The sequence below is a fragment of the Paenibacillus albicereus genome, assembly GCF_012676905.1.
Classification (GTDB): domain Bacteria; phylum Bacillota; class Bacilli; order Paenibacillales; family Paenibacillaceae; genus Paenibacillus_O; species Paenibacillus_O albicereus.
Map to the genome: position 1 here is coordinate 2530083 of NZ_CP051428.1, position 57671 is coordinate 2587753.

Genomic DNA, 57671 nt, shown 5'->3' on the forward strand with positions numbered 1-57671 from the left:
GGCTTACGTGCACACGAGCCGCGTCGTCCGGCCGAAGACCGAGCTGCTGCTGCCGGTCGTCTCGATCGCGGGCGAGGAGGGAGCGACAGCCGCGATCAACGGCTCGATCCGTTCCGCGGCGCGGATGCTGATGGAGGAGCAGGGCTCGCTGGACGATCCCCGCTCCGAAATGCTCGGCTACTACGAGCTCAAGAACAACCAGAAGGGAGTGCTCAGCCTTTCCCTGTTCAATTACGCCTACACCGGCGGCGCTCACGGATTGACGCTGCAGCGGTCGCTCACCTTCATGGGCAAGGACGGCAAGCCGATTCCGCTCGCCGCCTTGTTCAAGCCCGGCTCCGATTACCGCAAGCGGCTGTCGGAGCTCGTCGCTCGCCAGATCAAGCAGCGCGACATCCAGACGCTGCAGCCGTTCGAGGGCATCCGCCCCGACCAGGATTATTACATCGCGGACCGCGCGCTCATCATCTGGTTCAGCGTGTATGAGATTACCCCGTACGTTTTCGGCTTTCCTTATTTTCCGATATCCGTCTTCGATCTGTCCGACCTGATCCGGGAGGAAGGGCCGCTCGGCGTGATGGACGTCAACGATTAAGAGGGCGAAGAGGGGGATCAGGACATGTGGATCGGGTTCGGCTTGTACGGGGCGGCGGCGCTGGCGTGGCTGGCCGTATTCGCGGCGGCGGAGCGGCGGCGTCAGCGCAGCGGGTATCAGTCGCTGACGCGCTATGCGGCATACATCCAGTTCATGCAGGACAAGAGAGAGTTGAACCGGCACGGATACGCGCAGCAGCTCAAAAGGGCTTTCGGACCGTTCACGGCCTTCGCCTTGCCGTTCAACGCGATGGCGCTGCTCGGCGGCGGAGCCTTGTTCCTGCATGTTGCCGGACCGGAATCGGCTGGCGGGCTCATCCTGTGGGCGTGGCCGCTGCTCGGGCTGGCGGCGTTGGCCGTCCATGCCGTATCGGCGGAGCTGCTGTCCGCCGTGCCGACAGCCAAGGGAGCGTCCCATGCGGCCGAGTGGCTGTCGGGGAAAGCAGCCGGCCGGGTGAGCGGCTTGCTGCGGCTCGGCGGCCAGTGGGCGCTGGCGGCATGGATGAGCCTGGAGGCTGCCCGCTGGATAGGCCAGTCCTGGCAAGGCTGGCTCGGCGGCTCCGCTGCCGTGGTTACGGCCGTCATGCTCGCAGTTTCGTTCGCGCTGCAAGGGCTCATCTGCCTGGCGGGCAACGGCTGGTACGGCTTTCTGCAGCGGGCGATCGCCGGCATCCAGATCGGCTGCTGCCTCCTGCTGCTCGTTCTGCTGGCGGGCGCGCTGTGGCCGAGCTACTGGCTGCCGTCGATCGTGCCGCCGCTGGAGGCAGGAGCCGGCACGGCTTCGCTGCGAGCCGACTGGGCGCTTGGAGCGCTGCTGCTTTGGAGGCTCTTCCTGTCCGGGGGAGCGGCGGAGGCTGCGGCGGAAGAGACCGTCGAGCCGCGGATGCGTCTGCCATGGGGGCAGTTCCAGTCGGCGGCCTATGTATATACGGGCGGCTACGTGCTGCTGGCTCTGGCCGCCATGTACGCTGCGGCGCGTCCGCTCGCCGGGACGGCTGGCGCTTGGCTCCACCCGGTCAACTCGGCCATCGCAAGCTCTCCGGGATCGGTGCTGGCGCTGGATGCGCTGATCGCGATCAGCCTGTTCGGCGGCTCGCTTTCCCTGCTGTTCGCTTCGACGAGGCTCGCGGGCGCTCTCGCTCGCGACAGCATGCGCCCCGCGCTGCGGCGACTTTCGGCGGTAGCCGTCAAGCGCCGCACATTCGACGGAGCAGCCGTGCTGGCCGTCCTGACGACAGCTGCGCTAGCGGCAGGGGCGGCGCTGGTTCCAGCGGCCGGCGGACCGCATGGGGCGAGCTTGCTCGCGCTCGGCGTGATGCTGCAGCATGGAGCGCTGCTCCTGCCGCTCGCCGGCCTGCTGCGCTTGCGCCGGGGCCAGGAGACGCCACAGCTGGTCCCGCTCTGGTCTCCCGGGCCCGCGCGCGCCGCACTGCGCTGGACTGCGGCGGCGGTGCTGGCCGCCATCGCGGCGGCGGCGGCGTTCTTCCAGCCCGCTGCGCTGGCCGCCGCGCTGCTTTGGCTGGCCGCCGCGCTGCTTGCCGCAAGGCCGCGCGCGGCCGCCGCAGGAGCGGCCGAACGCCGCAGCATGCCGAGCCGCCAGGACCTGCTGCAGCTGGAGCGCTCCCATCCTCAATAGCGCGGGAAATGAAGCCTCATGAGCGGCTATTTCCCGGGGAAGCGCAGAATGCAACACGAACAAAAAGGTTTCGACACGTTATGACGCAGCGGCGGCTGATCGTGTCGAGCGGATGCCGTTCGGATTGGCGACGCGAGCGGCGGGGGAGGCGGGTTGCCGGATGGCGCCCGCTTCTTTTATAATGGGCCGGAAAGAGGAAAGGAAGGCGGAAGCAGGTGGAGCAAACGGATCGCAAGGTCGTATCGGTCAATGTCGGTCTTCCGGCGGCTGTGCAGCACGGCAGCCAGACCGTCATGACCGGGATATTCAAATCTCCGTGCGAAGGAGCGGTGCGGCTCGGCAGGACGGGGCCGCAGGGGGATGGACAAGCCGACTTGAAGCATCATGGCGGCCCGGACAAAGCGGTCTGCGTCTATTCGCAGGAGCATTATCCGCAGTGGGAGCAGCAGCTGGGACGACAGCTCGGCTGGGGAGCCTTCGGCGAAAACTTGACGCTGAGCGGGATGGACGAGGCGTCGGTCGTCATCGGCGATCGCTACCGCTGCGGGGAGGCGCTCCTGGAGGTGAGCCAGCCGAGGCAGCCATGCTTCAAGCTCGGCTTGAGGCATGCCGAGCCGAAGATGACGCTCTGGGTCCAGGAAAGCGGCCGGACCGGCTTTTATTTGCGCGTCGTTGAGGAAGGGGAGGCGGCAGCCGGCATGGCGCTGGAGCTCGTCCATCGGCCGGAGCACGGCATGACCGTCGCGGAGGCCAATCGCATCTATTACACGGCCAAGAAGGATGCCCGGGCGATCCGGTCGCTGCTGGCTGTGCCGGAGCTGGCGGACAGCTGGAGGAACGCGCTGGCCGCGCGCCTTGAGGCGCTTTCCTGACTTCGGCTTGCGCGGTCCGATTTCAGGGCGGCGCTTGGGCCGCATTTTAATTTGTAAGGTGAATTATGTAAACCTCTAACCGCCTTAAATAAATTCCGGCCGAAACGTAAAATAGACCGGCCGCGCAAGCGGACCGGTCGCGAGCAAAGGCCGATCACGCTCGTCCGAGCAGATGATCGGCGATCTTGACGCCGTGGAAGCGTCCCGTCTCGATGAAAATCTCGTTCGCTTCATGCCGCGAAGCGACGACGCCGGCCAAATAAAGGCCAGGTACGTTGGATTCCATCGTGTCGGAATGAAAGGACGGGTAGCCCTCCGGCTCGATCGTCACGCCCATCGAGCGCAGGAAGTCGCGATCCGGATGGAATCCGGTGAGCGCCAGCACGAAGTCGTTCGGCAGCTCGCTCGTCTCGCCGCTCTCGCTCCGGACCACGACGCTCGCGGCGCGGATTTCCGTCACGCGCGAGTGGAACAGCATGCGGATGCGCTCCTTGCGGACGAGGCTGTCGAATCCAGGCAGCACCCAAGGCTTGATGGACGGAGAATAGTCCGGCTTGCGGTAGACGACCGTCACCTTCGCGCCGGCCCGCTCAAGTTCCAGCGCGGCGTCGATGGCCGAGTTGCTGCCCCCGATGATCGCGACGTCCATGCCGGTATAGGGATGCGCTTCGCGGAAGAAGTGGCTGACCTTGGGCAAGTCCTCTCCCGGGATGCCGATCCGGTTCGGATGGTCGAAGTAGCCGGTCGCGACGACGACGGATCCGCATCGATACGCCCGCTCCTCTCCGTGCCTCGTCCGCGTGCTCAGCGTGAAGCCGTCCGGCTGCTTGACGACGGCCTCGACTTTCTCGTAGGCGCGGATGCGGACGCCGGCGCGCAGCGCGACGGTGCGGTAATAGTTCAACGCCTCGAGGCGCGTCGGCTTCTCGTGCGCGGTCGTGAACGGCACGCCGCCGATCTCCAGCACCTCCGGGGTACTGAAGAAGCTCATGTAGGTCGGATACCGGGAAATCGAGTGGACGAGGTTCTCCTTCTCGATGATGAGGGCGTCGACGCCGCGGGCGCGCAGCTCGATCGCTGCGGCCAGCCCGCATGGACCGGCGCCGATGATGATGACTTGTTCCTGCTGCAACGTCGTGTTCAACCTCCGTTCGGACGCCTTCGAGGCGCCTGCTGTACTAGCTATTGTACCTTCGCCTGATTTTGGTGGCAACCGCCGGCCGGCTCTATGGCGAAGGGAGGATTTCATGTATAATGGAATTCACTAACACGGAATGTGGCTGATAGAGGGGGATCTGGAATGCAGCGGAGATTTGTGATTGAAGCGGTCATGGTGGCGACTTATGGACAGCTGCTCGTTCCGAGCCTGCCGGTTGACTTCGTACTGCCTTACTCCACGGTTCTGGAGCTATATGAGATGAAGGACAGCCCGGAGCCTGTCATGGACGATCCGACCGAGGACGCTTTCGTGCGGGGCAAGATCGGCGAGCTGATCCAGTTTTTCGAGGATTCGCTCAACCGCAAGAAGATCGAGCGCGCCTTGACGGTGCCGTGGAGGGAGAGCTCTCCGCTCATCCTAAGCGACCGCATCCAGTTCACGGTGGTGAACGCAGTGGACAATGCGCATTACGGGGAATATTTCGATCCGGTGGAGACGGAGCTGCTGCTGACGGCGTCCAAGTTCGACATTCCGATCCTGTCGGACCAGTACGAGTTCCAGGATCGGCTGATCGAGGCGGAGGTGCCGGTGCAGGTATTCGATATCGAGGACTTCGACTACGCGGTCGAAGAAGGCGCGCAGCCGCAGCTGTGGGACCACTAGCTGCGGCTGCTTCGTTGACCTGATGGAGCGCGGGGAGGGTCAGCCTTCCCGGCTGCGCTCGCGGTCGATCGCCTCCTGCATCGTCTTGTCTGTCAGATGGGCGTAGATTTGGGTCGTGTCCGGAGAAGCGTGGCCGAGCTGCTCCTGCGTCTTGTACAGATCATTGCGCAGATAATAGTCCGTCGCGAACGAATGCCGCAGCTTGTGCACGGACAGATACGGCTTGCCAAAACGCTTGGCGTACTTGAGGACCATCTCCTGGATGGCCCTTTTTGTCATGCGCGAGCCTTCCGTCTTGCCGTTGGCGACGGCGAGGAACAGCGCCTTCTCCTTGCGGGGAGCGGCGTAGCGGCTGTCCCGCAGCTGCAGGTAGGCGTGCAGGTCCTCCACCGCCTGCTGGCGGTAATAGACCGGCGTCTTGAACGTATCGTCGTTGCTGCCTTTGCGGTACGCATAGACGAGCTTTTTTTTGAGATCGAGATCGTCCACGTTCAGGTTGACCACCTCGGAGACGCGCAGACCGGAATGCAGGATGAGGCTGACGATGCAGCAGTCGCGAGTCGAATTCTTCTCGAAGGCGTGCAGAGCCTGCTTGCTCAGCGAAGGGTCCCGGCCGTACTCGGTCTTGACGAAGCGGAGGAATTCGTCGAGCTCCTCTTCCTGAAGCAGCTTGCCCTCCAGCTTCGCTGCCGTATCCTTGGGCTTGTGCGTGCGCTTGATCGCGACCTTGGCCATCACGTTGCGCTTGAGCAGGGGATAGAAGTCCTCGTCCTCGGCGATCTGGCTCAAGTAATGGAACAGGGAGCGGAGGGAGCTCAGCTTGCGCGAGACGGTCGTGCGGCTGTTCGCCTGCAGCGGCTTGGACGCCAGGAACATGCGGTAGCCGTCGATGCTGTCCATATGCAGCTTTTCCAGCTCTTCGAGCTTCACGTCGGACAGGGCAGGGCCTTCCGCCAGCCCTTCCGCGATCAGCCAGCCGAGAAAAGCCTCGTAATCCCGCACGTATTCGAGCAGCGAGGAGGGGGAAAGGTCCGGCAGCTTGTAGTTGATGAACTTTTCGACATACCAGGGCATGGAGGGAACGCGCCGGTCCAGCTCCATGCGGTCTTTTACCTTCAAGATGTTCATGAGCGGTTCCTCCCGTCTTTTCCTCCGTATTGTAGCAACTGCCGATTCGTCCGGCAAGCTCGCGCATGCCCAGTTTATATTCTAAGGATAGTTATGTAAACCATTAAGCACATTAAAAAACCGCTCGGTAAAACCGGGCGGTTCCTACTTGTCAAGCGGAACGAAACGTCAACGTAAGGAGCAGCGTCTCGCTGCGGCTGAACAGTCGGACTGGCGGTCCCCAGCTGCCGAAGCCGGAGGAGACGAACACATGCGTCAGCGACTTGCGCATGTAGCCCCAATCGAGCTCGAACAGGCGGCGCGTGACGAGATGGTTGGGCGCGAACTGGCCGCGATGCGTATGGCCGCAGAGAAGCACGTCCGCGCCGGCCGCGGCCGCTTCGGCAAAGCCGTACGGCTGATGGTCCAGCAGCACGATCGGCGAAGCGGAATCGATGTCCCGCAGCAGCTCGGCCGTCGGCAGCCTGCCGGCGCCGGGAAGAGATTCCGCCGTGCGGTCCTTGCGGCCGGCGATGACGATGCCTCCGGCGTCGACCCATTCGTCCTGCAGCACGGGAATGCCCGCCTGCCTCATCGCCTCGATGTAAGCCGGAATGTCTCCTCCGTAGTATTCGTGGTTGCCCAGCACCGCGTAGGTGCCGAGCGGGGCCTTCAGCTGCGAGATGACTTCCGCCATGCGCAGATGGAGGAACGGCTTGACACTGTCGTCCAGCACGTCGCCCGGCAGCAGGATCAGATCGGGACGCAGCTCCTGGCTGATGCGGACGAGCTTTCTCAGATGGCGCTTGCCGACGATGTCGCCGAGATGGATGTCGGAGGCGACGAGCAGCGTCACGCTGTCTCGATCCGGCATGGACTTGTCGACCTGTACGCTGTGGCGCCTCACGACCGGGCTGAGCGCGTTGCGCGTGCCCCAGGCGAGCAGGACGAGCAGCAGGCCCAGCACGGTCCAGCCGGCCGCGCCGGCGTAGGCATCGAGCGAAACGCCGGCCGCGCGGGCCGCGAGCCAGCCGAGATCGGCGAGCGGCAGCAGGAGGATGAGGTATTCCAGCACGACGATCGAATAGGAAGCGGCGGCTTTGAACAAGCGAGCCGGCAGCGCTCCCCAGAAGCGGACGAGCGCCATGGCGAGGAAGTACGAGACGGACGCGAACACGACGGCCGTCCACATGCCGAGTCCCGGCGACAAGCTTTGGCTGGAGAGGAATAGCGAGAGATTCCACCCGATATAATAGATCAGGGCGGCGTACGTCACGAGGATGGATACGAGGGCAAGCCATCGGCGGCTCATGCGGGCATTCTCCTTTTTTTGCGATGCTACCGATAGCGTAACGGTTTTTGTAACTTTGTTGCAACTTATCGCGAGGCAAGCCCGTTTATACTAGTACCAACAGCTGATTCACCCCTTGCTGCCAAGGGTAATGAAGCTCAAGCTCTTGTCACAAGTCCTAGCTTTCCGAAAGGGAGACGAGCACATGAAAAAAGGTCTCATCAGCGTTCTTGCTACCGCTACGATTTTATTCTACTTCATCTCCACGGCCAATGCCGTCGGCGGAGACTATCAGCCGGTTCAAAAGACGGCCGACACCCAAACCGATTACATCGAATCCATCACGCATAAAGAAGGCAAATGGTACATAACGGTCGATCCGATCGAATGGTACGAAGGCAAGGCGGCCGACGAGCAGTTCCTGAAGCGCGAGGCGGACAGCGGCCTGGACGGCGCGCCGGACGGCTACTATATCGTCAATGACGATACGGCGACCCAGACGTTCGAGCTCTCTCCGGAAGCGGCCGTGCTCATGCAGCTGTACGATCGCACAGGAGATCCGGCCGAGCTGGAGACGCACTGGAACGAGTCGGTCGCTCTGGACGAATTCGCCAAGCTGTATGCCAAGAACGACGTGCTCGACCTTGCCGATTTCCCTTATCATCTGACCGTCAAGGACGGGGTCGTGACGAAGATCGTGCAGCAGTTCATTCCATGATGCGATAAGCGCAAAAAACCTTCGGCCTGAACGGGCCGAAGGTTTTTTGCGCGCTTATGATGCGGCGGCTCGTTCAGGCGCCGGACGATCGGATGTGCGGCGGGAAGGAACGAGCAGCAGCAGGCTGACGAGAGAAACGAAGATCGTCGCGCCCATATCCGACAGGATGGCGATCCAGAGCGTGAGCCATCCGGGTATCGTCAGCAGCAAGGCGAGAAGCTTGAGGCCGAGCGCGACGCTGAGATTGAAGCGGATGATCCGGTTCGTGCGCTTGGCGATACGGATCGCTTCGGGCAGCTTGCCCAGATGATCCTGCATCAGCACGACATCGGCGGTTTCGATCGCGCTGTCCGTGCCTTTGCCCATCGCGATGCCGAGATCGCAAGCCGCAAGCGCCGGCGCATCGTTGATGCCGTCGCCGACCATCGCGACTTTGCCTTCGGCTTTGAGGCGGCGGACGCGCTCGACCTTGTCGGCGGGCAGCAGGCCTGCTGCGGCTTCGTCGACGCCGGCGGCCGCGGCCATGCGCCGAGCGGCTGCTTCGTGATCCCCGGTCAGCATGACGGTGCGGGCGATGCCGACGCGGCGCAGCCCGCGTACGACGCCCGGCGTCTCCGGCCGCAGCTCGTCGGAGATGCCGAACAAGCCGAGCATCCGGCTCTCGTCCGCCAGCGCGACAAGCGTCAAGCCCTGCTCTCGATAGGAGCGGAGCGTCTCACCCGCTGCTTCATGCGGCAGGATGCCGAGCTCTTCCAGCGCGGCGGGGCTGCCGAGCGCGTACTTCACGCCGGCCAGCTCCGCGGCAAGCCCTTTGCCGGGCGAGGCCGTCGTCTCGGCAGGCTCGTATGCGATGCCGCGCCCCTCGATATAGGAGAGCACGGCCTTGGCCAGCGGATGAGCGGAGCCGCTCTCCATGGCGGCCGCCACGGGCAGGAAGCGGTCGTCCCAGCTCGCGGCCTCGGCGACATGAGGCTGCCCTTTCGTCAGCGTGCCGGTCTTGTCGAAGGCGATGATGCGGATCCGGCCGAGCTGCTCGAGATGGGCGCCGCCTTTGACCAGAATGCCTTCGCGCGCGAGGCGCGTGATGCCGGCGAGAATGGCGACGGGGGAGGACAGGATGAGCGCGCACGGGCAGCCGACGATAAGCACCGCGAGCCCTTCGTACAGCCAGTGCCGCCATTCCCCGCCGAACAGCAGCGGAGGGACGAGCATGACGAGCGCGGCGACGATCATGATGGCCGGCGTATAATAGCGGGAGAAGCGGTTGATGAACAGCTCGGTCGGCGTCTTGGACTCCTGCGCCTCCTGAACGAGCTGAAGGATCTTCGCCAAGGAGGACTCCGCGTACGATTTCTCGATCCGGATCGTAAGGCTCCCCTCTTGGTTCAGGCTGCCGCCGAACACCGGGTCGCCGGGCTTCTTGTCGACCGGGATCGGCTCGCCGGTGATGGCCGCCTCGTTGACGGAGCTGCTGCCCGAGACGATTTCGCCGTCCGATGGAATCTGCGAGCCTGCCGGTACGAGCACCGTCTGGCCCGCGGCCAGGCTCGCGACCGGAATGCGCCGAGTCTTGCCGTTCTCCAGCAGCAGCGCCTCCTTCGGCGCCGCCTCGAGCAGGCGGTCCATCGACTCGCGGGCGCGGTTCATGCCGAGCCCTTCGAGCAGCTCGTTGATCCCGAACAGGATCGCGACGAGCGCCGCTTCCTTCCACTCCTCGATGGCGACGGCCCCGATGAGCGCGACGGTCATGAGCGTGTCGATCGTGAAGCGGAGTCTCGCCAGATTGCGCAGCCCTTTCCAGAATGTCCGCCAGCCGCTGAGCGCGATCGCGCCGAGGTAGAGCGGGATGGACACGGCGTCCGGTATGCGGTCGCCGAGCAGGACTGCGGCCAGCAGCAGCGCGAGGCTGATGCCGAGCTGGATGTAAATGCCTCGTCCGGAGGCGTGGTCGTGATCGTGATCGTGCCCATGGGCATGGTCGTGATCGTGGTCATGCTCATGGCCATGTGCGTGGCCCTGGGCGGCTTTCGCTTCGGAAGCGGAGGCACGACGGGCATGCTGGGCATGAGCTTCGGCTTGGGCCTGGTCGGGAACGGATGCAGGGTCATGCCCATGGGAATGCTCCGCCGCGCAGCAGGCGGCGTGGCTTTCTGTCGGAGCGGCGGCAGCCGCGCGTTCCGCTGCGATCGCCGCGCCGTCGGTCTTCAATATTTTGCGTACCTTGTCCAGAGGCACGCGCTCGTCCAGGACGAGCCGCGCGGAAGAATAATGAAGCACGGCCGAATCGCCGTAGGGAAGCTTGCGGATCTGCCGCTCCATGTCTGCGGCGCAATTGCCGCAGCTGAGGCCTTTGAGTCGATATTCAAGCATGGGGCATCGTCCTTCCTCTTCTTACGCATGAATACTTGCTCATATAATATGATTGATTCCCGCGATGGTCAACCGATTCGGGCGATTGTCCCTAAAAAGTAATGATGTCCGTAAAACTTCCGTTTAATGCCGGCGATTGGTATAATGAAAGGCAAGGGAACGGATCGGAGGCTGAAGTGGATGAATACGAATGGGAGAAGCCCGAAGGCCGTTCAAGACGATACGGCTGACTGGCGCGAGGACGAGCCGGGCGAGCTGGAAGGCGAGCATGCGGCTCCCGAGCAGCCCCGCGATCTGAGCGCGGTCAAGGCGGCCATGCTCGACGACCGCTCCGCGCTGCAGCTGGCCGATTGGCTCAAGGCGCTCAGCGACCCGACGAGAGTCAAGCTCGTCGACGCGCTCATGCACAGCGAGCTTTGCGTGCACGATCTGACCGTGCTGCTGGGGATGAACCAATCTGCCGTCTCCCATCAGCTGCGCTATCTGCGCAACATGCGGATCGTCAAGCGCCGCAAGGAAGGCAAGACGGTGTACTATTCGCTTGACGACGATCACGTGGAGCAGGTGTTCCGTCAGACGCTCGAGCATGTCCGGCATTCCTAAGCGGAGGAATGCCGTTTTTACGGGCTCGGAAGTTGCGTGAAATACATATTTTACGCAACTTCGATTCTAAGAGACTTTTATCGCCTAGGTAAAGGAGTGGGGAAGGTTGTCCGTGACGGTGCATGAGCTGCAAGAGGCCTATGGCGAAGAGCTGGAGCTATTCCGCATCTGGATGAAGAATCAGGGCATGACGCTGTCGACGGAGAGGGCTTATCTCGCCGACGTCCGGCAATACCTCGCGACCCTATACCCCGGATCGCTGGAGCGGACCGGCAAGCTGGACATCATGCGCTATCTGTCGGCGAGCCGCGAGCGGGGAGCGGGAGACGAGGCGCGCAATCGCAAGCTGAGCTCGCTGCGGGCGTTCTACCGGGCGCTGAACGAGATGGACCGGCTGCACGCCAATCCGGCCGCGCTCACGCCCAAGTCGCGCCAGCAGAAGAACCGCATCCCGTCCTACCTGGACGAGGACCAGCTGCAGGAGCTGTTCGGCCATGTGGAGGGCAAGCACCGGGAGCGCAATCTGTCGATCCTGCTGCTCATGGCCTATGCGGGACTGCGGGTCGGGGAAATCCATCGGCTCAATGCGTTCGATCTGAAGCCGGACGGGACGTTGTCGGTGCTGGGCAAAGGCCGGAAATGGCGCTATCTGCCGCTCCCGGACGGGCTTGTCCGGCTGCTGCGGCGCATGGAGGACGACAGCCGCGTCCCGGCGCGGCCCAGCAAGGAGCAGCCGATGTTCGTCAGCCAGCTCGGACGGCGCTTGTCGGTCCGCATGATCCAGACGATCGCGGACCGCACGCTGCTCCGGCTGCAGGGCGAGCGTCCGGAGCTGGCGATGAAGAAGCTGTCCAGCCACAAGCTGCGCCACAGCTTCGCGACGATGCAGATCCGCAGCGGCACGGACATCCGTACGCTGCAGGAGCTGCTCGGCCATGCGAGCATCGAGACGACGCAGATCTACACGCATATCGACAACGCGCAGATGAAGACGGCGATGGAGCGCATGTCCGCCAAGCTGCCGGAGCTGCGGGAGAGCCGTCCTCGCTGAGCGGGCCGAGGCTTGCCGAATGACGGGGCCTGATAGCGAAAAACAGGAAATGCGTAATGGGCATGCCCGAGGGAGACTTCGGTTATAGCTGTTTCCGCTCTGTCGAGGAGGATGTTTTCGTGTTCAAATGAAGAGTGCGAAGAGACAGGAGTAGGAAAGGAGCTTCCGCATATGGCCGAATCGCCATTTAGGAAAGGAATCGAGCTCTGCCGTCGCTACCACCGCGACATCATCGAGCCGTTCATGGCAAGTCGATACCCGCACTTGGCCTACTCCTCGGCATTGCTCGGGCCGGGCAGCGAGGTGCTCGGCTATGACACCGAAATGTCGGCGGACCATGATTGGGGTCCGAGGGTCGGGCTATTCGTCAGCGAGTCGGACCGCGAGAGGATTCAGCCGCTAAGGCAAGCTCTGGACAGGCTCGCTCCGCAGACGTTTGAGGGCTATGCCGTCGAGGCTGGTAAGACCGTGGCGACGACGGTCACAGCCTTTTTGGACGACCTTCTTGCGGTTGACTCTGCTCGCTTGGATCCCCTGGACTGGCTGACGATCCCTTCGCAATCTCTTCTCGAGATCACGAAAGGCGCCGTCTATCGGGACGACAGCGGCCAGCTGGCCGCCATGCGCAGGCGATTCCGCTATTATCCGCATGATATCTGGCTGTATATGCTCGCTGCCGGCTGGCAGAGGATCGGCCAAGAGGAGCATCTGATGCTCCGCTCCGGCTATGCAGGCGACGAATTGGGATCGGCGGTCATCGCTTCTCGCCTCGTGAGGGACGTCATGAATCTCTGCTTCCTCATGGAGCGCGAATATGCGCCTTACCCGAAATGGTTCGGCACGGCGTTCGGCCGGCTGAAAAGCGCCGCCCCTTTGCTGCCGCTCCTCTGGAGCGCCCAGACCGCGACGGCCTGGAAAGAGCGCGAGCAGGCTTTCAACGACGCGTACCGCATCCTTTCCGGCATGCATAATCAGCTGGGGCTTACCGCGCCTGTTCCAGAAGCAGCCTCCGCCTTCTACGATCGCCCTTTCCGGGTGATGGACGGCAGTTCGGTGGCGAGCCTCCTGATCGAACGGATCGAGGATGCAGGCATCCAGGCGCTGGCGCGAACGCGCCTGATCGGCAGCATTGACCAGATCAGCGACAACACCGATTTCCGCATGATGGCGACGCGAACGCAGAAGGATGGCCGTAGGGACAGGAGCGGCCTGCAGCATCTGTACCGAGGCGAGTCCAGCTCCGAGGCGGATGAGGTGAATTGAAACAGACAGGTCCGGCTGAAGCCGGACCTGTCTGTCGTTGAAGCGCTTGTCAACCGAGCGATCCGCTCGGCAGCAGCTCGGAGATCGCCACCTTGCGGCCTTCGGCGGAGCTGCGGATCGCGCCGAACACCATCGCCATGCTGAGCAGGTTGTCGCGGCAGTCCGTTTCTGCGCGTCGGCCGGCATGCAGCGCGTCGAACATCTCGGCGATGCAGCGATGATGCCACGGCTCGCCTTCCGGTTCGGGAGATGTGTCGATGCGCTGCGAGCTGCGGATGAACGCCTCCTCCTGGCCGGCCGGATCGACGGCCTCGGCGTACGGCGCGCCTGCGCCGTCCCAGAGCGCCGTGCCGGACGAGCCGATGACGCGCCACTGAGCTTCCCAGGAAGTAGGGGCGCCTTCCGAGCACCAGGAGCCCCTATAGCTGAACACGCTGCCGTCCGACATCTCGAAGATGCACAGCGCCGAAGCGCTGCCCTTGTACCAAGAGCCGGGCGGGTTGAACTCCTGGCAATAGACGGAGACGGGATCGGCGCCGAGCAGCAGCCGCGCCTGGTCTAACGTATGGATGGCCATGTCGAGGATGAGCGGGCTGTCCATCAGATCGCGGAAGCCGCCGAAGTGGGCGCCGATGAAAAAGTCCGCTCCGGCAAAGCCTGGCGTGCCGATCGCGCCGCCGGCGATCAGCTCGCGGAAGGCGCGGATGCGCGGGTCGAAGCGGCGGTTCTGCATGACGGCATGCATCCGGCCCGTCTCGGAGGCGGCTCGGACGACGTCAAGGCACGCTTCCCAGCTTTCGGCCAGCGGCTTTTCGGAGAAGACGTCGCAGCCGAGGCGCATGGCCGTCTGGCTGATGACGTGATGGCTCGCGGGTATGGTGACGTCGAACACGAGATCGGCGCCGCTCTCCTTTATTGCCTGCTCCAAATCCGTATAGACGCCGCAGCGCAGGCCGTGCTTGTCTCTCATGCTCTCTGCCGCCTCGAGGCGGACGTCGACGAGACCGACGATGTCGGCGTCCGCGCGGGTCAAGGCATAGTCGACCCACGTATGGGCCATCCCTCCGCAGCCGGCGACGACGATCCGGCGGCGCGGGGAAGATGCGGTTCGGTTCATGGCATGCTCGCCTCCTCTGGCAGATCAGCAGCGTGGAATGCGGCAGCCGCCCGGAGCTCGCCTGCCTTGCTGATCCTGCCGATGTTGGTTTATGATGAATTCAATCAGGCTAAGTATAAGCGCTGTCAATCGAAGCGGCTCTAGCCGATCTTGGTCATTACCACTCTTATCTTGGCGGTGCATCGCATGAAGGATGGAATCCGGCTGCGGGAGCACAATCTGCTCGATCCGCTGTTTCCGGTCAAGGTCTACGTCAACCGCGCCGCAGATACGGCTCCGGGCCAGAACATCTTGTTCCTGCATTGGCACGAGCATTTCGAGCTGATCGTCATGCGGCGCGGCAAGGCGGTCTTCCGCTTGAACAGCGAGCCGTTCGAAGCGGAGCCGGGCACCGTGCTGCTCGTGCAGGCGGGCGACCTGCATGCGGGGTACAGCCGCTTCGGCGGAGCGACCGAATATGTGTCGATCGTGTTCAGCGGCTCGCTGCTGCGGAGCTGGAGCGCGGATCCCGGCTATGCGGAGCTGCTCCAGCCTTACCTGGACGGCCATGGGCGGCTGCATCCGCTCGGCGCCGGCGGAGAGTCGGAGCTCGCGGAGCGCGTCATCGCCGACATCTCCGCCGGGACGGCGGGAGGGCGGCTGCTGGCGCGGACCGGACTGATGCTGATGCTGGCGCGCGCGGCCGCCGCCCAGCCCGCTCCCGCGCCGGCGCGGCCGCAAGAAGCGCAGCTGCGGCAGGAGCGGTTCAAGCAGCTGCTCCGCCATGTGGAGGCAAGCTGCGCGGACAAGCATACGATCGATGACGCGGCGGCGCGCGTGCGGATGGACCCGTTCCATTTTTGCAAAGTGTTCAAGAAGCTGACGGGCAGCACGTACATCGACTACGTGAATCAGGTCCGCATGCAGGAGGCGATGCGGCTGCTGCGCCAGGAGGATTGCAGCGTCGCCGAGGCGGGCGAGCGGGTCGGCTGCGGCAACGCGAACTATTTCACCAAGCTGTTCAAGCGGTACAACGGCATGACGCCCTCGCAAGCGAAAAAGCTCGGCCCAGGCGGAGGGCAGCCGTAAGCGGGATCAAACGATGCAGGAGGGAAGCGGATATGGGAGCGGATTTCTCCACCAAGCATGACCAGCTGATCGCCTATATGGAGAAGCTGGAGGTCGGCGCGCGCGTATCGGTGCGGAAGATCGCCCAGGCGCTCGATGTCAGCGAAGGCACCGCCTATCGGGCGATCAAGGACGCCGAGGCGCGCGGCATCGTCAGCACGAAGCTGCGGACCGGCACGGTGCGCGTGGACAGCAGCAAGCGAGAGAAGATCGACCGGCTGACGTTCGGCGAGATCGTCGCGATCGTCGACGGCCAGGTGCTCGGCGGCGAGGCGGGGCTCGGCAAGCCGCTCAGCAAGTTCGTCATCGGCGCGATGCAGCTGGAGGCGATGATGGGCTATATCGAGCCGGACAACCTGCTGATCGTCGGCAACCGCGACAAAGCGCATCTAAGCGCCCTTTCGCTCGGTGCCGGAGTGCTCGTGACGGGCGGATTCGGCGCGACGCCCGAGGCCGTCGCGCTCGCCGACCGGCTGGAGCTGCCGATCCTGAGCAGCGCATACGATACGTTCACGGTCGCCGCGCTCATCAACCGGGCGATCTACGACCGCCTGATCAAGAAGCAGATCGTGCTCGTCTCGGACATCATGAACGCGGACGAGCCGGTCGCTTCGCTGCCCGAAGAGGCGACCGTGGCCGACGCGATGGCCGTCATCGAGCGGACGAACCACAACCGCTTCCCGGTCGTCGACCGCGAGCGGCGGCCGGTCGGCATGGTGACGACGAAGGATCTCATCGGCGCGGCTCCGGACGAGCCGATCGCCGAGCGGATGACGCCGCAGCCGAAGACATGCACGCCGCAAACGTCGGTCGCGACGGCCGGCCACCGCATGGTCGCCGAGTCGATCGAGCTCCTCCCGGTCGTCGATCCCGACGGCAGGCTGAGCGGCGTCATCAGCCGCAAGGACGTGCTGCAGGCGATGCAGCAGATCCAGCATCAGCCGCAGAACGGCGAGACGCTGGAGGATCAGATCCGCCGCCGCTTCGTTTCCGGACAGGATGAGGACGGACGCTTGTACTATGAAGGGCCGGCCGAGGCGCTGTTCAGCAGCCCGATGGGCCATCTGTCGGAAGGCGTGCTCGCCGGACTCGTCCATCATGCCGCGGCGCGGGCGCTGCGGGACCATAGGCGCGGCAACCTGATCGCCGACAGCCAGTCGGTCTATTATCTCGCGCCGGTGGAGATCGATCAGACGCTCCGCCTGTACCCGGAGCTGATCGAGCTGAGCCGCAAGTTCTGCAAGATCGAGATCCAGGTGCTTGCCGACGGGCGCAAGGTCGCCCAGTCGATGCTGACGGCAAGGCTGATGGAGCCGTAGCAAGCGGGAAGGGCAGCCAGGCGATAGCCGGAAGCCGGGCGGTGTCCCGGCCTTTGGCCTCGCTTGGGAGGAGCCGGGAGGAGCGAGCAGCGCGGAGATAGATTTGCCCCCCAAAAAACGTCGGGCCCATGGGGCCCGACGTTTTTTGGCATGCGCAGGGCAAGGCGGCATGGAGCTGCTCCCGCCTTCGTCCCGCTTGTTCGGATCGCTTGAAGATCATCTGTACTATAACAACTAAAAATTTATTAAAAACAGTATTGAACATTATTCGAACACTGTTATATAATAGCACCAAGATCATAAAACAAACTCATACAGATTGGAGATGTTCCGGATGGATTGTCCGCATTGCGAAGGTCATGGGGAGCTGGAATTTCAACGGCTTGAGGAAAGGACGGTCGCAGCGGGAGCGTCAAACCCGCATGGCGCGTTCAATGCCGCCTACGAGCTCTGTCCGCGCTGCGAAGGGTCCGGCGTGCTGGAGCTGGAGGAAGGGGGACTAGGGAGATGAGCGCGAGTCGATCGACGGAACAGGCAAGGGAAACGTTGCTGGCGCGCTGGAGCTCGCCTCGCTATCAGGGCATCCATCGTCCCTACGGGCCCGACGACGTGCTGAAGCTGCGCGGCTCCGTGCTCGTCGAGCATACGCTGGCCGCGCGCGGAGCGGCTCGCCTATGGGAGCTGCTGCAGAGCGAGCCTTACGTGCCGGCGCTGGGCGCCTTGACCGGCAATCAGGCGGTGCAGCAGGCGAAGGCGGGGCTCAAGGCGATCTATCTGAGCGGCTGGCAGGTCGCCGCCGATGCCAATCTGTCCGGACACATGTATCCCGATCAGAGCCTGTACCCGTCCAACAGCGTACCGAGCGTCGTGAAGCGCATCAACCAGGCGCTGCAGCGAGCGGATCAGATCCAGCATGCCGAAGGCCGCGGCGACATCGACTTCCTGCTGCCGATCGTCGCCGATGCGGAAGCCGGATTTGGCGGCGCGCTGAACGTGTTCGAGCTGATGAAGGCGATGATCGAGGCCGGGGCGTCGGGCGTACATCTGGAAGATCAGCTCTCCTCGGAAAAGAAATGCGGCCATCTCGGAGGCAAGGTGCTGCTGCCGACGCAGCAGGCGGTGCGGCATCTCGTCTCCGCCCGGCTCGCGGCCGACGTGCTCGGCGTCGACACGGTGCTGATCGCGCGCACCGACGCGCACGCCGCGCGGCTGCTGACGAGCGACGCCGATGCGGCCGACGACCGCTTCCGCACGGGCAGCCGGACGCCGGAGGGCTTCCACGAAGTGCGGCCGGGCATCGAGCAGGCGATCGCGCGCGGCCTCGCCTATGCGCCGTACGCCGATCTCGTCTGGTGCGAGACGTCGGAGCCGGACCTGGAGGAGGCTCGCCGGTTCGCAGAGGCGATCCGCGAGAAGCATCCCGGCAAGCGGCTGGCCTACAACTGCTCTCCCTCGTTCAACTGGAAGAAAAAGCTCGGCGACGAGGAGATCGCGCGCTTCCAGCAGGAGCTCGGCCGGCTCGGCTACAAGTTCCAGTTCGTCACGCTCGCCGGCTTCCATGCGCTCAATTACGGCATGTTCACGCTGGCGAGAGACTACCGGGATCGCGGAATGGCCGCCTACTCGGAGCTTCAGCAAGCGGAGTTCGCCGCCGAGCCGGCGGGCTACGAGGCGACGCGCCATCAGCGGGAGGTCGGCACCGGGTATTTTGACGAGGTGATGGGGGTCGTGAGCGGAGGGACGGCGAGCACCGCCGCCCTGGCCGGCTCGACCGAGGCGGAGCAGTTCACGGCAGCCGGCAGCGAGGAGGCGGGAGCATGAGGGAAATCGACAACCGGCTGCGGCTCGCCGCTCCGGAGCTGGAGGCAGAGCTGCAGGCCATGCTCACGGGTGAAGCGTTGTCGTTCGTCGGAGAGCTTGAGGAGCGGTTCGGAGCGAGACGGCTGGCGCTGCTCGGGGAGCGCGCCCGCAAGCAGGAGCTGTACGACCGCGGAGCCAAGCCGGACTTCCGCGCCGATACGGCGCCGATCCGCTCCGGCTCGTGGACCGTCGCTCCGCCGCCTGTGGCGCTGCAGGACCGGCGGGTGGAGATTGCCGGCCCGGCGGGGGACCGCAAGATGGTCCTCTATGCGCTCGGCTCCGGCGCGAACGTGTTCCTGTGCGATCTGGAGGACGCCAACGCCCCGACCTGGCGCAACGCGGTGGGCGGCCAGAACAACATCCGGGACGCGCTTGCGCGCACGTTGAGCCACGTGACGCCCGACGGCAGGCGGCTGGAGCTCGCGGAGCGGCCGGCCGTGCTCAAAATGCGGCCGCGCGGCTGGCACATGGAGGAGAAGCACGCGCTGCTCGGCGGCCGGCCGATCTCGGCGAGCCTGTTCGACTTCGGCCTGTTCGCCTGGCATAACGCGCCGATGCTGCACCGGAGAGGAGATGGCGCCTACCTGTACCTGCCCAAGCTTGAAAGCATGGAAGAAGCGGCTCTCTGGGCGCATGTCTTCGTCCATGCGGAGGAGCGGCTCGGCTTGCCGCGAGGCTTTTTCCGGGCGACGGTGCTGATCGAGACGCTGCCGGCGGCGTTCGAGATGGAGGAGATCCTCTACGCGCTGAGAGAGCATGTCGACGGCCTCAACTGCGGTCGCTGGGATTATATTTTCTCCTATATCAAAAAGCTGCGCCGCCACCCGGATGCCATCCTCCCGGACCGCAGCCGGGTGACGATGGAATCGCCGTTCATGGACGCCTACGCGCGCCTCGCGATCCGCACCTGCCACAAGCGCGGCGCTCACTGCATCGGCGGGATGTCCGCCTTCATCCCCGTCAAGCAGGATGCGCAGGCGAACGAGCTGGCGCTGGAGCGCGTCCGTCGCGACAAGGAGAGGGAAGCCCGGCTCGGACATGACGGCACATGGGTGGCGCATCCCGCGCTCGTGCCCGTGGCGCGGGATGTATTCGACGCCTATATGCCGGGGCCGAACCAGCTGGGCGCGATGCCTGGAGGCGGAGAGGTGACGGCGGCCGAGCTGCTGCTCGCTCCGAAAGGCGATATCACGGAGGACGGCGCGCGCGCCAACCTGTCGGTCGGCATCCAGTATGTCGCCGCGTGGCTGGACGGGGTCGGCGCGGTTCCGATCCGCGGCCTGATGGAGGATGCCGCTACGGCGGAAATCTCCCGCGCGCAGCTGTGGCAATGGCTTCATCTGCCGGAGGCGAAGCTGGCGGACGGCAGACGGCTGACGCCGGAGCTGCTGGAGCGCTGGCTGCTCGAGGAGCTGGCGCCGCTCGAGGCATCGCTCGCTTCGCCTCGACGGGCGGCATCGCTGCGGCTGGCGGCCGAGCTGTTCCGCGAGATGACCCTCGAAGAGACGCTGCCGGAGTTTTTGACCGTACGTGCCTATCCTCATCTGCAAGATGCGTCCGACTAAATTCCACTGATGAAGGAGCCGATCCGCCATGACGACCGATCCGATCCGCCCAGCCGCTTCTCCCGCCGCCTCAGCAGAGGCTGCGAAGCCATGCTTCTCCTGCGAGAGCCAGACTCCCGCCCGCGGCGAGCTCATCTGTCCGGACTGCCGCAAGGAGACGGGGCTGAGCGATGCCCACTATTACATCAAGCAGTACTACTACAGCCGATGAAGTCGCTGGCCGCCCGCTCCGGGCGGCTTTTTTTTCGGAGAGGCGGCCGGTCGCGCCGGCTCGATATGTTCAGCAAGCCTTCACAGCCGGACGCCTCTTCGTGCGCCTCGATCTGCTATACTGGTGGCATAGAGACGCTTCCACGAGGGGGAATTCCATTCCATGCTGCCTTATATCCTGGTCGCCCTGGTCATCCTGACCGCGATCGGCGCTACGCTCGCCGTCGGCTTCTCCCGCGAGAACCGGCAGGCCAATCCGGATTACGACCGTCAGCACGGAGGCCGCTGGGCGCGGCTGTCCTTGCTGTATATCCTTACCGCCGTGGTGAGCCTGGTCGCCCTGATTCTCGTCATCATCGATTGATGCTTTCCGCCGAAGTCCCGTCCGCCGCCTGCGGACGGGACTTTTGTGCATCCAGACGAGCGGGGGTATGGTATAATTTTCATGAAATGGCGCAACGGCTTCGATTTGGAAGATGGAGCTTGTCCAGGAATTCCGCCCCTCTGCAACCATTCCTCGGGATGCGCCGTAGGAAGAGAACCTTCACGGCTTCGTCGTAAACGATTTTATTTCATCGCAGGCAGGAGGTCGAACCATTGGCCGGAACCAAGCTCGCTCGGGCTTTTGCCCTCACCCTCGGCGTGGCCGCCGCCAACGTCGCGGTCTTTTCTCCCGGCTTGATGAACATCCGCTTCGGGGGCTCCGCCTTCTCCTCCGCCCTCGGAGCGGCCGTTCTGGCTGCCAGCGCGCTCGCGCTTCTATACGGAGCCTATTCCTTCCTTCAACGTCCCCCCTTGCCGCCGCTTCCAGCCAAGCTGGAGACGCCGGAGCATTTGGCCGCGGCGCTCGGCGCCTTCCGCCGCGTCCGGACCGTCGAAGCCGAGCTGGAGCTCGCGCTGGAGCAGCTCGACCGGATGGAGAAGCGCAAGCAATCGCTTCACCGCCTGCTCGCGCAGCGGTTCCAGCCCGATGAGCTGAGCTACCGCAAGTTCAGCGGCGTCATCCTGGAGGTGGAGGAGCTGTTCCGCCGCAATCTCCGGGCGATGCTCGGCCGGCTCTCGGTCTACGAGCAGACGGAGGCGGAGCTGAAGTCCGGCAGCCGCTCGCTCTCCCGCGACCTGCAGCAGCGCAGGCTCGAGCTGATCCGCGAGCAGCATGAGCATCTCAAGGCGACGCTCGGCCACAACGAGGAGATTCTGCTCAAGCTGAACCAGCTGCTGCTCGAGCTCACCCGTCTGGACCAGCAGAGCCCCGCCCGGGTCGACGAGCTGCCGGGCATGCAGGAGCTGGACGCCTTGATCCGCTCGACCAAATACTACGCATAAGGGGGCGCCCGCCTTGAAAAAAGGCCGTTTCGCATTCGTATCCATCGTCCTCATCCTCGCCGTGTTCGCGCTCGTGTACTACGGCATCCAGTTCACCTCCAATCTCGGCAAGACCGATCAGCAGGTGAGCGCCGAGGACGCCGCTTCGAGGCTCGCCAAGCTGTACGGCAAGCTCGGCGTGACGACCGAGGCGCCGGTCAAAGGGCAGATCGACCTCGATCCGGTCGATGTCGCCGCCTCGCTGCCGGACATCTCGAAGTTCCCGATCGCGGTGGAGCATACGACCGACACGTTCCTGGAGCTGTTCTCCTCCACCGAAAAAGCGGGCAGCGGCGTGGACGGCTGGCTGACGGAGGTCGGCGAAGCGTTCAACCAGGCCGGCATCCAGGCTGGCGGCAAGCCGGCATCGGTGCAGATCCGCAACATCGCGTCCGGCACGGCTTCCGATTATATCCGCAGCGGCAAGCATGTGCCGGACGCCTTCACGCCGTCCAACGAGCTGTGGGGCGAGATGGTCAAGGCCAGCGGGGTCAAGACGGAGCTGATCGCGAAGCGGCTGGCCGGCAACGTGCCCGGCATCGTCATGGCGAAGGCCAAGTATGAGGAGATGGTGAGCGACTACGGGGCGGTCAACGTCAAGACCGTCACCGATGCGATCGCCGAGAACAAGCTGTCGATGGGCTATACGGATCCTTTCGCCAGCTCGACGGGACTGAACTTCCTCCTGACCGCGCTCGATACGTTCGACAGCTCCGACCTGCTCAGCGAGACAGCCGTGCAAGGGTTCCAGAAGTTCCAAGCGAACGTGCCGTTCACGGCTTCGACGACGATCCAGATGCGGGAGGCGGCCAAGTCGGGCCGGCTGGATGCGTTCGTGCTGGAGTACCAGACGTTCGTCAATGCGGACGACTTCAAGAGCGGCTACGTGTTCACGCCGTTCGGCGTCCGCCACGACAGCCCGCTCTATGCGCTCGGCGACATCGGGCCCGAGAAGCTGGAGATCGCGCGCAAGTTCGCCGAGTTCGCCCTCAGTCCGGCCCAGCAGCAGGCGGCGTCCGACAAAGGCTTTGGCGGCCAGGACGGCTACCAGCCGGAGCTGCCTGCAGTCGACGGCGCGCAGCTTGCTGCCGCGCAGAAGCTGTGGAAAGAAAAGAAGAACGAAGCGAAGCCGATCGCGGCCGTATTCGTCACCGACGTCTCCGGAAGCATGGCCGGCGAGCCGCTGAACCGGCTGAAGGAGTCGCTGCTCAAGGGCCAGAAGTACCTCGGCAAGGACAACAGCATCGGGCTCGTCTCGTACTCCGACCGCGTCAGCATCCATCTGCCGATCGCCAAGTACGATACGAACCAGCAATCGATGTTCGTCGGCGCGGTCGACAGCCTGCAGGCAAGCGGCGGCACGGCGACATTCGACGGCATCCTGGCAGCGATCAAGCTGCTGGAGGACTACAAGCAGACCGAGCCGAGCGCGCGGCCGATCATCTTCGTGCTGAGCGACGGCGAGACGAACAAGGGCCACTCGCTCAAGGACATCCGGGACTTGATCGAAGCGTACCGGATTCCGATCTATACGATCGGCTACAACGCCAACATCAAGGCGCTCGAGAGCATTTCCGGCATCAACGAGGCGGCGAGCATCAACGCCGACACCGACGATGTCGTCTACAAGATCGGCAATCTGTTCAACGTGCAGATGTAGATGAATCCGCTGACCGGCGCTCCGCGCCGCTACCCCCTGGAGGAGGATGAACGCATGGCGTTTTCCCTGGAAGTCCCGAGTCCCGAAGCGATCAAGACGGCGATCGAGCAGGAAGTGAAGCCGGTGCCGGAGGAAGTGAAGCAGCTGCAGGCGCAGGCCGAGTCCAACGTCTCCGCGATCATGGAGCTGGACCTGGACTCGCATGAGAAGCGCAAGGAAATTCTGCAGACGATCGATCAGTTCGGCATGGCGACGATGAAGACGTCGTCTGGCAAAAACGCGCTGTTGCAGGTGACGGTCGGCAGCCTCTCCAAAGCCGGCGACGAAGGCGGTCCGGTGGCGAAGGGACTCGCGGAGCTGCATGCGCAGCTCAAGGATCTCGATCCAAGCGCGGTCGACTTCGCCAAGACCGGGCTGCTCGGCAAGCTGTTCAACCCGCTGCGCGCGTACTTCCTCCGGTTCGAAAAAGCCGATGCGGTCATCGCCGATATCGTCGAGTCGCTGAGCAAGGGCAAGACGACGCTCAAGAACGACAACACGACGCTCGAGATCGAGCAGGCGGCGCTGCGCGACCTGACGAAGCGGCTGCAGAAGGAGATCCAGCTCGGCCTGCTCATGGACGAATCGATCGAGAAGCAGGTCGAGGCGGCGAAGGCTCGCAACGAGGATCCGGACAAAATCCGCTTCATCTCGGAGGAGGTGCTCTTCCCGATGCGGCAGCGGGTGATGGACCTGCAGCAGATGCTCGTCGTCAACCAGCAGGGCATCATGGCGATCGAGGTCGTCCGGCGCAACAACAAGGAGCTCATGCGCGGCGTCGACCGGGCGCAGAACGTCACCGTCTCCGCGCTGAAGATCGCGGTCATGGTCGCCGGCGCGCTGTATCACCAGAAGATCGTGCTCAAGAAGATCGAGGTGCTCAACCAGACGACGAACAACCTGATCGCCGGCACGTCCCGCCTGCTGAACACGCAGGGAGCGGAAATCCACAAGCAGGCGCTGGAGTCCAGCGTGTCGGTGGAGACGCTCAAGCAGGCGTTCGCAGACGTGCTCTCGGCGCTCGACTCCATCAGCGCCTACAAGCAGGACGCGCTGCCCAAGCTGCGCGGCACGATCGAGGAGTTCCGCGAGCTGGCCGATACGGGCGAACGGCAGATCAGCCGCCTGGAGCGCGGCCATCAGCTGGGACTGTAGGACGGAGCCGGCTCTGTGCGCCGCCTTGCTTTCGGGCAGGGCGGCTTTTTTGCGCGAGTCGAGCAGCGTGACGCTGCAAGCCGCCTCGCTTGGGGGCGGGACGGCTTGCTTTTGCTGAGGACGGACTAAAAAAGCATCCGGCTGCGGGCAGCCGGATGCTGGGTCATTCTTGCTATTCCGCCGGCTTGGCCGGGACGATGATCGAGTCTCCCGCCTTGAGGCCGGCTTCGGCGTCCAGGCCGTTTTTCTCGGCGATGAGCTCGGCATGCTTGCCGGTGCCGTAAAAGCGGACCGAGATGCGGTAGAACGTATCGCCGGGAAGGACGAGATAGGTCGCCGGAAGCTTGACCTTGGAATAGTCGATTTCGTTCGTCTCGGTCGGCGGGGAGCCGCTGCCGCCTGAGGATGGCTTCGACGATGCCGGCGGAAGCTTCAGCTTGTCCCCCGGCTTCATGTCGTTCACGAAGACGATGCCGTTCTTCTCCGCGATCAGCGAGACGTAGTCTTTGGAGCCGTACTGCGCGACCGAGATGGACGTCAGCGTATCGCCCTCCTGGACGATGTAGGTGCGGGTCGAGGAAGCCCTCGGCTTCGGCGTAGGCTTCGCCGGTGCCGCCGAGGCTGCCGGCTTGTCCGTCGGCGCCGCATCCGGCGACGAGGAAGGCGAAGGCTCGGGCGCGCCTGCATCAGGGGCGGAGGAAGCGTCCGGCTCCTCGCTTGGAGCAAGGGACGGAAGCGGCGAAGCCGATGGCTCCGGCGATGGAGCGGCCGGCTCCGCGGAGCCGGCCGGGGACGGCGGCGAGGAAGCGGTCGGCACGCCTGAGGCGAGCTTCTTGCCGTCATCGTCGAATGGATACATGACGAAGAAGAGAGCGAACAGCACGATGGCCAGCCCGCCGGCCGCCAGTACGCCGTTGATGACGGTCGTGTTTTTCTTTTTTTTCCGCTCCGATCGGGATCGGAAGCCGGTTTCAGGCATGTCGGATGGCATAGGGACCTCCTTGCGAACGATTGCGATTCATAGAACCAGTTTACCCTAGAATGAAGGCGACGTAGAGAATAGAGTCGAAAATCAGGTCCTTCGGACTAGAGCTGATCTAGCCCTGTCCGATCATGCAGACGATCGCTCGATTGGCGGTGCCTCGCTGGCGGGTATGAAAAAGATAAACGACAAGAAGCGGCTAGACCGCGAAGGAGGAGCTGGCTATGGGAGCATCGGAATTCGAGCAGGCGAGAGAGGCGGAAAAAGACTATCACGAGAAGCTCTACGAAGAGCGGGACATTCTGGAGCCGGGAAGCTGGATGTCGAAACCGCTCCCGTTCGCCATGGAGCTGCTGGAGAAGCTGCTGGCCGACCATCCGAGTCCGGTCGTGCTCGATCTGGGCAGCGGGCCGGGCCGCAACGCCATCCCGATCGCTCAGAGGCTGCAGGAGGCGGGGAACGGCCGCATCGTCGGGACCGACTTGCTGGAGCAGGCCGTGGAAAAGCTGAAGGAAAACGCCGCTAAATTCGGCGTAGAGGATCGCGTGCAGGCGATCCAGGCGGATGTCGAGCAGGAGGCTTTCGAGGCCGAGACGTATGACTATGTGCTCGCCTGCGGCTGTCTGGAACATGTATCGTCCGAGGACGCGCTTCTACGGGTCATCCGCAAGCTGCAGGAAGCGACCCGGCCGGGCGGCATGCACGGCTTGTCGATGAATACGGATCTGCGCGAGACGGTCGTAGAAACCGGAGAGGAGCTGCCTCCGCAGATCGAGCTCAAGCTGTCGGAGGATCAGACGCGTGCCTTGCTGGAGCAGGCGTACGAAGGCTGGGAGGTGCTCCTGCGTTCCGGGCATGAGGTCGAGATCGAGGAGGACAAGTACGATGAGCCGACGGAGTTCAAGGCCCGCAACGTCGTGTTCGCCGCCCGCAAGCCTTGTTCCATCCATCGGTGACGAAACGGACTTCGCCCTGTGTCCAACGAATGGATCGTGCGCCATTCAGGTGTAGATGATGAAACCTTGTCCACCTGTATGTGCTAATCTGTTCCTGATAAATCAAAGTTTGGATAAAGAGAGGAAATGATTCGTTGGCCAATATCGAGCATCTGCAAACGATTCGTGTTCCAGCTTCTGCAGTGTACGAAGCACTGACCACAGCAAAAGGACTCTCGGAAGTATGGACAGATGAACTTATCGTCACGAATGAGATCGGAAGCGTAATGGAGTTTCTATTCGGCGGCAAGGGCTTGACAAAGATGCGAGTGGAAGAACTCGTTATGGATACAAAGGTGATCTGGCAATGCGTGGATTCAGATCCAGAATGGATCGGCACGACGATTTCATTCGAATTGGAGGAGAAGAACGGGAAAACGACCGTTCTTCTTCGCCAGTTGAATTGGAAAGAGGTAACGGCATTCTACCGCGCATGCAATTATAATTGGGCGATGTTTTTGTACAGCCTGAAGCTGTATTGCGAAGAAGGCGAAGGGCTTCCATATCAGAAACGGAAGTTCTGAAGGCGATGTCGGTTATCGGCAATGAGTCGATTTGCAACGAATTGCATATACTTCTTCACAAAACTCGTATTTTGTACATATGTGTGGAATTCGATGCAATCCATGGCTTGGCGGCTTCATCCTTCTAAAGTTATTGGTTATTCACATGTTCAATAAATGAATCTACCAGACAATGTGGACTTTCTTGAGTTGAACTCAATTGAGGAACAAACAACGTTCCGATAAAAAATTTATGTCCAGTTAATTCAACAATTCTTGGCCTTCCTTCAGCATCTGTCCCTACAATTTTTAATCCTGTTTCATTAATTGGCGCTTCAAATTCCGGGTTTAGGCCATAACTACATCGGAATTGTTCGATTGCAGTTGGTTCTCGGTAAATGTTGGAGATCAATGAAGGGCTCTTTATAAAAACCTTACCTGTTTGACCCACCAATGAACAAGTCAGTTTACTGATAACTCGTTTAGAAGCATCCGGATTTAATTCTTCGTGATCAGCTTCTTCAATCATTAATTTATTTTTGGCATACTCCAGAATTATATTTTGAAATCCACCGCAAGTGCCTATTAACGGGACATTATGTTCGCGGGCATACCTAATAATTTGTAATACTCCACCAACAGATTCGGGGATGCCTGGGGCTATCCAAAATCCTTTGTAAGACTTTTTAATGGTTTCAAATTGTTCAGGAATTGACGCTGTTGGAATCCATTCATAGACAATCTGAGCCCTACATTTTTTAATGGAATGGTTTATTGCATCATTCGTGGCTTGCTGCGAAAGGTAAATCGAATTAAAATCACCAATAATGCCGATCCTCAACGATATCCCCCCTTAAACTAAAATCCACAAATCATGATAGCACGGCCAGAAAATTTTTCCAAGATAGTGATTCCCTCTGATTTATCATCCCAATAGTCCATTCTGGACTTGTAGCAGCTTTTGTACCTGAACCGATCGTATGAATTGCGTTTATATCGTATTTTGTACATATGTACGAAAAAAGGAATGAAGCAGAACCTCTTCTGCTTCATTCCTTTTTGTCTAATTCACAGACGCGTCATAGATGGATTCAATATTCCGTCCAAGAATGGCATCGAACTGTTCCGGAGTCTGCTCCGCCGACAATCCTTCTGCGAGCGCACGCGAAAAGCTGGCGATGAGACCTTGATTTCGAGCTAAGCGCTCGTTTGCTTCCTGCAAGCTGTATCCGCCTGACAGAGCCAGAACTCGAACGACTTGCGGATTCTTCGTTAGCTCGAAATAAAAATCGTCGACGCTCGGTATGGACAGCTTCAACAGAATGTTCGACTCCGGGCTGAGCCTAGTCAAACGGTCTTGAAGCATTTCCAGAAGCCATTTCTCGGACTCGGCTTTGTCCTTGCTGAAAATATCGATCTCTGGTTCCACAATGGGAACAAGACCTGCCTCTATGATCTGTTCCGCCAGCTCGAACTGCTGATCCACCACGCCCCGAATTCCGGCTTTATTCGCTTCTTTGATGACCGATCGCATTTTCGTTCCGAAGATATGCTTATCCCTTGCTCGAGCCAGACGCTCGTCCAAGGCAGCAATAGGCTTCATGCGCTGCACCCCGTCTCGGAGCTCTGCTAGGCCGTCATCGATTTTCAGGAAGGGCACGACGCCTTTATTCTCCCAGAGATAGTCGGCTGTATCCAGACCTTCCGTCTTCCGATGGATCGTATTCTCGAATAGGATCGCACCTAAGATATGCTTGGAATCAAAAGCGGCCGAAGTCAAAATGCGCTTCCTCATCTCGTGGACTAAAACGTACATTTCCTCATCATTCGAATAGCTGGATGCGGAAACTCCATATTCCTTCAGCGCGTTCGGAGTGCTGCCCCCGCTCTGATCCAAGGCGGCGATAAATCCTTTTCCTGTGCGGATGCGTTCCATCTGCTTCGTCTTCATGATGTCTATCCCCTTCCCAAATGATCTCTTTCTATTATAACCCCCCCAGGGGGATAAAGAAACGTGAAAGATGGACGAGCACGATCCGTCGGACAATAGTAGCCCGCGAGCTGTCGCTTCAGAAGAGTCCAAGCCGTGATGGCGTGGGCTCTTCTTGCGCATCGGTTCACCTGCCTCCTGAACTCTCCCCCTCCTGCTTTCGTCCGAAGAGCAGCGTAATTTGATCCGCGATATAGGCCGGGCTGAACTGAATGCCGTCTCGAATCCACCACATGATGATGCCCATGATGGACGCCGTGCGGATTTCGAGCGCCACGGGATGGCTCGAACGATCGAGCCGCTTGTTCCATCTTCTAGTCTCAATGAGGGTTTTCAGCAGATGGAAGAGATTCGTTTCCAAGCTTTTGGAATCGAACAAGACGGCCAGCAGCTTTCGCTTGTCATAGATGGAGTCTAAAAAAACCGTCAATCTCTCCTGCTCGTCCCCTGGATCCGATTGTTCGAGCGGCTGAATCTTTTCCGACAGACCGTTCAGCACTTCGTCCGCGAGCTGCCTCAGCAAGTCGGAGACATCTTCGAAATGCAAGTAAAACGTAGCCCGGTTCAATTCCGCGCGGCTTGCGATCTTCTGAACGGTCAAATGCGACAGCGAGCGTTCTTCCAGCATCAACGATACGATCGCTTCCTTGAACATCCTCTTGGACCGAATCGCGCGCGGATCTTCTTTTTTTGAGTTCGACATATCCCTCTCCCGTGTAGATCATCTAGGCATTTGGTTTTCTTCTACTGCGAGATCGACGAGTAATCGACAGTTCGATCCCGATTGCGAATGGGCAATCCCATGTTGTTATGCTAGCATTATTTTATCGACACAATGTCTACCATGCAAGCGACAGGATTCCCTCTTAACGGGCCAGATCTTCATCATCCCGAGCATGGGGGCGGTCACGAATGTTACGGAATCCACCCCCTATCTGTACCTGATGATCCGGACCATCCTGTTGCGGGTCGGATTGAATCGCCGCCTTCCTGCTGTCGCTGTTCATGCCGAACCGCAAAGCTTCGGCCGCCAAACCGCAGACGGTCGAGGAGCCGGCAGCGTCGCAAGCGAAGGAACAAGCCTAATGACGAATCAAGGGAGAGATCCGCGTGTTCAAGGATAGAGATAAGGCCATCGTTCGTTTCTCAGGAGAAAAAGAGGCACTGCGCGCGGTATCGTCCCTGCTCGTGGATCGCGAGGTCGACTTCGTCTTCCACAAGGATAAAGGTGGATATCTAAGGACGATCGATATGCTGGAGAGAAAAGCGTGGATCGCCTTGCATAAGGAGCTTGCGGAGAAGCACCCTGCGCTTGAAATCAAGCTATGGTAAGTCGTTCCCCCGGCCGCCGAACCGAACAAGCCGCTGCGGATCGCTCCGCAGCGGCTTGTTTTGGTCCTGAGCGGACCTGCGACCTGGACTCCGTTCAATTGATTTCCAAGTAATCCAAGAAGACGTCCCACGTCCCGTTGTCCGACGTGCAGACGAGCTGGATTTCCTGATTGCCCGTGCCGTGGCTCACGTTCGAGATCGTATAGACCGCCGGATAGCTGTCTCCGAAGTAGAACGTGCCCTTAGTCACGCCTCCGATCTTCAGGTCGACTCTCGCCATCGTCGAGTTGCTCGAAGCCCCGCGCAAGGAGAAGCTGTGCGTGCCGGTCGTGAAGTTCTGCGTGAATTTCACCAGATCGTTGTTGCCGTACAGCGCGACTCCGGTGAACGGCGAGCTGATGTTCGACGTGTAGGAGCCGCCCTTGGTCATGGCTTCGGCTTCCACCTTCGTGGCGGTTCCCGGCGTCCCTCCTCCGCCCCCGCTGCCGCCGATCGACAGCGTATGGCTCGTGACGTTCGCGCTGCCGCTGCTCTGGTACCCCTCGACCGTCAAGGCGACTTCGTACATCTTGCCCATCGTCATGCCGAGGCTTTCCCACTTCTTGAAGTGCTCGCTGACCGAGATCGTCCCTCCGGAACGCTTCGCCTGACGGACGCTCCAGTACTGCTTGAACGTCGCCGTGCCGATGATCGAAGGCTGGTTCACGCGCGTCGTCTCATAGATGTCGTACGTGCCGCCGTCGACCGAGATCGTTCCCTTGAACGTGCCGGTCGGGCGGTACGTGCCCCAATTGTCGACGATGTAGTATTCGACGAGCGGATCCTTCGTCCATCCGTATACGCACAGATACGAGTTGCCGCCGGGATTGAACGTCGCGTTGTAGTTGATGGAGATGGTTCCGATCTGGCCGTGCGTCTTGGTCGAATCGAACTTTTTGCCTTTGCGGAACAAGGCGTTGTTGATGCCGCTCCACTGGGCGCTGAACGTGCCGCCGCTGTTCAGCGTCATGCTCGTCGTGCCCGAGTCCTTCCACAGCTCGTAATCATAGCCGTCCTGCGTTCCCGTCTGGTTGGACGTGATGGTCGTCGCCGCATGGGCGACGGTTGCGGGCAGCGCGAGCGCCAGAGAGAGCATCAGCGTCAAGAACAGCTTGGTCCTTCCGCGTTTCATCCGATCTTCCTCCTTTGATGGTCATAGCGATGGGTCGAACTTGAGCCGGGCCGGTTTCGCTTGGGCAGCGAAACCTCGATCCCTCCTTTCTATTCCTAAGATTGTAAGCGGTTGCACAAGTGATTTTATCAAATGCCGTCTTCATCCGGCACCCGAATAAGTTTAGCTCCTACCCGAAAATGTTTAGGCATTTTCCAAAAAAAAGAAGCCGCGGCGAACCGCGGCTTACCTGGTGAACCGAATGCGATCGAACGTCTGAAGCCTATTTTCGCCAGAACGTCGTGCAGTCGGCCTTGTCCTCGATGTTGAAGGCGATCATCCGCTCCAGGAGCGGGAAGTCGACGGGCTGTCCCCACTTGAACCGGATCAAGCCTTTGGTGTGGTCATGCTTCGACTGGACGATCTCGTCCAGGAAGCGGTTCATCGTCGCCTCTTCAGGCGCGATGGCAAAGTGGCCCTTGGATGCGCTGAAGCCGACGATGAACGTATCGTGATCGGTGAACATCGGCTGGTTCCAGGCGATCTTGGGCTTCAGCTGCGGGAACGTATCCGCGACCCAAGCCAGCACCTCCTCCATCTCCGCCCGATGCTCAGGCCGGTCGATCTTCGCGAGGAATTCCTCGAATGCGTGCACGCGCTTCTCCTCCTTCGTTTCAGTCACTGCTGCAAGTAGCGTCCGGTGATCGACCGCTCCTCGCCGAGAATCGCGGAAGGCGTGCCTTCGAACACGACCTCGCCGCCCGAGCTGCCGCCGTCCGGCCCCATATCGAGGATCCAATCCGCCTGGCTGATGACCTCGAGGTTGTGCTCGATGACGATGACCGTATTGCCCGCGTCGACGAGCCGGTTCATGATGTCCAGCAGATGCCCGATATCGGACATGTGCAGCCCTGTCGTCGGCTCGTCCATCACATAGATGCTGCCTTTTTTATGCAGCTCGCTCGCCAGCTTGATCCGTTGGCATTCGCCGCCGGAGAGCGTGCTGAGCGGCTGGCCGAGCGTGATGTAGCCCAGGCCGACGTCGCTCATCGCCTGCAGCTTTCGCACGACTTCCTTCAGGCCGAAAAATTCCAGCGCCTGCTCGACGGTCAACTCCAGCACGTCCGCGATCGACTTGCCGTCCAGCTTGTACTCGAGCACCTCTTCCTTGAACCGCTTGCCGCCGCAGGCCTCGCACGGCAGCTTCACCGTGTCGAGGAAGGCCACGTCCGCGTAGACCACGCCGAGGCCTTGGCAGTTCTCGCAGGCACCCTTGGAGTTGAAGCTGAACAAGCCCGGGCTGACCTTGTTCGCGGAAGCGAACGCTTTGCGCACGTCGTCCATGATGCCGGTGTAGGTCGCCGGATTCGAACGCGTGGACACGCCGACCGCCGACTGGTCGATGACGATCGCATCCGGATGCTGCCGGAGGAAGACGTCATGGATGAGCGTGCTTTTGCCGGAGCCGGCCACGCCCGTCACGACGGTGAGCACGCCGGTCGGAATGTCGACGCTCACCTCTTTCAGGTTGTGCAGCGTCGCCTTGCGCACCGGCAGCGAGCCCGACGGCTTGCGCACGTCCTCCTTCAGCCGGAGCGGCCGCTTCATGAACGCCCCGGTCAGCGTGCCCGACTCCAGCAGGCCTTCATAGCTGCCTTCGTAGACGATCGTGCCACCGCGGCTGCCCGCGTGCGGACCGACGTCGACGATATGATCCGCGATCCGGATGACGTCGGGATCATGCTCGACGACGAGGACCGTATTGCCTTTGTCGCGTAGCTTGCGCAGCAGCTCGTTCAGCCGGTGCACATCGCGCGGGTGCAGCCCGACGCTCGGCTCGTCGAAAATATAGGTCACATCCACCAGGCTGCCGCTCAGATGCTTGACCATCTTGACGCGCTGCGACTCGCCGCCGGACAGCGTGTCCGTCTCGCGATCGAGCGTCAGGTAGCCGAGTCCGATGTCCGTCAGATGCTGCAGCCGTTCCGCCAGCGAGCGGACGATCGGCGCGGCGGCGGGATCGTCGATCTCCTGGACGACGCCGATGAGCCGGCTCGCTTCCATCGAGGACATGTCGGCGATGTTCAGCCCGTTGATCCGGCACGCCAGAGCAGCTTGGTTCAGCCTGGCGCCCCGGCAGCTGGAGCATGGACCTTCCACGATATATGGCGCGACGGCGCGCTGCGTGCGCTCCGACATCGTCTTGACGTCCCGCTTGATGTACTTGTTGGTGAACTTCTCGATGAAGCCCTCCACGGTCAGGTTCATCGTCTTGCCGCCGAACTGCACCTCGACCTTTTTCGCCTTGCCGTACAGCAGCTCGTCCCGCTCTGCCGGCTCGTACTCGTCCAGCTTCTTGTCGGGATCGAACGATCCGGATTGCAGCAGCATCGACCACTCCCAGCTGTCGACCGCGTAGTCGGGCAGCAGGATCGCTCCTTCCTTGAGCGACTTCGTCGTGTCGAGCGCCTTGTCCATATCGACGCCCAGCTTGCGCCCGAGCCCGCTGCACTCCGGACACATGCCTTGCGGATCATTGAACGAGAACCGATTCACCGGTCCGGCATGGGGCTGGCCGAGGCGCGAGAAGAGCAGCCGGACGATCGGCGAGATGTCCGTGATCGTGCCGAGCGTCGAGTGCGAGCCGCCGCCGAGCCGCCTCTGGTCGACGATGACCGCCATGCTCAGGTTCTGAATCGCGTCGGCGTCGGGCTGAGGAGCCTTGGGAAGGAAGTTGCGGACGAACAGGCTGAAATTCTCGTTCAGCAGACGTTGGGATTCGGCTGCGATCGTATCGAAGACGATCGAGGACTTGCCGGAGCCGGATACTCCGGTGAAGATCGTGATCTTCCGTTTGGGGATGCGGAGCGTGACATTCTGGAGGTTGTTTTCGCGTGCGCCTGAGATGAGGATATGCTCCTGGCTCGGAGGGTTCATGCATGACCGCCTTTCGATCGGGGATTGGATTTTTTGCAACTGTTCTTATCCTATCATGGCGGCGCCTCCGAAAAAAGGCCGAAAGGCCTGCCGCAGATGCCGCTGCGGCAGGCCTTGGCCTGTCATCCTTCTTGTCCCTTGTCCAGCCAAGTCCGCATCATCGACAGCAGCTGGGCGCTGTTGACCGGCTTCGTGATGTAGTCCGAGCAGCCGGCTTCCAGGCACAGCTCGCGGTCTCCCTTCATCGCCTTCGCCGTCAAGGCGATGATCGGCAGCGACTGGAGGCGCTCGATCGTCCGGATCGCGCGCGTCGTCTCGTACCCGTCCATGCCCGGCATCATGATGTCCATCAGCACGATCTCGATATCGTCCGCCGTCTCCAGATGGCGGATCGCATCCTGGCCGTTTTCCGCCGGGATCACTTTCATCTGATGCCGCTCCAAGATCGTCGTCAGCGCGAAGATGTTGCGGATGTCGTCATCCACGACGAGCACCTTCTTGAACTCGATCATTTCGTCCGAATTGTGCAGCTTGACCAGCTTGCTCCGCGAATCCGCCGGCAGGCTGTCCGCCTTGCGGTGAAGGAAGATCGACGTCGCGTCGATCAGCTGGGCGTCCGACTTCACTTCCTGGAGGACGGCCAGCTTCACGAGCTCGTCCCACTCCAGCTCCTCCTCCGCGGTCAGCTTCTTGTTCAAGCGGGCGACGACGGGCACGCGCTTGTTTTTGGCGTTTTTGTGCATCTCCCGGACGAATCGGATGAGATTCATGTCCGGCAGGCTGTTGTCCAGCACGACGCAGTCGATTTCCTTGGACGACAGCTGGCTCAGCGCCTTGCGCGCGGTATCGACGGCCGTGATCTTCAGGTCCTGGCTGTCGAGCAGCCCGAGGACGCGCTTGCGCTCCTCCGCCTCATGGACGACGACCAGGACGCTGCGCACCTTCTTGTCCGCGAACAGGCGGAGCTGCTCGAGCGCCTGCTCGAGCTCCTCGTTCGTCACCGGCTTGCGGAAGTAGTGATGCACGCCCTTTTGCAGCAGCTGCACCTCGTCCTCGTCCACCGTCATGACGCTGATCGGGATATGCCTCAGCTGGATGTCGTTCTTCAGCTGCTCCAGCACGAGCCAGCCGTCCGCATCTCCGAGATGCAGGTCCAGGGTGATCGCCATCGGCTTGTACGCGTGGACGAGCTCCAGCGCATCCGAGCCGCTGGGCGACAGGACCGTCTTGATGCCTTTCTTGCGCAGCAGATCGAGGATGATCGCATTGAACTTCTGGTCGTCCTCGATAATCAGGAACACCGGGTCTCCCGGTTTGATGTGGTCCCGATCGTCCACCAAGGCGTCCTCCGAGGGCCGGACGAAGCTGCTCCGGCGCTTCGGCGGCGGCGAGATGTCGATCACCTCCGGAGCGTGCAGCCTTTTCGGCTCCGGCTCGGGAGCTTCGGCTTCGGTCGGCAGGTAGAGATGGAAGACGCTGCCTTTGCCCGGCTCGCTCTGAAGCGCGATCTCGCCGCCGAGCATCTCGGCAATTTCCCGCGAGATGGCGAGGCCGAGCCCCGTCCCGCCGTATTCGCGGTTCGTGCTGCCGTCCGCCTGCTGGAACGCCTCGAAGATGATCCGCTGCTTCTCCTGCGGAATGCCGATTCCCGTATCGCTCACCGAGAAGCAGAGGACGGTCTTCGCCCGGTTCAACGTCTCGTTTTCCGGGTTCCATCCGCCGCCGGCGGTCATGATGCGCAGGATGATCTGGCCTTCCTCGGTGAACTTGAACGCATTGGACAGCAGGTTTTTCAAAATCTGCTGGAGCCGCTTGAAGTCGGTCATGATGACCGGCGGGACGCCGGCATCGACCTGAATCTGATACTCCAGCTTCTTGGCGTCCCCCATGTGGCGGAACGTGCGGTCGAGTCCGCCCGTCAGCTCCTCCAGGGCCAGCTCGCTGTAGTCCGGCGCGATCGTGCCCGATTCGATCTTGGACAGATCGAGGATGTCGTTGATGAGATGCAGCAGCTCAAGCCCCGATTCCTGGATCGTCTTGGCGAACTTGACCTGCACCTCGTGCAGGTTTTCGTCCGGGTTCTCCGCGAGCTGCTCGGCCAGCAGCAGCAGCGAATTCAGCGGCGTCCGCAGCTCATGCGACATGTTGGCGAGGAATTCGGACTTGTACTTGGACGTGAGCGCGAGCTGCTCCGCCTTTTCCTCGAGGAACCGCTTGGCTACCTCGACCTCCTGGTTCTTGCTCTCCACCTCCGCCTTCTGCAGCACGAGCAGCTTCGCCTTGTCCTCCAGCTCGTCGTTCGTGTTGCGCAGCTCCATCTGCTGCTTCTGCAGCTCCTCGGTGAGCGATTGGGACTGGATCAGCAGCTCCTCCGTCCGCTGGTTCGCCTGCATCGTGTTGATGACGATCCCGATCGACTCGGTGAGCTGATCGAGGAACGCGAGGTCGATGTCGCTGAATGCGCGGAACGAAGCCAGCTCCAAGATCGCGAGCACCTGATCCTCGAAGATGATCGGCAGCAGCACGATGTTGAGCGGGGTCGCTTCTCCGAGCGCGGACGAGATGACGACGTAGTCGCCCGGCACGTTCGTGAGCAGGATGCGCTGCTTCTCGATCAGGCACTGGCCGACGAGTCCTTGCCCGGAGCGGAACTCGTTGGACAGGTTCTTGCGGCTTTGGTAGGCGTAGCTCGCGAACAGCTTCAGCACCGGCTCGCCGGCGACCGGCTCGTTGATGTAGAATACCCCGTGCTGCATGGAGACGAGCGGCGCGAGCTCGGAGAGGATCATGCGGCTGACCGCGTACAGATCGCGCTGCCCCTGCAGGAGGCGCGAGAACTTGGCGAGGTTCGTCTTGAGCCAATCCTGCTCCGTGTTGATCCGGGTCGTTTCCTTGAGGTTGCGGATCATCTCGTTGATGTTGTCCTTGAGCGTGGCCACCTCGCCGGAGGCCGAGACGTCGATGGCGCGCGACAGGTCGCCGTTGGTCACCGCCGTGGCGACGTTCGTGATGGCGCGGACCTGGGTCGTGAGCGTGCTCGCCATGTAGTTGACGTTGTCCGTCAGATCGCGCCACGTGCCGGCCGCTCCCGGCACGCTCGCCTGACCGCCGAGCTTGCCTTCCGCGCCGACCTCCCGGGCGACCGTCGTGACCTGGTCGGCGAACGTCGCCAGCGTCTCGATCATGTTGTTGATCGTATCGGTCAGCTCGGCGATCTCGCCTTTCGCTTCCACCGTGAGCTTCAGCTTCAGGTTGCCGTTCGCGACCGCCGTCACGACCTTGGCGATGCCGCGCACCTGATCGGTCAGGTTCGTCGCCATGATGTTGACGTTGTCGGTCAGATCCTTCCAGATGCCGCCGACGCCGCGCACCTGGGCTTGGCCGCCGAGCTTGCCGTCCGTGCCGACCTCCCGCGCCACGCGCGTCACCTCGGAGGCGAACGAGTTGAGCTGGTCGACCATCGTATTGATCGTGTTTTTCAGCTCCAGCAGCTCGCCCTTGACGTCGACGGTAATCTTCTTGGACAGGTCGCCGTTGGCGACGGCAGTCGTCACGCCGGCGATGTTGCGCATCTGGATCGTCAGGTTGCTGGCCATGTAGTTGACCGTATCCGTCAAGTCCTTCCACGTGCCGGAGACGTCCTTCACCTCGGCCTGCGAGCCGAGCATGCCGTCCGTGCCGACCTCGCGGGCGACGCGCGTCACCTCGGAGGCGAACGTCGAGAGCTGGTCGACCATCGTGTTGATCGTAATCTTCAGCTCCAGGATCTCGCCCTTGACGTCGACCGTGATCTTCTTGGACAGATCGCCCTTGGCGACGGCCGTCGTCACGTCGGCGATGTTGCGCACCTGATCGGTCAGGTTGCGGGCCATGTTGTTGACGCTCTCGGTCAAGTCCTTCCACGTGCCGCCGACGCCCTTGACCTGCGCCTGACCGCCGAGCTTGCCGTCCGTGCCGACCTCCCGCGCCACGCGCGTCACCTCGGAGGAGAACATCGACAGCTGGTCGACCATCGTGTTGATCGTATTTTTCAGCTCCAGGATCTCGCCCTGCACGTCGGCCGTGATCTTCTTGGACAGATCGCCGTTCGCGACCGCCGTCGTGACGACCGCGATGTTGCGCACCTGGTTGGTCAGGTTGGAGGCCATGTAGTTGACGCTCTCGGTCAAATCGCGCCATGTGCCTGCGACGCCGCGCACCTGCGCCTGGCCGCCGAGCATGCCTTCCGTGCCGACCTCGCGCGCGACGCGCGTCACCTCGGAAGCGAACGTGGAGAGCTGCTCGACCATCGTGTTGATCGTATTCTTGAGCTCCAGAATCTCGCCCTTGGCATTGACCGTGATCTGCTTGGACAGGTCGCCCTTGGCGACCGCGGTCGTCACCTCGGCGATGTTGCGCACCTGGTCGGTCAGCGTGCCCGCCATGAAGTTGACGCTGTCGGTCAAGTCCTTCCACGTGCCGGACACGCCTTTGACGTCCGCTTGTCCGCCGAGGATGCCCTCCGTCGACACCTCGCGCGCGACGCGCGTGACCTCGGAGGCGAAGTTGCTCAGCTGGTCGACCATGATGTTGATCGTGCTCTTGAGCTGCAGGATCTCGCCTTTCGCGTCGACCGTGATCGTCTTGGACAAGTCGCCCTTGGCGACGGCCGTTGTCACCTCGGCGATGTTGCGCACCTGGTTGGTCAGGTTGGACGCCATGTAATTGACGCTCTCCGTCAAGTCGCGCCAGGTGCCGGAGACGCCCTTGACGTCGGCTTGTCCGCCGAGGATGCCCTCCGTGCCGACCTCCCGGGCCATCCTCGTCACCTCGGAGGCGAACGTGGACAGCTGGTCCACCATCGTGTTGATCGTAATCTTCAGCTCGAGGATCTCGCCCTGCACGTCGGCGGTGATCTTCTTGGACAAGTCGCCGTTGGCGACCGCCGTCGTCACGACCGCGATGTTGCGCACCTGGTTGGTCAGGTTGGACGCCATGTAGTTGACGCTCTCCGTCAAGTCGCGCCACGTGCCGGAGACGCCCTTGACATCCGCCTGGCCGCCGAGCTTGCCTTCCGTGCCGACCTCGCGCGCGACGCGCGTCACCTCGGAGGAGAACATCGACAGCTGGTCCACCATCGTGTTGATCGTATTCTTCAGCTCGAGAATCTCGCCCCGCGCGCTGACCGTGATCTGCTTGGACAGGTCGCCGTTCGCGACCGCCGTCGTCACCGCCGCGATGTTGCGCACCTGATCGGTCAGGTTGGACGCCATGTTGTTGACGCTCTCGGTCAGATCCTTCCAGGTGCCGGAGACGCCCTTGACGTCCGCCTGTCCGCCGAGGATGCCTTCCGTGCCGACCTCGCGCGCGACGCGCGTCACCTCGGAGGCGAACGTGCTGAGCTGGTTCACCATCATGTTGATGTTGCTGGCCGTCCTCTGGAACTCGCCGGTCAGCGGCCGGCCTTCGATCTCCAGCTCCACCTTCTGCGACAGATCGCCCTTGGCGACCGCATTGATGACCCGCACCATCTCGCTCGTCGGCTGGATCAGATCGCTGACGAGGCCGTTCAGGGAATCGGTCATCGTCTCCCAGGAGCCGCCTTGGTTTTTCTGGGCGAGCCGGCGCGACAGGTTGCCTTCCTTGCCGACGACGCGCGCCACCGTCTCGACGTCGTGCACGAGGCTTTCCTGGATGTCCATGATTTCGTTGAACGTATCGGCGATCTTGCCCGCTACGCCCGTCCGGTCGTACGGCATCCGGTAGGAGAAATGGCCCTTCTTCAGAGCCATCAAGGCGTTGAGCAGCTCTCCACTGTCGAATTGGTCTTCAAGATTCTCCTTCATGCTCTCGCCCCTGTCCCTTTTCTCTGGCATCGCGACCCGTTCCAGGCATCTGCATGCAGTCAGAGGTAATACTCTGATTATATCGATGATTGTCCGAATTTGATATATGCGCTGCGAGCAGATGAGCCTATTTTAATGGGAAGGAAACCGTCGGACATGAAAAATCCGACGGAAGCGAATTCCGTCGGATGAAGGGGGTTGGCGAGGCTAGGCGCGTCCAGAAGGCGGCGCGCTGCCTGTCTTCAGCGAGGCGGACCGCACCGTCACCGCGCTTCCGTCCTCCGCGCCGATTCCGATCCGGACGCCGCCGCTGCCTAGAGCTGCCTCATGCTCCAGCACGAGGCGGCCGTTCACGGACAGCTCCATTCGGTCAGGGAATGCCGACCAGGCAATCTCGGCTTCTTCGCCGGCCGGCCAAGCTCCATGTCCGTCCGCCCATGCTTCCTTGCCGCTCGAAGGGTCGATCAGGCATAGCTGGCCCCCGCTCGTCAAGCGGACAGCCGGTTTGCGGCCGACATACAACGCTGCGGATCCGGTGAAGCTGAACAGCCGGACGATCAGCGTGAACGGGACGGGTACCGTCTCCGAGGTTTTGGCGCAAGCCAGTCCCTCCCCGGCAAGCCATAAACCGTCCGGCAGCAGCCGCGGATGGCAGGCGGGATCGACGATCAGCTCGCCGCCGCCCGCGAGCGGATACCGGACCGTCTCCGGCTCGTCTTCCAGCGGCTGGACCGAGACGGAGCGGATAACGGCGCGTCCCATCGCTGCGCTCAACCCTACCTTTCCTTCTCCGTCCCCGAACCAGCCTTCTTGACGGTGGAATAAGGCGCCATTGACAGAGACCTCGACGGAGCGCTCGCGAATCGTCCAGACAATCGTACTCCACTGTCCCAGGGGCAGTCCGCCTTTGCCGGCGAACGAGAAGCTTTTGCCGTGGACGGGATGGGTAAACAGGAAGTCGCGTCCCGTGCCTGCGGCGCCCATCTCCTGCGGCGACCCGTAATTGAAGACGATGGACCCGTGCAGGCCGAAAGCGAGGCTGAGCGAGCCGACATCGAGGCGGACGTCGGCTTCGATGCGGAGCGGCAACCGGTATGCCTGCTCCGACGATGCGTGTCCGGCAAGCGCCAAGCCCTCTGGACCGATCTCGGCCAGCACGGCGCCTTCCGTCGCGCGCAGCCGCAGTCCCCCGGCGTCATATACGACCGGCTCTGTCCCATGGCCGGCCTCCGGCGCGGATTCTTCCGTGCTTCCCGGATCCCCGCATACCATCAGCGTATTCCCGTCAGGATCGCGAAACGTAAAGAAGGACATGCCGGGAAAATCCATGATGCCGCTGGACGTTTCGATGCCGAGCTCCGACACATGCCGCCAAGCGGCGCGTACGTCAGCGGAGTTCAGCATGAGAAGCGGCCGCTGCGTTTGATCCTGGCCGCGGTCATAGCCGTTCTGGTCGAGCACGAAGTCGGAGCCTCCGTCCATCGCGATCGCATGGACCTTGTCGGTGCATCCGGATCGCTCCGGCATGCCGAACAGCCGATGATACCACGAAACGGACCTTTCCATGCTGCTGACATGGATGAAAACGCCGCCGATGCGGTTGCGTACCGGATGATCGGCCGATGCTGGGATAGGGGTTGTCATAGGAATCTCTCCTTCGTCGAGGTGCAGGATGCGGGCACGAAACCGGCCCTGCTCTATGGATGCAGCGCAAGGGTCAAAGCTTACCTTTCGGCTGAAAAAAAAGGATGCCAGAGCCATGCGGCCTCGTCCAGAGCATCGGCCGCCTGCAGGTCCGAGGCCGCCGCACGCGCAAGCAGCCTGGCGGCATGGCCAGTAGGACCCGGTGCGCTCGTATCGCCGCCGAAAGGCAGCGGGAACAGCCGAGCCGCTTCCTGCCAAGCCTGGGCTGAAGCGCGGATATGCCGCAAAGCTTCCTGCAGCGCCGGCCGGGCGTTTCGCGGCACTGTCCGGCCGAACCGCGCTCCGCTCGGGGCCCGCTCCAAAAATGCGGCCGCATGGCCTCTCGCCTCCGCCATCACCGCCAGATGGTACGATGCGCTGAGCGGCGAGGAAATCCGCCTTTGCTCAAAGGCCTCGATCCATAGCCGATACGCCTGCTGTCCGGAGACTGTCTCTGCTTGGCCGGCCGGGTCGCCGGGGCTTCCTCGCAGCCGGCTTGCCGCCAGCTCCAGCACCGGCAATAGGCTCTCGCTGCGGGAACCTACGTCTGCTTCAGCGGCAGGCCAAGACGAGAACCATTCCGTGTCCCGTCTCCCACGCCCCAGCCGCGCGTAGGGAATCCGCTTGCCGCTCATCGTCGTGTCCGTGGCGATCCAGCACCGCAGCGTGTCGTCGTATCCCGTCACAAGGCCGAACTCCGCGTTGCCTGCTCCCCAGACGATGACCGCGCGCCCGCGGTCGAGCGCCTCCTTCCATTGCTCAAGCTGCTCGGCCAGCTGCTCCGGCCGATCCAGCGAGGCTCCCGGACCGCCGAGCGTCCGCCCGGACAGGCCGAGATGGCTCCAGCCGTCTCGGACCGATCGTCGCCAGTCGTACGCGTACGGTCCGCTGATGCCCAGATCGGGCGTCGTCTGGAACCGGAACGAATGCCCCGTCGCCGCGAACACGTCCGACAGGGAGATGCCGCGCTTGCCGGCGGTCCATGCCGACGCCAGCATCGCCCAGCAGAGCGTGTCGTATGCGCCGCCCGGCATCCCCGCGCTCCCTTCCATCGCATGCCCGTACGACGGCCTGTTTCTCCTCCGCCTGGCATCGGCGCTCAGTCGCGCCTCTTCGTCGAACCATCCATCCGCGAGCTTGGCCCGCGCGCGAGCCAGCGCCGTATGCACGGCGCCGCGAGAGAGGCCGAGCCGGCGGCCCGTCTCCTCGGCAGACAAGCCGGCTAGCAGCTGCAGCGAAGCGACCTGCCGCTCCCGCTCGCCGAGCCTGGCGAGCAGATGCTCCGTCTGGCGCACGGCTTCACGGCCGGCCGCCATCAAGGAAGGCTCAGCCGAGCGGACGGCGGCCGGTTGAGCCGGTCCCTCCTCGGGCAGCGGCTCCGATCGGGCCGCGCGCCGATTCTCGGAGGAGCGCAGCTCCATGAGCGCCCGATTGCGAACGATCTTCCGTAACCAGGGCAGTAGGCGCGAGGGGTCCTCCAGCCGTCCGATGTGTCGAAAAAGCTGCAGCAGGGACTCTTGCACCACATCCTCTGCCGCCTGACGATGAGGAACGATGCGTCCCGCCCATCGGAGCATATCGGCTCGATGCCGGGCAATGAGCTCGTGCCAGGCGTCAGCTTCTCCTTGACCCGCTCTGCGGATGAGCTCGATGTCTCTGCATCCCGTCTTCCCCGTCATGATCTCTCCTCCTTCAATAAAAAGGCCCGGCCGAACGGCCGAGCCTTCCACTGGCAAACGAGTCCGCCAGACTGCTCATGAACCGGGAGCGGGATCGTCAGGAGGCTCTCGCGGCGATCCGAGCGTTCAGCTTTTCCGAGCAGAGCCACATCGCTGCTGCGCACAGCAGCAAGTAGCCGGGCAGCAGGCTGATCGTGAACGTGCCGGCCAGCAGGCCGAACAGCGGCGGCAGCAGCGTGCTGCCCGTATAGGCGACGGCCATCTGATAGCCGATGATCGTCTGCGCTGGGCCCGGGCCGAAGCGGGACGGCGTCTCATGCAGCATGCACGGGAAGATCGGCGCCAGGCCGAGGCCGATGACGATGAAGCCGGCGAGGGAAAAGACCGGCAGTAGCGGCGCGAGCAGCAGCGCCGTGCCGGCGAGGGCGAGCGCCTGGCCGCCGCGGATGAGCGACCGGTTGCTCATCCGCAGCGTCAGGAATCCGGTCAGGAACCGGCCGACCGTAATGCCTCCATAATAGAAGGAAATCCATTTGGCCGCCTCGTCGGAGGCGAAGCCTTTGGTGCCGACGAGGTAGCTGCTGCCCCATAGGCCGAGCGTCGCCTCTACGCCGCAGTAAAAAAGGAACGAGCCGAGCGCGAGCTTGACGCCCGGGAGCCGGATCGGCTTCGCCGCCGCTGCGGAGGATTCGGCTCGCGCTCCGGCGTCTCCCTCGCCGACGTCCCCCTTGCGGGCCCGGGCGACCTTGTTCCATAGCGGCAGCGACGCGAGCAGCACGGCGACGAGCCCCAGCTGGAGGTACCCGACCGTGGCGTATCCTTCGCGCCAGTCCCCGCCCTGAATCGCCTGGGCCATGATGACCGGGCCGAGCGTCGCGCCGACGCCCCAGAAGCTGTGCAGCCAGCTCATATGCCGCGCGGCGTAGTTGGCGGCGACGTAATGGTTCAAGCCGGCATCGACGGCGCCCGCTCCGAGCCCGAGCGGCACCGCGAACAGCGCGAGCCATCCCCAGCCGGGCGAAAAGGCGAAGCCGAGCAGCGCGAGCGCGGTCATCGCGACGCTGGCCGACGTGACCGCTCCCGTGCCGAAGCGGCCGATGAGCCGGCCCGTCGCCAGGCTCGAGAGGATCGTGCCGACCGTGATCGTCATCGACAGCAGCCCCGCCGCGCCGAGCGGAGCTCCCATCGGACCGTGCATCGCCGGCCAGGCGGCTCCGAGCAGCGAGTCCGGCAGCCCCAGGCTGATGAACGCAAGATAGATGAGGAGCAGAAAGAATGTCGCCATGATGGTCTCCTGTCGGCAATAGATTCGTGAAGCTTCATTCAGTTTGAACCGACTCTTCTCCGGATATCAAGCTTTTTTTGCCAACGCGTCCAAAAGAGCCGCTTCCGCTGGCTGCGGAAACGGCTCTTGCTCAGCTGCATAAGTCAGGACTTGCCGGTCCCATCCGGGACGGGCTGCCAGCGCTGGATGCCGTCATCCTCCACGATGCCGAGATTGACGTCGACGATGTTCGTGTCGGCCATCAGGCTGTCGCGCACGCGGTACTTGATGTCGTCCGCATCGGCGAGAGACAGGCCGGAGACGAGCTCGATCGTCCCGTCCACATGATAATAGCGGCCTTCCTGGATGATCCGCAGCTGGAAGATGTCCGCCACCTGCGGATCGGCGATGATGATAGCCGCGACGCGCTCCTCCACGTCCTTGGGCGCGGCGACGCCGATCAGGCCCACCATGTTGTCGTATCCGACGCGGAAGGCGACGCCAACCATCAGGAAGCCGATCAGGATCGAGGAGATGCCGTCGAGCAGCTCGAAGCTCGTCAGGGAGGTGACGACGACCGCGATGAGCGCGAGCAGCGCGCCCGTCGTAGCGACGAGGTCCTCGTAAAAGACGAGGCGCGTGGGCGGCGCGGCCCGGCCGACATTGCGGAATGCGGCGGAGACGACGGCCATCCCCTTGGCCTCTACCCTTGCCTCATGCGTAATTTCCTTCATCGCCTTGATGAGCACCAACAGGTCGACCGCGAGCGACAGCAGCAGCACGCCGACATTGAGCCAGAAGCCTTTTGATTCCGAAGGATGCCTCAGCAGCTCGAAGCCTTCATGGATCGTCTCGTACGCCATGATCGTCACGACGAGCACGGCGATCATGCAGAAGATGTTGATGACCCGGCCGAATCCGGTCGGGAATCGCTTTGTGGGGCTCTTCTCGGCGAGCACGCTGCCTCCGAAGACGAACGCCTGGTTGATCGCATCGGCGATCGAGTGCATCATCGAGGCGAACATCGCCCCGCTTCCTGTCGTCGCGGCTGCGATCCCTTTTGCGATCGCGAGGCCGGTGTTGCCGACGGCGGCCGTGCCCGACGAGGTATTTCCTTTCTTGACTAGCTGCCAGAAACCCGGCTGTTCCGCAGTGCTGCTCATCGGTTCCTTTACCTCCCAAAATTTTCAGACTGAGCGATTATACGCCGGCTCATGCGCAACCGGTTCATAAAATTGTCACAAAAAATTTTAACCCGAAATCGTCCTCTTTGGAACAAGATGTTCCTCGTTTGGTTAAAAAGAACTTGAACGGGATATAGTAGCCGCATCCCTTCCCGTGTTTGAACAGTGTGTGAACGCTTCAGAAATAAGGGAACAGAAGGCGGCTCGGACTCGTAGAACGACTGTGCTGCGACTCTCTGGGCGCGCGAACGCAAGGAGCGCATGCCGCTGCTTTTCATTTGAATGGGAGGTGAATCCCTCGCCTATGAGGGAAAGAACGTGGATGCTGTGACCGCCGTCAACTTATTGATTCTGGCCCTATTGATCGTTGCTACCGCCTTTTTTGTCGGCTCGGAGTTCGCCGTCGTCAAAATCCGGATGTCCCGCATCGACCAGCTGATCGCGGAAGGCCATCCGAAGGCTCCCGTCGCCAAAAAGGTCGCGACCGATCTGGACTACTATCTGTCCGCCTGCCAGCTCGGCATCACCGTCACCGCGCTCGGACTCGGCGCGATCGGCAAGCCCGCCGTCGAGAATCTGCTCATGCCGGTGTTCAACTGGCTGGATCTGTCGGCATCCGCCGCATCCGCCGCTTCGTATGCGATCGCGTTCATGCTGGTCACGTTCCTGCATGTCGTCGTCGGCGAAATGGCGCCAAAAACGCTCGCGATCCAGTTTTCCGAAAAGATGACGCTGCTGCTCGCCGGCCCGCTCTACTGGTTCGGCAAGCTGATGTACCCGCTCATCTGGGCCTTGAACGGAACGTCCCGCCTGCTGCTGCGCAGCGTCGGCATCCAGCCGGCCGGGCACGAGCAGGCCTACACGGAGGAGGAGCTGCGGCTCGTCCTCGCCCAAAGCTCGGAGGGCGGCGAAATCCGCGCCGAGCAGCTGGACTACCTGGACAATGTGTTTTCCTTCGACGAGCGCACCGCCAAGGACGTCATGGTGCCCCGCACGTCGATCGTCGCGATCGACAGCGCGATGGAGGCGGACGCGATCATCCGCCTGCTCGACGAATCCAACTATACCCGCTACCCCGTCATCGAGGGGGGCAACCGCGACCGCATCCTCGGCGTCGTCAACGTGAAGCGGATGCTTCCGCATATCGTCGCCGGGCGCCCGCTGAAGCTGCAGGCGTTCCTGCGGGACGTGCCGTCCGTGCTTGAAGTGACGCCTCTGCAGGAAGCGATGAAAAAGATGCAGCAGGAGCGCATCCATATGGCCGTCGTCATCGACGAATACGGGGGCACCTCCGGCCTCCTGACGATGGAGGACATCCTCGAGGAGCTCGTCGGCGAAATCCGCGACGAATTCGATGCCGACGAGATCGCCGACATCCGGCCGCTCGGCGAAGGCGAATACGAGGTCAGCGGCCTCGTGCTGCTCGATGAGCTCGAACAGAGGTTCGGCCTGCGCTTCGACGAGCAGGAAGAGGTCGATACGATCGGCGGCTGGATCCGGCTGCATGCCGGAGAAGCTCCGGCCGCAGGCGACCGGATCGAAAAGGCCGGCGCCGTCTGGACGGTCGCCGAGACCGATCCGTTCCGCATCACGCGCATCAAGCTGAGCCTGCCTTCTTCGACGGAGTAAGGCTGCGCTTGGAATCGATAAAATGGAGGTGAATCCCTCCTGCTGGAGGGAATCCGCTTGGATGGAATCATTGGCTTGAATCTCTTTTTGGTGGCGGTATTCATCGGCCTTACCGCCTTTTTCGTCGGAGCCGAATTCGCGATCCTCAAGGTCCGCATGTCGCGCCTCGACCAGCTCGTCGCCGAAGGCAACAAAAAGGCGGTCAAAGCGCGCATGGTCGCGGCGGAGCTCGATTACTACCTGTCCGCCTGCCAGCTCGGCATCACGATCACCGCGCTCGTGCTCGGCGCGCTCGGCGAGCCGACCGTAGAACGCATGCTTCACCCGCTGTTCGAGCGGTTCGACGTGCCTGCGGCCATCTCGACCGTGCTCTCGTACGCGATCGCCCTGTCCATCATCACCTTCCTGCACGTCGTCATCGGCGAGCTCGCTCCCAAGACGCTCGCGATCCAATATGCCGAGAAGATGACGCTGCTGCTCGCCGGCCCGCTCTACGCGTTCGGCAAAGTGATGTACCCGATCATCGTCGCGCTCAACAACTCCGCCCGCCTGCTGCTCCGCCTGTTCGGCGTCAAGCCGGCCGGTCACGATTCCGTGCACTCCGAGGAGGAGCTGCGCCTCATCGTCGCCCAGAGCTATGAGAGCGGCGAGATCAACCGCACCGAGCTCGACTATCTGAACAATCTGTTCGCATTCGACGGCCGCAAGGTCGGGGAGATCATGATTCCGCAAGCGTCGATCGTCTCCGTCCCCGGTGACCAGCCTCCGGAAGCGCTGCTGGAGCAGCTGGATCGCCACGGCTATACCCGCTATCCGGTCGCCGCGCCGAGCGGCTCGGGCTATCTGGGCTACATCAACGCCAAGGAGATGCTGACGGGCATGGCCGCCGGCCGGCATGCCGGTCTCGACAAGCTCCTGCACCCGCTCCCCCGCTTCAAGGAGAGCGCCTCGATCCGCGACGTCATGATCAAGATGCAGCAGAGCCGCGCCCATATGGCGCTCGTCATGACCGATGCCGGAGCCCCGGCCGGCCTCGTGACGCTGGAGGACATCCTGGAGGAGATCGTCGGCGACATCCGCGACGAATCGGCTGGACAGCCCTTGACCGCTCTCTGAACGGACGCTGGATAAAAGGAGAAGAAGCCTCGCGCAGAATGCGCGAGGCTTCTTTCGTGTGCCTATCCTCGACTGCGGAGCCGACGCTCAGCGGATGAAGAAGCGTTCGATCTCGATGCGGGCGTTGTCGATGGAGTCGGAGCCGTGGATGACGTTCTCCGACACGTCGAGGCCGTAATCGCCCCGGATCGTGCCGGGCGCGGCATCCGCCGGATTGGTCGATCCGATCAGATAGCGGGAGTTCTTCACCGCCGCCGTGCCCTCCACGATCATCGCGAACGAAGGGCCGGACGTGATGTAGTCGACCAGCTCGCGGAAAAACGGCTTGGCTTCCAGGTGGCCGTAATGCTCCTTGGCGGTCGCTTCGCTCACTTGAACCAGCTCCGCCTTGACGACGGACAGTCCCTTCTTCTCGAAGCGGGAGACGATCTCGCCGATCAACCCCCTCCGAACCCCGTCGGGCTTGATCATGACGAATGCTCTTTCGCTCATCTGCCTTCCTCCTTCTGCTTCCTGCTTCAGCATACCCGACATGAGGCCATGTCCGGCGTGAGCATGGTCACGCTTGCCCCCACAGGAATCAGTTCGACGCCGCCCGCCCGACGTCCTGCCTAGTTGAAGGTCAGATTGAAGCCGCTCTGCACGTAGTTCGTGCCCGCATACGCGATGTTGCTCGTCTGCAGGTTGTTGAACGTCGCGGAGCCGTTGCCGGTATAGGTGAAGATCGCGGCTCCCAGATGCGGTCCGGAGAAGCGCGAGGTCGTGATGCCGTCGCGGCCGGTGCCGTTGATCGTCACGGAGTTGAACACGATGTTCGAGAAGCCGCCGCCGTAGCCGAACTGGATGCCGTCGCGCTGGGCGTCGACGATGTCGATGTTCGTGAACGTGACGTTTTTGATGGAGTCATTGGACGCTTCCAGATCGATCGCGCCACGCTCGCCGTTGTACAGGTCCTGGCTCGTGCCGCAGCGCAGGATCGTCGTATCGGAGAACGTGATGCCGGTGTTGTTCTGGAAGTGGTAGCCCGGGAACACCGTGTTCATCCGCAGGCCGGAGCCGCCGACGCAGTCGACGATGACGTTGCGGTCGGCCTTGTGGCCGCTGCCGCCGAAGAAAGCGATGCCCGCCGCGCGCCAGTTGTTCTCGATCGTGTTGGACGAGAACGTGTTGTTCACGCCGGCCGGCGCGCCGTTCACGTTGCTCGTCCAGACGGCGAGGCCGTCGTCGCCGTTGTTGCGGACGCTGCTGTTGCGCACGGTCGAGTTTTCGTGCCTTGGGCGAAGTTGACGCCGTCGGCGAGATTGTTGCGGATCCGGCTGTTCTCGATGACGAGCCCGGTCGCCGTGATCGCCGGCGTATGGGCGTAGTCGCCGACCCAGAAGCCGCATTCGAAGTGCTCGACCCAGACGTTGCGGATGGTCGAGTTCGTGCCGAAGTTGTCCATGAAGCCTTTGTAGATGGCATTCTGGCCATAGCGCGAGCGCAGCTTAGAGTTCAGGTAGATGTTGCTGAAGTCCAGCTTGCCCGAGATGCGCAGCGAGATGCCGCCGGCTGCCGCGTTCGGGTTGGTGAACTGGATGTTCGTATGCCACATGCCCGCGCCGGTAACCGTCAGGTTCTGGATCATGCTGCTGGCCGAGCCGATTTCCCACATGCCGTTCAGATGGAACGTGCCGGCCGGGATGTACAGCGTCTTGCCGCCCGACACGGCTGCCGTGACGGCGGCCTTGAAGGCGGCCAGGTCGTCCTGGCCGTCGTTCGCGACGGCGCCGTACTGCGTGACGGAGACGGAGTTCGCCGGCTGCGCGATCGCGGCCGGAACGGTCTCGATCTCGAGGAAGTCGACGCCGTACTCGATGCTGTCGCCGGCCGGCTTCTGGACGCGGACGACGTCGCCCGGCTGCAGCGGCGTGTCGAGCTTCCAGTGCACCTCGTCGAAGCGGAACAGCGGCCTGCCGCCGCCCGGAGCGTCAGCCGGCATGTCGCCGGAGAAGTACTGCCAGTTGTAGTAGGACGAGACCGGCACGTTCTTTACCTTGGTCCCGTTGACGTACAGGTCGAGCGAGCCGTTGAGGCCCATGCCGTCGGCCGAGTCGGGCATCGTATAGCGCATCGTGACGCCCGTGCCGCCTTCGTTCGGACGGACGGTCCACTGCGCGTAGGAGCCGCTCGACGGCAGCGAGATATAAGCTTGGCCGGACGCTTCCGACGCGGTCAGCGCCTGGTTGAACGTCGGCGCGGTCATGAGGGCGGCTCCGCCGCCGCGAGTCGCGTCTTCCGTGTCGTAGCGCGTGTACGGCACGCTCGCGCCGCGGGCGGAATACACGGTCAGGGCGGACTGGGCGGCGTTGTTGCCCTGCTTCGCCGGGAGCTCGTTGCCGTCGGCGGCGACGGACAGCGCGGCGGTGTAGGAGCCGCTGGCGGCGGTCCAGCTGCCGGCAAGCGCGACGGTCGCCGTCGCGCCCGGCGCGAGGCTGCCGCTGTACGAGCCGCTGAACGTCTGCACGGTCGCGCCTGCGGACGTCTTGAGCGTCACGCTGACCGGATGCGCGCCGCCGGCGGTGGCGATCGTGCCCTGGTTTTTCAGCTGCACGGAGAAGCTCACGCTGCTGCCGGCCGACGGCGCGGACGGCGTCCAGGAGACGGTGCCGACGAGATCGGAGCTGGACAGCGGCGAGACGGTCAGATTGGACGAATGCGAATAGCTGTTGTTGCCCTCGTTCTGCTCGATGACGGCATTGCCCTCATCGGCCTTGGCGCTGAGCGCGTACGAGCCGGCCGACTTGGCGCCGATCGCCAGCGATACGTTCGCCGAGGCTCCGGCTGCCAGCGCGGGAGCGGCTGCGGTGCCCGCCAGCTCGCCGTTCACATAAAAGCCGACCGAGGATGCAGCGGCAGCCGCGCTGCCGCTGTTGCGCACGGTCGCCGTCAGCGTGATCGCGCTGTCCTCGGCCGGAGCGGACGGCGTCCAACTCATCGTCTGGATCGTCAGGTCCGGATTGGCCGCAGGCGTGCCGAACACCTGGAACTCGGCGATCTGGCCGGCCGGAGCGCCGGTGTTGGCCGAGATGGCCAGCTGCAGCCGCTTGACGGTCGCGCTGAGCGGGATCGTCACGGTGTTGCCGCTGGACGGATTGAACGTGTACGACTGGGCGGCCTTGAGGCTGCTGAACGCCGTCGTCGTCTGGTCATGGCCGAGCACTTGGATCGTCTGCGTGCGCGTACCCCAATCCGTCGCCGGATTGAGCTTGAGCACGATCGACGAAATCTGGTGGTTCGCCCCGAGATCCAGCGTCAGGCTGCTCGGATTGCCGCCGCCTTCCCAATAGGTCGAGGTCGAGTTGTCGTTGGCGTTGGCCGCGACATAGGTCTGCGTGCTGCTCGATGCGCTGATCGCCTTGCCGACGGCGACGTTCGAGCCCGGAGCCGGCGTCGGTGTCGCCGTCGGGGTTGCCGTAGGCGTAGGCGTAGGTGTCGGCGTTGGGGTTGGGGTCGGCGTTGCCGTAGGCGTCGCAGTCGGCGTCGGGGTCGGGGCCGTAGCGCCGTAGATTTCCAGCTCCGACAGCTGCGCGGCCGGCCAGGCGGTGTTCGCCGAGAAGCTCAGGCGCACGTAGCGCGTGCTGGCGGCGGAGAAATTCGCCGTCACGGAGTTGCCGCCTGCGGCCGGGTCGAACACGTAGCTCGCCGACGCAGCCAGCGTGGAGTAGCTGCTTCCGTTGGCGCTGCCCTGGATCGTCAGCGTCTGGGTGCGCTTCTCCCAGGAGGCGGGCAGCTTCATCACGACCTGATCGATCGAGACGCTGGAGCCGAGGTCCACTTGGACCCATTGCGGAAAGGCGTTGTTCGTGCTCTCCCAATAGGTGCCCGCGTTGCCGTCGCGGACGTTGTCCGGAGCATAGGTCTGCGTATAGCCGCTCGACGTGACCGTCTTGCCGAGCGCGAGATTGGGTCCCCCGGCCGCTACCGCCGGACGCGACGGCCCGACGGCCGCCAGCACGGTCGTGAGCAGCAGCAGTCCGGTGAGCGAGATGGATTTGAAGTTCATGTGCGATTTCTTCCTCCCTTGATGATAACGTTTACATCCCTTCGTTCAAAAAGCCTCCTTCCATGGAAGATACCCCCATTATAAGGCAGGCTCGTCTGCGCGCTGAGGGGCGATCCTACGACAATCAGGTGCGATTCCATGCAAGCGTCGGAGGGGATGGAACGGCGCCCAGCCCCCGGCAGAGGCTGCCGGGGGCTGATGGACCTCGGCAAGCGTCAGCGGAGCGCCGATGCGCTTGCTGCCGCTGCTGCCGGGGAGGTTCGGTCTGATCTGCGCTCGTCAACACCCGCAGGCTCCGCCGAGCGGGCGTTGGACAGGGACGTCAGGAGGAAGGCTCGCTTTGACGCGCGGCCTTGGCTTCCTCCGCCTTTTTCTGCAGCCCCTTGCTCACATAGGGCTTGGGCTTGCTTTTGGCCCGCCGCTCGGCGGCCTGCCAGCGGTTCCAGCCCTTCTTGCCGGTGCCGCGGCCCGTGCCGCCACCTTTGGATTTGCTCATGATTGACTCAGCTCCATTCGTCTCCCCATCGTACCCGATCGGCGCGCCCGGGGCAAATGCCGCCGGATCATTCGCCGGATCGGCGGTTGTAGCCGTCCTCCCCGAACGGCTGCAGCTGCTCCAGCCAAGGCTTCAGCATCCGCTTGAGCTCCCACTTGACGTCGGTCATTTTGGCCGGGTCCAGCTCCTTGCGCTCCAGCTCCTCATACTCGAACGCCTCCTCTCCATGCTCGTTCCAGTCGCGCTGCACGTCCAGATTGCCGAAGCGTCCCATCCGCAGCTGCCCTTGCAGCGTCGTCCATTTGTTTTTCAGGTTGGGATAAGCGGCGAGGAAGATTTTCCCGTTGGTCCGGTTCGTGAGGCGAATGACGCCGAGATAAGTCTTCATGTCCTTGTACTGCTCCTGCAGCTCCTTGCGGCGTTGCTTGTCCATCGGGCATCCCTGCTTTCTATTCACTAAATTAGTAATTTAGTAAATTCTAAAGCTTGCTCCTCTCCCTGTCAATCGCTGTGCCTCCCATTCGACTTCCCGACAGCGCTTGGCGGATCGCCAAGTCGGAGGTAAGATGGATGAGGTTGGAAAGGAAGCGTTGTGATGAAATCGCTGAAGCTGTTTTTCTGGTTCTACTTCGTGCTGTATTCGGCCAATGCCATTTACGGGACGTTCGCTCCGATCTATTTCCGCCAGCTCGGCTACGGCAGCTCCGACATCGGCCTGCTGCTCAGCATCGGGCCGTTCATCGCCGTGCTCGCGCAGCCGGCTTGGGGCTCGCTCGCGGACAAGGCCCGCTCCAAAAACGCCGTTCTGGCCGTGCTGCTTGCGGGCAGCGGCCTGTCGATGCTGCTGTTCCCGGCGTCCTCCGCGCTGCCTTGGCTGCTCGTCGCAGTCGGGCTGTTCACGCTGTTCCAAAGCTCCACCGGCGCGATCACCGATGCCATCACGCTCGAGGCGCTCGGCCGGGAGGCCTCCCGCTTCGGCCGCATCCGGATCGGCGGCACGCTCGGCTTCGCGGCGATGAGCGTCGGCTTCGGCATCTACGCGGAGAAGGTCCGCCTCGAAGGCATGTTCGCCGCCTATGCGGCCGTCATGGGGGCGACGCTGCTGCTGCTCCTGCTCTATCCGCGCGTACAAGGGCATCAATTCGGCGGACGCAAGCTCAACTTCCTGCATCTGTTCCGCCATCGCCGCCTCATGCTATACATGGGCATCTGCTTCGCCATCCACATGACGCTCGGCTACTACTACGCGTTCTTCCCGCTGTACTTCACGGAGATCGGAGCGGGAAAGGATCTGCTCGGCTGGTCGATGGTCGTCTCCGCGCTCGGGGAGCTGCCGTTCCTGCTGCTCAGCGCTTTTATCCTGCGGCGGTTCTCCGTCACGGCCATCCTGCTCGCCGCAGGCGGCGTGTCCGCCCTGCGCTGGCTGCTCTACGCCGAGATCGGCTCGATCTACGGCGCGCTGGCCGTGCAGGCGATGCACGGGCTGACGTTCATCGTCGTCGCGGTCACGATGTCGGTCTACATCAACAAGGAGGTCGCTCCGGAGCTGCGGGCGAGCGGCCAGACGCTGAACGCGCTGCTGAACGCCGGGGCGGCGCGCATCATCGGCACGTATGCCGGCGGGTATGCGGTCGAGGCGTCGAGCTTGCAGGACGTGTTCCGCTATGCCGGCCTGCTGCTCCTCGCGGCGCTCGCGCTGTTCGCGCTTGCCATCCGCCTATCCGAAAAGCGCGGACTGCCGGGGTCCGCCCGCGCGGGGTGACGGCCGAACCGGTTCGGCCTGGCATCGGGGCGGACCTGCTGCGAATCGGCGCAAGCCTCCGTTCAAGCCCAAAAAAAGCGGGACGAGCCCGGCCTCTGGCCGGATTCGTCCCGCTTTTTGGCGCGCTGCCTGCGCCCCTGCCTGCTTGCTTGCCGTGGAGCCTCAGGCGATGTCCGGCTCCGCTTCCGCGGCGGCTGGCCTCGGCTCCCCCTTGCCGCGCTTGCGGCCGCCGAGCTTGAACAAGACGATGCCCGCCGCCAGCAGCAGCACGCCGGCGAGCCGCGACGGCTCCAGCGGCACCCGCTCCAGGCCGAGCCAGCCCATCGAGTCCCACAGCATGGCGAACGCCAGCTGGGAGCAGAGCGCGAGGCTGACGGCGAATGTCGGACCGAGCCGCTTGATTCCCTGCACCATGCAGGTGACGACTCCGATGCCGATCAAGCCGCTGAAGGCGAACCACGGCTCCATGCCCCCCAGCCGGAAGAGCGCCGCTCCTTCCGCAGCGAGCCCGAGCAGGAAGGCCGCGGCGAAGCCCATGCCGAGGACGAGCGTCGTTGTCGTCCACATGCCGGCCTTGCGCTCGACGTTGGAGTTGAATAAATTTTGCAGGCTCAGCAGCAGTCCCGATGCCAGCGCCCAGATGATGCCTGTCATCCCGATCGTCCTCCCGGTTTTGGTTCGTAGATATTCTCCTGCGCGAGCGCCGTCAGCGCGCTCCTGTCGCGGACGGCGATGCTCGACCGCGCTCGTTCGATGAGCCCGTCCCGCGCGAACTGCAGCAGCACCCGGTTCAGATGCCGATAGCTCGTTCCGATCAGATTCGCCGCGTCGCGCAGCGCTCCGGCCTCCAGACGGGCGGACCCGCTTCCGTCCTCTTCTCCGCAGACGCTGAGCAGATAGCTGGCGAGCCGCACTTCGACCGGATACAGCAGGTTGAAGCTGAGCGAAGTATTCTTCATCTGGAACTTGCGCGTGATGACGCCGAGCAGGAAATGCAGGAACGGCGCATGATCGGCGGCCAGCCGGTCCGCCTCCTGATAAGGGATGCGGATCAGCGTCGCCGGCGTGACCGCCTCGACCGTGTTCATCAGCTCCAGCCCGCGCCGCACGTACTCGATGTCGCCGAGCATCTCGGGCGGGCCGAGGAACGACAGGATGAGCGACTTGCCGTCCGGCGTCGTCGTGTAGACCTTGATCTTGCCTGCGGCGAGCAGCAGCAGGCTGTCCGATCGGCCGCCCTGGCGGACGATCGCCTCTCCCGGCCGCGCGGTGACGAGCGACGCCCGCCGCGCGAGCTCCGGCGGTATCGCATCGTGCAGGCCAAGCTCTTGCAGGTGCCGGCGGATCGACTCCGCTTCGCGGTGCATCTCGCTTCCTCCTCTCATGCGCGGCTCGTTCATCCGATCGCGAGCAGCAGCACGCCGCCGACCATGAGCGCGAAGCCGGCCGCCTGCGCGGGTCCGACGCGGATCCGTGCCGCTCCGAGCCAGCCTCTCGACTCGATCAGGAACGTCAGCGCGAGCTGCGCGAGCAGGACGAGCGACGTCGTCAGCGTGATGCCGATCTGGTGGATGGACGTCACGTTGCCGAAAATGATGAGCGCGCCGAGCGCGCCTCCGGTCGCATAGACCGGCTTGACCGCCAGCAGCGTCCGCGGCTGCAAGCCGCGCAGCAGCAGCGCGAGCGCGAGCGCGCCGACGAAGCCGGTCAGCTGCGTCAGGGCGGCCGCTTGCCAGGTGCCGAGGGCTTCGCCGATGCGGCTGTTGGCGGCGCTTTGCAGCGTGATGAACCCGCCGGCCGCGATCGCGGCGAGAATGCCTTTCATGATGATGCCCCCTCCATTCCTCATCCGTTGGTTTTCCCTACGAAGGGTACTTTACCCGCTCGGACCGAAAAGGAAAAGGACATATGTCCTCAACCGAAAAAGAAGTCGGCGATCGTGCTTCCTTCGCCGCTTTTCTTTCCGCGAAGCACATCGGGATCGTACACCTTCACCAAGCCGCAGCTCTGGCAGCTGACGAACAGATAATGGTGATGCTGCAGATCGATCAGCTTGCTCAGTCCTGTCCCGGTCATCGCGACCTCGGTCGCCGCCGCCTCGGCGCCGCCGCAGCCGCTGCATCGGAACCGGCGGCAGACGAAGTCCTCCAGGCGCTCGCCGCCTTCCCGGTCCCAGCCGCCGTCCTCCTCGCTTGCATCGGCCTGCCACTCGGCGACCGCATCCTCCGCCTCGTCGGGTTCACGCTCCTGCCCCGAATCCAGATGTTCCGGCAGCACCTCGTGCCGGCACTCGGGACACACGCTTCCTTCCAGCACGATCTTCCGGCCGCACCAAGGACATTCGATCGAATGGGTTCTCATCGGCTTCGCTCCTC

Annotated in this window: 49 protein-coding genes (1 of these 49 only partly in view); 23 read left to right on the forward strand and 26 right to left on the reverse strand. The window is 62.9% G+C overall.

Going from position 1 to position 57671, the window contains the following annotated elements:
• From HGI30_RS11155 to HGI30_RS11165, 3 genes are all read left to right on the forward strand, one after another.
• Positions 1-595 carry the 3' portion of a DUF3298 and DUF4163 domain-containing protein gene (locus HGI30_RS11155; RefSeq protein WP_168907630.1) on the forward strand. It extends 17 nt beyond the left edge of the window, so only the last 595 of its 612 coding nucleotides appear in the window; the start codon falls outside the window, past its left edge; its stop codon occupies positions 593-595.
• A gap of 24 nt (positions 596-619) precedes the next feature.
• Positions 620-2230, forward strand: a complete 1611-nt coding sequence (locus HGI30_RS11160) for an amino acid permease (RefSeq protein WP_168907631.1) — start codon at positions 620-622, stop codon at positions 2228-2230.
• Positions 2231-2445: 215 nt separating this feature from the next.
• A complete protein-coding gene (locus HGI30_RS11165; protein WP_235680382.1) occupies positions 2446-3102 on the forward strand; it encodes an MOSC domain-containing protein in 657 nt (218 codons plus the stop codon).
• A 154-nt stretch (positions 3103-3256) separates the two neighbouring features.
• Here HGI30_RS11165 and HGI30_RS11170 read toward each other — a convergent pair whose 3' ends face one another.
• Complete coding sequence (locus HGI30_RS11170; protein ID WP_235680383.1) at positions 3257-4246, reverse strand: YpdA family putative bacillithiol disulfide reductase; 990 nt, start codon at positions 4244-4246, stop codon at positions 3257-3259.
• Between the two features lie 156 nt (positions 4247-4402).
• On the opposite strand from HGI30_RS11170, the gene HGI30_RS11175 reads away from it, so the two are divergent.
• The gene (locus tag HGI30_RS11175; RefSeq protein WP_168907633.1) at positions 4403-4924 is read left to right on the forward strand and encodes an ADP-heptose synthase; all 522 of its coding nucleotides are present in this window, start codon (positions 4403-4405) and stop codon (positions 4922-4924) included.
• Between the two features lie 39 nt (positions 4925-4963).
• On the opposite strand, the gene xerS is transcribed toward HGI30_RS11175, so the two are convergent.
• Both xerS and HGI30_RS11185 read right to left on the reverse strand, forming a co-directional pair.
• On the reverse strand, positions 4964-6052 hold the full coding sequence (gene xerS, locus HGI30_RS11180) for a tyrosine recombinase XerS (protein WP_168907634.1): 1089 nt from the start codon (positions 6050-6052) through the stop codon (positions 4964-4966).
• 151 nt (positions 6053-6203) lie between these two features.
• On the reverse strand, positions 6204-7343 hold the full coding sequence (locus HGI30_RS11185; RefSeq protein ID WP_168907635.1) for a metallophosphoesterase: 1140 nt from the start codon (positions 7341-7343) through the stop codon (positions 6204-6206).
• Positions 7344-7527: 184 nt separating this feature from the next.
• Here HGI30_RS11185 and HGI30_RS11190 point away from each other — a divergent pair, with 184 nt between their 5' ends.
• The gene (locus tag HGI30_RS11190; RefSeq protein ID WP_168907636.1) at positions 7528-8040 is read left to right on the forward strand and encodes a hypothetical protein; all 513 of its coding nucleotides are present in this window, start codon (positions 7528-7530) and stop codon (positions 8038-8040) included.
• A gap of 54 nt (positions 8041-8094) precedes the next feature.
• Here HGI30_RS11190 and HGI30_RS11195 read toward each other — a convergent pair whose 3' ends face one another.
• The gene (locus HGI30_RS11195; protein ID WP_168907637.1) at positions 8095-10410 is read right to left on the reverse strand and encodes a heavy metal translocating P-type ATPase; all 2316 of its coding nucleotides are present in this window, start codon (positions 10408-10410) and stop codon (positions 8095-8097) included.
• 180 nt (positions 10411-10590) lie between these two features.
• On the opposite strand from HGI30_RS11195, the gene HGI30_RS11200 reads away from it, so the two are divergent.
• The 3 genes from HGI30_RS11200 to HGI30_RS11210 all read left to right on the forward strand — a co-directional run bounded on the left by HGI30_RS11200 (position 10591) and on the right by HGI30_RS11210 (position 13327).
• On the forward strand, positions 10591-11013 hold the full coding sequence (locus HGI30_RS11200) for an ArsR/SmtB family transcription factor (protein WP_168907638.1): 423 nt from the start codon (positions 10591-10593) through the stop codon (positions 11011-11013).
• Positions 11014-11125: 112 nt separating this feature from the next.
• Positions 11126-12064: a tyrosine-type recombinase/integrase gene (locus HGI30_RS11205; RefSeq protein WP_235680432.1), complete on the forward strand. Its 939-nt coding sequence runs from the start codon at positions 11126-11128 to the stop codon at positions 12062-12064.
• Positions 12065-12235: 171 nt separating this feature from the next.
• The gene (locus HGI30_RS11210; RefSeq protein WP_168907639.1) at positions 12236-13327 is read left to right on the forward strand and encodes a DUF4037 domain-containing protein; all 1092 of its coding nucleotides are present in this window, start codon (positions 12236-12238) and stop codon (positions 13325-13327) included.
• Between the two features lie 49 nt (positions 13328-13376).
• On the opposite strand, the gene HGI30_RS11215 is transcribed toward HGI30_RS11210, so the two are convergent.
• On the reverse strand, positions 13377-14444 hold the full coding sequence (locus HGI30_RS11215) for a Gfo/Idh/MocA family protein (protein ID WP_168907640.1): 1068 nt from the start codon (positions 14442-14444) through the stop codon (positions 13377-13379).
• A 186-nt stretch (positions 14445-14630) separates the two neighbouring features.
• On the opposite strand from HGI30_RS11215, the gene HGI30_RS11220 reads away from it, so the two are divergent.
• The 9 genes from HGI30_RS11220 (at position 14631) to HGI30_RS11260 (ending at position 24724) form a co-directional block, all read left to right on the forward strand.
• The gene (locus HGI30_RS11220) at positions 14631-15512 is read left to right on the forward strand and encodes an AraC family transcriptional regulator (RefSeq protein WP_168907641.1); all 882 of its coding nucleotides are present in this window, start codon (positions 14631-14633) and stop codon (positions 15510-15512) included.
• Positions 15513-15544: 32 nt separating this feature from the next.
• Complete coding sequence (locus HGI30_RS11225; RefSeq protein ID WP_168907642.1) at positions 15545-16870, forward strand: DRTGG domain-containing protein; 1326 nt, start codon at positions 15545-15547, stop codon at positions 16868-16870.
• Positions 16871-17377: 507 nt separating this feature from the next.
• Positions 17378-18691 (forward strand): isocitrate lyase, encoded by a 1314-nt coding sequence (aceA, locus tag HGI30_RS11230; RefSeq protein ID WP_168907643.1) that lies wholly within the window; start codon positions 17378-17380, stop codon positions 18689-18691.
• Positions 18688-20295 (forward strand): malate synthase A, encoded by a 1608-nt coding sequence (aceB, locus tag HGI30_RS11235; protein WP_168907644.1) that lies wholly within the window; start codon positions 18688-18690, stop codon positions 20293-20295. Before aceA ends, aceB begins: the two co-directional genes overlap by 4 nt.
• Before the next feature lie 28 nt (positions 20296-20323).
• A complete protein-coding gene (locus HGI30_RS11240) occupies positions 20324-20506 on the forward strand; it encodes a hypothetical protein (RefSeq protein ID WP_168907645.1) in 183 nt (60 codons plus the stop codon).
• Between the two features lie 162 nt (positions 20507-20668).
• On the forward strand, positions 20669-20869 hold the full coding sequence (locus HGI30_RS11245) for a hypothetical protein (protein WP_168907646.1): 201 nt from the start codon (positions 20669-20671) through the stop codon (positions 20867-20869).
• Positions 20870-21102: 233 nt separating this feature from the next.
• Positions 21103-21831 carry a hypothetical protein gene (locus HGI30_RS11250; protein ID WP_168907647.1) on the forward strand — a complete coding sequence of 243 codons (729 nt, stop codon included), beginning with the start codon at positions 21103-21105 and terminating at the stop codon, positions 21829-21831.
• A 13-nt stretch (positions 21832-21844) separates the two neighbouring features.
• Positions 21845-23530, forward strand: coding sequence for a VWA domain-containing protein (locus tag HGI30_RS11255; RefSeq protein WP_168907648.1), 1686 nt, complete (start codon positions 21845-21847; stop codon positions 23528-23530).
• A gap of 54 nt (positions 23531-23584) precedes the next feature.
• Positions 23585-24724 carry a toxic anion resistance protein gene (locus HGI30_RS11260; RefSeq protein ID WP_168907649.1) on the forward strand — a complete coding sequence of 380 codons (1140 nt, stop codon included), beginning with the start codon at positions 23585-23587 and terminating at the stop codon, positions 24722-24724.
• A 172-nt stretch (positions 24725-24896) separates the two neighbouring features.
• Here HGI30_RS11260 and HGI30_RS11265 read toward each other — a convergent pair whose 3' ends face one another.
• Positions 24897-25715: a LysM peptidoglycan-binding domain-containing protein gene (locus HGI30_RS11265; RefSeq protein WP_168907650.1), complete on the reverse strand. Its 819-nt coding sequence runs from the start codon at positions 25713-25715 to the stop codon at positions 24897-24899.
• A 215-nt stretch (positions 25716-25930) separates the two neighbouring features.
• Here HGI30_RS11265 and HGI30_RS11270 point away from each other — a divergent pair, with 215 nt between their 5' ends.
• Complete coding sequence (locus HGI30_RS11270) at positions 25931-26662, forward strand: class I SAM-dependent methyltransferase (protein WP_168907651.1); 732 nt, start codon at positions 25931-25933, stop codon at positions 26660-26662.
• A 134-nt stretch (positions 26663-26796) separates the two neighbouring features.
• Positions 26797-27225, forward strand: coding sequence for an SRPBCC family protein (locus HGI30_RS11275; protein WP_168907652.1), 429 nt, complete (start codon positions 26797-26799; stop codon positions 27223-27225).
• A gap of 130 nt (positions 27226-27355) precedes the next feature.
• Here the strand turns inward: HGI30_RS11275 and HGI30_RS11280 are convergent, their stop codons facing one another.
• The 3 genes from HGI30_RS11280 to HGI30_RS11290 form a co-directional block, all read right to left on the reverse strand.
• Entirely contained in the window at positions 27356-28045 is a 690-nt protein-coding gene (locus HGI30_RS11280; protein ID WP_168907653.1) for a CTP synthase C-terminal region-related (seleno)protein, read from the reverse strand.
• Between the two features lie 222 nt (positions 28046-28267).
• On the reverse strand, positions 28268-29155 hold the full coding sequence (locus tag HGI30_RS11285) for a fructose bisphosphate aldolase (RefSeq protein WP_168907654.1): 888 nt from the start codon (positions 29153-29155) through the stop codon (positions 28268-28270).
• 166 nt (positions 29156-29321) lie between these two features.
• Positions 29322-29897 carry a TetR/AcrR family transcriptional regulator gene (locus tag HGI30_RS11290; protein WP_168907655.1) on the reverse strand — a complete coding sequence of 192 codons (576 nt, stop codon included), beginning with the start codon at positions 29895-29897 and terminating at the stop codon, positions 29322-29324.
• Between the two features lie 407 nt (positions 29898-30304).
• On the opposite strand from HGI30_RS11290, the gene HGI30_RS11295 reads away from it, so the two are divergent.
• Positions 30305-30526: a hypothetical protein gene (locus HGI30_RS11295; RefSeq protein ID WP_168907656.1), complete on the forward strand. Its 222-nt coding sequence runs from the start codon at positions 30305-30307 to the stop codon at positions 30524-30526.
• A gap of 94 nt (positions 30527-30620) precedes the next feature.
• On the opposite strand, the gene HGI30_RS11300 is transcribed toward HGI30_RS11295, so the two are convergent.
• The 8 genes from HGI30_RS11300 to HGI30_RS11335 form a co-directional block, all read right to left on the reverse strand.
• The gene (locus HGI30_RS11300; protein WP_168907657.1) at positions 30621-31697 is read right to left on the reverse strand and encodes a glycoside hydrolase family 11 protein; all 1077 of its coding nucleotides are present in this window, start codon (positions 31695-31697) and stop codon (positions 30621-30623) included.
• Positions 31698-31959: 262 nt separating this feature from the next.
• Positions 31960-32331, reverse strand: a complete 372-nt coding sequence (locus HGI30_RS11305; RefSeq protein ID WP_168907658.1) for an iron chaperone — start codon at positions 32329-32331, stop codon at positions 31960-31962.
• A gap of 23 nt (positions 32332-32354) precedes the next feature.
• Positions 32355-34613 carry an ATP-binding cassette domain-containing protein gene (locus HGI30_RS11310; RefSeq protein WP_168907659.1) on the reverse strand — a complete coding sequence of 753 codons (2259 nt, stop codon included), beginning with the start codon at positions 34611-34613 and terminating at the stop codon, positions 32355-32357.
• Between the two features lie 122 nt (positions 34614-34735).
• Complete coding sequence (locus HGI30_RS11315; RefSeq protein ID WP_168907660.1) at positions 34736-40438, reverse strand: HAMP domain-containing protein; 5703 nt, start codon at positions 40436-40438, stop codon at positions 34736-34738.
• Positions 40439-40645: 207 nt separating this feature from the next.
• Positions 40646-42082, reverse strand: coding sequence for a VOC family protein (locus tag HGI30_RS11320; protein ID WP_168907661.1), 1437 nt, complete (start codon positions 42080-42082; stop codon positions 40646-40648).
• Between the two features lie 80 nt (positions 42083-42162).
• Entirely contained in the window at positions 42163-43800 is a 1638-nt protein-coding gene (locus HGI30_RS11325; protein ID WP_168907662.1) for an RNA polymerase sigma factor, read from the reverse strand.
• 97 nt (positions 43801-43897) lie between these two features.
• Positions 43898-45085 carry an MFS transporter gene (locus tag HGI30_RS11330; protein ID WP_168907663.1) on the reverse strand — a complete coding sequence of 396 codons (1188 nt, stop codon included), beginning with the start codon at positions 45083-45085 and terminating at the stop codon, positions 43898-43900.
• A gap of 143 nt (positions 45086-45228) precedes the next feature.
• Complete coding sequence (locus tag HGI30_RS11335; RefSeq protein ID WP_168907664.1) at positions 45229-46227, reverse strand: cation diffusion facilitator family transporter; 999 nt, start codon at positions 46225-46227, stop codon at positions 45229-45231.
• Positions 46228-46566: 339 nt separating this feature from the next.
• Here HGI30_RS11335 and HGI30_RS11340 point away from each other — a divergent pair, with 339 nt between their 5' ends.
• Positions 46567-47877 (forward strand): hemolysin family protein, encoded by a 1311-nt coding sequence (locus HGI30_RS11340; RefSeq protein WP_168907665.1) that lies wholly within the window; start codon positions 46567-46569, stop codon positions 47875-47877.
• Positions 47878-47934: 57 nt separating this feature from the next.
• Complete coding sequence (locus HGI30_RS11345) at positions 47935-48993, forward strand: hemolysin family protein (RefSeq protein ID WP_168907666.1); 1059 nt, start codon at positions 47935-47937, stop codon at positions 48991-48993.
• An 87-nt stretch (positions 48994-49080) separates the two neighbouring features.
• Here the strand turns inward: HGI30_RS11345 and ndk are convergent, their stop codons facing one another.
• The 5 genes from ndk to HGI30_RS11365 form a co-directional block, all read right to left on the reverse strand.
• Positions 49081-49485: a nucleoside-diphosphate kinase gene (ndk, locus tag HGI30_RS11350; RefSeq protein WP_168907667.1), complete on the reverse strand. Its 405-nt coding sequence runs from the start codon at positions 49483-49485 to the stop codon at positions 49081-49083.
• 119 nt (positions 49486-49604) lie between these two features.
• Positions 49605-50249, reverse strand: a complete 645-nt coding sequence (locus HGI30_RS23230; protein ID WP_235680384.1) for a right-handed parallel beta-helix repeat-containing protein — start codon at positions 50247-50249, stop codon at positions 49605-49607.
• Positions 50186-53038 (reverse strand): CARDB domain-containing protein, encoded by a 2853-nt coding sequence (locus HGI30_RS11355; protein ID WP_235680385.1) that lies wholly within the window; start codon positions 53036-53038, stop codon positions 50186-50188. The genes HGI30_RS23230 and HGI30_RS11355 overlap by 64 nt, the downstream gene beginning before the upstream one ends.
• Positions 53039-53360: 322 nt before the next feature.
• Complete coding sequence (locus HGI30_RS11360; RefSeq protein WP_084136501.1) at positions 53361-53534, reverse strand: DUF3934 family protein; 174 nt, start codon at positions 53532-53534, stop codon at positions 53361-53363.
• A gap of 67 nt (positions 53535-53601) precedes the next feature.
• Positions 53602-53967 carry a GIY-YIG nuclease family protein gene (locus tag HGI30_RS11365; protein ID WP_168907668.1) on the reverse strand — a complete coding sequence of 122 codons (366 nt, stop codon included), beginning with the start codon at positions 53965-53967 and terminating at the stop codon, positions 53602-53604.
• Positions 53968-54129: 162 nt separating this feature from the next.
• On the opposite strand from HGI30_RS11365, the gene HGI30_RS11370 reads away from it, so the two are divergent.
• Positions 54130-55296, forward strand: coding sequence for an MFS transporter (locus tag HGI30_RS11370; protein WP_168907669.1), 1167 nt, complete (start codon positions 54130-54132; stop codon positions 55294-55296).
• Between the two features lie 162 nt (positions 55297-55458).
• On the opposite strand, the gene HGI30_RS11375 is transcribed toward HGI30_RS11370, so the two are convergent.
• The 4 genes from HGI30_RS11375 to HGI30_RS23580 form a co-directional block, all read right to left on the reverse strand.
• Positions 55459-55950, reverse strand: a complete 492-nt coding sequence (locus HGI30_RS11375; protein WP_168907670.1) for a DMT family transporter — start codon at positions 55948-55950, stop codon at positions 55459-55461.
• Positions 55947-56663: a Crp/Fnr family transcriptional regulator gene (locus tag HGI30_RS11380; RefSeq protein WP_168907671.1), complete on the reverse strand. Its 717-nt coding sequence runs from the start codon at positions 56661-56663 to the stop codon at positions 55947-55949. The genes HGI30_RS11375 and HGI30_RS11380 overlap by 4 nt, the downstream gene beginning before the upstream one ends.
• A 29-nt stretch (positions 56664-56692) precedes the next feature.
• Positions 56693-57121 (reverse strand): DMT family transporter, encoded by a 429-nt coding sequence (locus HGI30_RS11385; RefSeq protein ID WP_168907672.1) that lies wholly within the window; start codon positions 57119-57121, stop codon positions 56693-56695.
• A gap of 89 nt (positions 57122-57210) precedes the next feature.
• The gene (locus HGI30_RS23580; protein WP_168907673.1) at positions 57211-57657 is read right to left on the reverse strand and encodes a zinc ribbon domain-containing protein; all 447 of its coding nucleotides are present in this window, start codon (positions 57655-57657) and stop codon (positions 57211-57213) included.
• Positions 57658-57671 lie beyond the last annotated feature (14 nt).

What these genes read in the sequence shown, in the direction of transcription:
- HGI30_RS11160 (WP_168907631.1), top strand. Translation starts at nt 620, where the DNA reads ATGTGGATCGGGTTCGGCTTGTACGGGGCGGCGGCGCTGGCGTGGCTG.
- HGI30_RS11175 (WP_168907633.1), top strand. Translation starts at nt 4,403, where the DNA reads ATGCAGCGGAGATTTGTGATTGAAGCGGTCATGGTGGCGACTTATGGA.
- xerS (WP_168907634.1), bottom strand. Translation starts at nt 6,052, where the DNA reads ATGAACATCTTGAAGGTAAAAGACCGCATGGAGCTGGACCGGCGCGTT.
- HGI30_RS11185 (WP_168907635.1), bottom strand. Translation starts at nt 7,343, where the DNA reads ATGAGCCGCCGATGGCTTGCCCTCGTATCCATCCTCGTGACGTACGCC.
- HGI30_RS11190 (WP_168907636.1), top strand. Translation starts at nt 7,528, where the DNA reads ATGAAAAAAGGTCTCATCAGCGTTCTTGCTACCGCTACGATTTTATTC.
- HGI30_RS11195 (WP_168907637.1), bottom strand. Translation starts at nt 10,410, where the DNA reads ATGCTTGAATATCGACTCAAAGGCCTCAGCTGCGGCAATTGCGCCGCA.
- HGI30_RS11200 (WP_168907638.1), top strand. Translation starts at nt 10,591, where the DNA reads ATGAATACGAATGGGAGAAGCCCGAAGGCCGTTCAAGACGATACGGCT.
- HGI30_RS11210 (WP_168907639.1), top strand. Translation starts at nt 12,236, where the DNA reads ATGGCCGAATCGCCATTTAGGAAAGGAATCGAGCTCTGCCGTCGCTAC.
- HGI30_RS11215 (WP_168907640.1), bottom strand. Translation starts at nt 14,444, where the DNA reads ATGAACCGAACCGCATCTTCCCCGCGCCGCCGGATCGTCGTCGCCGGC.
- HGI30_RS11220 (WP_168907641.1), top strand. Translation starts at nt 14,631, where the DNA reads ATGAAGGATGGAATCCGGCTGCGGGAGCACAATCTGCTCGATCCGCTG.
- HGI30_RS11225 (WP_168907642.1), top strand. Translation starts at nt 15,545, where the DNA reads ATGGGAGCGGATTTCTCCACCAAGCATGACCAGCTGATCGCCTATATG.
- aceA (WP_168907643.1), top strand. Translation starts at nt 17,378, where the DNA reads ATGAGCGCGAGTCGATCGACGGAACAGGCAAGGGAAACGTTGCTGGCG.
- aceB (WP_168907644.1), top strand. Translation starts at nt 18,688, where the DNA reads ATGAGGGAAATCGACAACCGGCTGCGGCTCGCCGCTCCGGAGCTGGAG.
- HGI30_RS11240 (WP_168907645.1), top strand. Translation starts at nt 20,324, where the DNA reads ATGACGACCGATCCGATCCGCCCAGCCGCTTCTCCCGCCGCCTCAGCA.
- HGI30_RS11245 (WP_168907646.1), top strand. Translation starts at nt 20,669, where the DNA reads ATGCTGCCTTATATCCTGGTCGCCCTGGTCATCCTGACCGCGATCGGC.
- HGI30_RS11260 (WP_168907649.1), top strand. Translation starts at nt 23,585, where the DNA reads ATGGCGTTTTCCCTGGAAGTCCCGAGTCCCGAAGCGATCAAGACGGCG.
- HGI30_RS11265 (WP_168907650.1), bottom strand. Translation starts at nt 25,715, where the DNA reads ATGCCATCCGACATGCCTGAAACCGGCTTCCGATCCCGATCGGAGCGG.
- HGI30_RS11270 (WP_168907651.1), top strand. Translation starts at nt 25,931, where the DNA reads ATGGGAGCATCGGAATTCGAGCAGGCGAGAGAGGCGGAAAAAGACTAT.
- HGI30_RS11285 (WP_168907654.1), bottom strand. Translation starts at nt 29,155, where the DNA reads ATGAAGACGAAGCAGATGGAACGCATCCGCACAGGAAAAGGATTTATC.
- HGI30_RS11290 (WP_168907655.1), bottom strand. Translation starts at nt 29,897, where the DNA reads ATGTCGAACTCAAAAAAAGAAGATCCGCGCGCGATTCGGTCCAAGAGG.
- HGI30_RS11300 (WP_168907657.1), bottom strand. Translation starts at nt 31,697, where the DNA reads ATGAAACGCGGAAGGACCAAGCTGTTCTTGACGCTGATGCTCTCTCTG.
- HGI30_RS11310 (WP_168907659.1), bottom strand. Translation starts at nt 34,613, where the DNA reads ATGAACCCTCCGAGCCAGGAGCATATCCTCATCTCAGGCGCACGCGAA.
- HGI30_RS11315 (WP_168907660.1), bottom strand. Translation starts at nt 40,438, where the DNA reads ATGAAGGAGAATCTTGAAGACCAATTCGACAGTGGAGAGCTGCTCAAC.
- HGI30_RS11320 (WP_168907661.1), bottom strand. Translation starts at nt 42,082, where the DNA reads ATGACAACCCCTATCCCAGCATCGGCCGATCATCCGGTACGCAACCGC.
- HGI30_RS11325 (WP_168907662.1), bottom strand. Translation starts at nt 43,800, where the DNA reads ATGACGGGGAAGACGGGATGCAGAGACATCGAGCTCATCCGCAGAGCG.
- HGI30_RS11330 (WP_168907663.1), bottom strand. Translation starts at nt 45,085, where the DNA reads ATGGCGACATTCTTTCTGCTCCTCATCTATCTTGCGTTCATCAGCCTG.
- HGI30_RS11335 (WP_168907664.1), bottom strand. Translation starts at nt 46,227, where the DNA reads ATGAGCAGCACTGCGGAACAGCCGGGTTTCTGGCAGCTAGTCAAGAAA.
- ndk (WP_168907667.1), bottom strand. Translation starts at nt 49,485, where the DNA reads ATGAGCGAAAGAGCATTCGTCATGATCAAGCCCGACGGGGTTCGGAGG.
- HGI30_RS11355 (WP_235680385.1), bottom strand. Translation starts at nt 53,038, where the DNA reads ATGAACTTCAAATCCATCTCGCTCACCGGACTGCTGCTGCTCACGACC.
- HGI30_RS11360 (WP_084136501.1), bottom strand. Translation starts at nt 53,534, where the DNA reads ATGAGCAAATCCAAAGGTGGCGGCACGGGCCGCGGCACCGGCAAGAAG.
- HGI30_RS11365 (WP_168907668.1), bottom strand. Translation starts at nt 53,967, where the DNA reads ATGGACAAGCAACGCCGCAAGGAGCTGCAGGAGCAGTACAAGGACATG.
- HGI30_RS11370 (WP_168907669.1), top strand. Translation starts at nt 54,130, where the DNA reads ATGAAATCGCTGAAGCTGTTTTTCTGGTTCTACTTCGTGCTGTATTCG.
- HGI30_RS11375 (WP_168907670.1), bottom strand. Translation starts at nt 55,950, where the DNA reads ATGACAGGCATCATCTGGGCGCTGGCATCGGGACTGCTGCTGAGCCTG.
- HGI30_RS11380 (WP_168907671.1), bottom strand. Translation starts at nt 56,663, where the DNA reads ATGCACCGCGAAGCGGAGTCGATCCGCCGGCACCTGCAAGAGCTTGGC.
- HGI30_RS11385 (WP_168907672.1), bottom strand. Translation starts at nt 57,121, where the DNA reads ATGAAAGGCATTCTCGCCGCGATCGCGGCCGGCGGGTTCATCACGCTG.
- HGI30_RS23580 (WP_168907673.1), bottom strand. Translation starts at nt 57,657, where the DNA reads ATGAGAACCCATTCGATCGAATGTCCTTGGTGCGGCCGGAAGATCGTG.